Origin of the sequence: Psychrobacter sp. YP14 (assembly GCF_003209315.1) — a bacterium.
In the GTDB taxonomy this organism is placed as follows: domain Bacteria; phylum Pseudomonadota; class Gammaproteobacteria; order Pseudomonadales; family Moraxellaceae; genus Psychrobacter; species Psychrobacter raelei.
In genome coordinates, this window is record NZ_CP029789.1 from 2,768,229 (window position 1) to 2,817,424 (window position 49,196).

Genomic DNA, 49,196 nt, shown 5'->3' on the forward strand with positions numbered 1-49,196 from the left:
ATCAAGCGTCTTTAAGAATGCTCATTGAAGGCGGCCTATTGGCTGTGGTGGTGGTGTTCTTATTCTTACGTAACGTGCGCGCGACCATTGTTGCTGCCGTGGCTCTGCCGTTGTCGGTTATACCCACCTTTTTGGGGATGTATTTTTTTGATTTTAGCTTAAACCTCATTAGTCTGTTGGCCTTATCGCTAGTGGTCGGGGTGTTGGTAGATGATGCTATCGTTGAAGTCGAAAACATCATGCGCCACTTACGCATGGGTAAGACCCCTTACCAAGCGGCGATGGAGGCGGCAGATGAGATTGGTTTGGCGGTTGTCGCCACCACCTTTACCTTGATTGCGGTGTTCTTACCGACTGCCTTTATGAGCGGTATTGTGGGACAGTTTTTCCGTCAATTTGGCTGGACGGCAGCCATTGCCATCTTTGCCTCATTGATGGTGGCCCGTCTTATCACGCCCATGATGGCCGCTTATATCTTGCGGCCTGAAAAGCACCACACCGAAAAAAGTGGCCGAGTGATGCAGATGTACCTAAAAGCGGTGAGCTGGACATTACACCATCGCTGGATTACGCTTGGTACCACCCTAGTGCTGTTTTTTGCCTCCTTAACTTTGGTGAAGCTGCTGCCCACCACGTTTATTCCTGAAAATGACATCGACCAGACCCGTATTGGTATTGAGCTGACCCCAGATGCTACCTTGGAAGACACCTCTCGCATTACTCAGATGGTTGAGGAGAAGGTCTCAAAAATTGAGGGGGTAAAAAGCATATTAAGCGTCATTGGCGACCCACAGCAAGCCAGCTTGGACTCCACCGGTGGTGGCCGTGCAGAGAACGCTGCCAGTATGGATATTGTGCTTGAACCGCGCAATGCCAGACCGACCAAAATCGAGATTGAACGGGCCATTACCGAGGCCTTAACCGCTGTGCCGAGCGCCCGCTTCGATGTGGGCCTGTCTAGTGGCGGCGAGTCCGGCTATAGCTTCTCACTGACCAGCACCAACCCTGCCCTACTGGATCAAACCGCGCAGCAAGTGATGACCGAAATTCGCTCATTGCCACAAGCCGGCAGTGTCACCAGTGACCGAAGCTTGCCACGCCAAGAGCTGTCCATTATCCCCAATCGCATGGCTATGGCAGATCAAGGCGCGACTACCCAAGGGGTTGCCGATACACTACGTGTGGCGACTATGGGCGACTATGAGCAGCGTTTATCTAAGCTTAATTTAGACACCCGTCAGGTACCCGTCGTGGTGCGTCTCCCCGATGAGGCAAAAAACAATGTCAGCCAATTGGGCGACTTATTTGTGCCCAGTACTGCCGAATCTGGTGCGCGGGTGGCAGAGGTGGCCGATTTAGCCTTTGGTACTGGCCCATCAGAAATCTTGCGCTTCGACCGAGAACGCGCCATCACTATCAATGTGCAGGTAGCAGGCGGTGAGCTTGGCGGCCTGGTCAAAGCAGTTAAGGCACTGCCCTCATTGCAGCCAGGCAGTATCCCTGATGGGGTATCGCTCATTGACCAAGGTCAGGCAGAGAGCATGGCCGAGCTGTTCGGCGGCTTCGTGATTGCCATGAGTGTTGGTATCATCTGTATCTTTGGGGTGTTAATCCTTTTGTTTGGCAAGGTCTTGCAGCCATTTACCATTTTAATGGCGCTGCCTTTATCTATTGGCGGTGCTTTTGTGGGACTGGCCATTACTAACAGCAGCTTATCTATGCCCTCGATGATTGGCTTTATTATGCTAATGGGTATTGCCACTAAGAACTCTATCTTACTGGTCGATTATGCTATTTTGGCTGAGCGAGAACACGGCTTAAACCGCTTTGATGCGCTACTTGATGCCTGCCGCAAACGGGCGCAGCCAATTATCATGACTACCATTGCGATGGGTGCAGGCATGATGCCGTTGGTGTTTGGCTGGGGCTCAGCAGACCCTACTTTCCGTCAGCCTATGGCAGCGGCGGTATTAGGTGGTCTTGTGACCTCTACCTTGCTAAGCCTGATTGTCATACCTATGGTGTATACCTTTATGGATGACATATCAAATTGGTTTGGCAAATGGCTACGTCCGCATGGCAAGACCGACTAAAATTAGCGGCTTTTATCACATATAAATAGCGCCTAATTATAAATAACCCCCAATATTTTTTGCTATCTTTAGATGACCCTTTTTATTTGAGGCCTGATTATGACCGTCCCTAGTGATATTACTATTGCTCAAAATGCCACATTAAGACCTATTGTTGATATTGCTAAAAAAATAGGGCTTTCAGCAGATAAGATTGAACCTTATGGCTATTACAAAGCCAAGATTAACCCAAATGATGTGTTTGATATGCCCGCTAAGTCGAGCAATAGCAAACTGGTATTGGTCACCGCCATTAATCCCACCCCAGCCGGTGAAGGTAAGACCACCGTCACCATTGGGCTGGCCGATGCGCTAAACCGTGTACATCATCAAGACCAAAACGGCAAACGTACTGTTGTGGCGCTACGTGAGCCGTCTGTGGGTCCTGTGTTCGGCATTAAAGGCGGCGCAGCAGGGGGCGGCTATGCTCAAGTGTTGCCGATGGAGGATATCAATCTACATTTCACTGGCGACTTGCATGCCATTGGTGCGGCCAACAACTTACTTGCCGCCCTACTCGACAACCATATTTATCAAGGCAACGCGCTCAATATTGACCCAAAGCAAGTAGTGTGGCGCCGAGCGGTGGATATGAATGACCGTCAGCTGCGCAATACGGTCACTGGTCTAGGCAAGCCTGCCGATGGGGTAATGCGCGAAGATGGCTTCGATATCACTGTGGCCTCAGAGGTCATGGCGATTTTTTGTTTGGCCACTGATTTGGCAGATTTAAAGCAGCGCTTGGGCAATATCTTAGTCGCTTATAACCAAGACAAGCAGCCCATTTATGCTAAGGACCTCAAGGCTCATGGTGCCATGGCCGCCTTGTTAAAAGATGCCATTAAGCCAAACTTGGTACAGACCATTGAGGGCACGCCAGCCATCTTACACGGTGGCCCTTTTGCCAATATCGCTCATGGCTGTAACTCGGTCATTGCCACCCGTACTGCCATGCATTTGGCCGATTACACACTCACAGAAGCAGGCTTCGGTGCTGACTTGGGTGCAGAGAAATTTTGTGATATTAAATGCCGACTGGCCGGTCTTACCCCCGATGCAGCCGTGGTGGTCGCGACCATTCGTGCCCTTAAATATAATGGTGGCGCGGCCAAAGATGCACTAAAAAATGAGGACCTAACTGCGCTTGAGCAAGGACTGCCCAATCTAACTAAACACATTGAGAACCTACAAGAAGTATTCGGTCTGCCTGTGGTGGTCGCGATCAACCAATTTGAAAGCGACACGGCTGCTGAAATCGAGATGGTACGCAAAGCCTGTAAACGTCTAAAAGTAGAGGTGGCGTTAACTCAGGTGTGGGAAAAAGGCGGCGCTGGTGGCGAGGATTTGGCCCGCACCTTATTGGCGCTGTTAGAGACACATAACGACCAGCCGCAAACCTTTGGGTTTGCGTATGACAGTAACAAACCTATTGTCAATAAAATACGCACTGTCGCCCAGCGCATTTATGGTGCCAATGATGTGGATATCAGTGTGACAGCGGCAGCGAAGATTAAGCGATTAGAAGCGTTGGGGCTTGATAAAATGCCTATTTGTATCGCCAAGACCCAATACTCGCTCAGCGATGACGCCAAGCTATTAGGGCGACCCACCGGCTTTAACATTCATGTGCGTGATATCAGTGTGTCTAACGGCGCCGGCTTTATTGTGGTCATCTGTGGCCCTATCATGAAGATGCCCGGCCTACCAAAATACCCTTCTGCCGAAAACATTGATGTCGATGAGAAGGGGAACATTACCGGACTGTTTTAACCATAACAGCTCCTGTTTATGCCTCCTCTTTGTGAAACCTATGAGCAGCTCTTTGGTCTTTACCAATGTGCTGCTTTTTAGTGATACAACCTAGTTTGCCTCGATTCTAGGTGCAGATTTATCAGGCCTATTTTTAGCGCATGATAGGCTAAATCAGCTGATATCACTCGCTTAGTGTATATTCTCTAAAGCGACTTCGTTTAGGAATTGTTAACTAAATGGGCCATGTGTTTACAACTCTGTTAAATTTCAGTAAGGTCATAACTAGACCACCCTTAAGCCTTTCTCAAGGCAGCTTAAAAGCAAGGATGATAGGGACGATGAAGGATCAACAACAAGCAGTACACATGGTGCTGTGATTTTCTGCCCTCCTTAACTGCTTCGTTTAATTCAAATCCTCTCCTTTTATCCGCTTGCTGTCAACCGTTGTTTTTTATCGACACTAAGGGATGGGTGTATGTCTTATTTTTAAGCCAATTTGACCCTTATTGTTATGTTGTCGCCCTTATCCACCCCTTAAGCCAGCACTATTTGCTAGCCCAATGAGGAAGTTATGAAGCCTATTGCCCCCCTATTTGCCCGCTCGCCTGTCCGCTCTGTCGTCGTCAGCTTACGCCGCATCCCTGCGCTGCCTGCAGCTAACCCGACCGTATTGGCCACATTATTGGGCGCTTCGCTCAGCCTGCCTATGAGCGTTGCCCATGCCGCTCCTGAGGTTATGCCCTCATACAATGCCAGTCAAAGCGAGCAGGTCAATCGCGGCGCTTATGTGGCGCGTCAAGCCGACTGTATGGGCTGTCATAAAGAGGACTACTCAGGCGGCGTGGCAGTCGAGGCACCGATGGGCACCATTTATGCCACCAACATTACCCCTTCAATAAAATATGGTATCGGCAACTACACCGAGCAAGATTTCAAAAACGCCTTAACCAAAGGTAAAACCCCGACCCACCGTCTATACCCAGCCATGCCTTATCCTGATTATAACGCCATGAGCGACGAGGATATCTCAGCTTTATTTGCCTACTTTAAGACGGTCCCTGCCGTAGATGAAGCGCCTGAGCATAAGACCCAATTGCCTTTCCCCTTTAATATTCGCACCGTGATGCTCGGCTGGAATATCGTCAATATGCCAAAATGGCAAGCCCGTGATGGCCTAAATGACACCCAAAAATACGGTCAATATTTGGTCGATAATCTCGCCCACTGCGGCACGTGTCATACACCGCGCAATACCACCTTCGGTTATGACATGAACAACTACCTAAGCGGCGCTATGCTGGGCAATTGGCATGCACCCAACATCACACCTGATGCCAGCAGTGGTATCGGTAACTGGAGTGAGGCGGACATTGTCACCTATTTGCGTCAAGGCAAAATCCATCAAAAAGCGGTGGCTTCAGGCCCCATGAATGAAGTGGTGTATAACAGCACCCGCTATCTTAGTGACAAGGATTTAAGCGCCATTGCCAGCTACCTAAAAGCGGTACCTGCCATTACCACCGAAGACACCGTGCAACCAGTTAATAGCGCAGCCTTACCGAGTGAACATAGCCCCACCATGACTTTTGATCTGTTGGCGCAGATGGATTATCTCAAGCAAGCCAAGGCTCAAGCCCAATCACCCGGTGAGTCTTTGTATCTCAATCAATGTGCAAGCTGTCACGGGGTCAATGGTTATGGCCAGCCTGATGCTGGTTATGCCCCTATCGTTGGTATCTCAAGTCTCAGACGGGACAATCCTGCACCTGTCATTAATGTGGTGGCGCACGGTATTCAACAAGTGCCCAATACCCGTCCTAGAATGCCAGGCTTTAAAGACGAGCTGAGCGCAGAAGAAATGGCGCAAGTGGTCAACTATGTTCGTACTACCTTTGGCGGTCTATCCAATAGTGACGTATCTGCTGATGATATTAATGGGCATTTGAACCGAGGTGACAGCGCCCCTTTTTTGATTAAAAATGCCGGCTGGCTTGCTGTATTAGGCATTATCGCTGGTCTGATTGTATTGGTTTTATTGATTCGCTGGCTGTTTCGTCGCCGTGCTTAAAAATGAATAAAAACTGACTCAAAGCATATTTAAGAAAAACACATATAAAATGGCCAAAATCGTTTTGGCAAAAACCATATGGCCAAAAGTAATAAGGATAAGACCATGCTAGACAACCTAAAATCGCCCACACGCCGGCAGCTGCTCACCATGATAGGCAAAACAGCCGGTGGTGCAGCCATGTATCAAGCCATGACTACCTTAGGCTTTGCTTCTGAATCTAGCTTTAAAAAAGAGCTTGAACTTACTGGGGCGCCAGCAGGGGCCAGTATTATAGTCTTAGGGGCAGGACTTGCCGGCTTGACTGCCGCTTATGAGCTAAGAAAGGCGGGCTATAAAGTCACCGTTTTGGAGTATCAAAATCGAGGTGGCGGCCGCAGTATTACCTTAAGGGGCGGCGATAGATATACCGAGCTTGGTGGTGAGGAGGTCACTTGCGATTTTGAAGAGGGCAACTACTTTAACCCAGGTCCTTGGCGCTTGCCCAGCCACCACTATGCGGTGTTTCATTACTGCAAAAAGTTTGGGGTTGAGATGCAGCCATTTATTCAACAAAACAGCCGTGCCTACTTACATCGCACTCAACACTTTAACGGGGCACCGCAGCGACTTGGTGATGTGCAACATGACATCCAAGGCCATGTCTCTGAGCTGTTATCAAAGGCGGTCAATGTCGGTAGCCTAGACCGTCAAGTGACAGGCGAGGACAAAGAAAAGCTGTTAGAAGCCTTAAAGGGCTGGGGCGCACTCGACAAAGACTATAGGTATAAAAAGAGCCTTGAAACCAGTAAACAGCGGGGTTTTTCGGTGTATCCAGGTGGCGGATTAATGCCCAATGAGCAAGCCTCTACCCCGCTACCTTTAGATGATATTTTGCAATCAGGGGTATGGGGCGATATTTATGCCAACCACACCAACTATATGCACAGCCCTACGATGTTTCAGCCGGTGGGTGGGATGGGCAAAATCGGTGATGCTTTTACCCGTGAATGCCAAGATATGATTACGCTCAATGCCAAAGTCACCGAGATTCGCCAAGATGATTCTGGTGTTACCGTCTCTTATGTCGATAGTAATAATGAAGCCGGTCCGGTTAAAACAGCACGCGCTGACTGGTGTGTTTGTACCATCCCCTTATCAATATTGAGCCAGTTGCCCATTAACGTCTCAAAGCCAATGCGCGATGCCATAGCAGCTGTGCCTTATGAGACGTCATTTAAAGTGGGTCTGGAATTTAAACGCCGCTTTTGGGAGGAAGACGAATGGATTTATGGCGGCGTAACCTATACGGATATGCCGATTAAACAAATCTCTTATCCATCACAAGACATGTTCAAATCAGGCAGTGGCGTATTGCTAGGTGGCTATGGGTATGGCCCCACCTCTTACAAATTTAACTCTTTAGCGCCCCAAGAGCGTATTGAAGCGGCCTTAGCTTACGGCAAACACATTCATCCTCAGTATCTAAAAGAGTTTCGCTCAGGGACATCTATGGTCTGGCATCGTATGCCTTGGACCCTAGGCTGCTACGGTATATGGACCAAAGAGACCCGTGATCAGCATTACAAAACGCTGTGTAGCATTGATAACCGTATCGTATTGGCCGGAGAGCACTGCTCGCATATTCCTGCCTGGCAAGAGGGCGCCATTTTATCGGGCCTAGATTCCGCCAATCGCTTACACCAACGTGCCAAAGCAGTCTAACCCATGACTGTTCTTATTTGTCATGGATTACACAATAAAGAGGCTCTTTAATATGAAACACCTAACCTATCCCTCATTGCCTAATATGGGCATGCTAATTATGACCTCAGCCTTAGCGGTATTAACAGGCTGCTCGTCACAGTCTGATAAACAGGCCACCACCTTAGCCCAGACCACAGATAGCTTTAGCCAAACGGCTGTCTCCCCTGAAGTTGACCCGTATGCCAGCCGCAATGACGGGGCTTGGGGCGGCGTATATATGAGCGAAGCTGAGCTGACTGACTCTAATCGCCATATCGTAGATGTGAATGCTGTGCCACCCTTTGATAAGGACCCAAGCTTAGAGAAGTGGAATGAGAAGTTCGGCTTTGAGCATGCTTATACCACCACAGATGGCAAAAAGCTGTATCACGACTCTTGTGCTGCCTGTCATATGCATAAAGGTGAAGGCGCCCACGGTGCCGGTTACTATCCACCGCTGGCCAACAACAGTAAGATGCAGTCTAAGTACTATGTACTAGATATCTTGATTAATGGATTTAGAGGTATGCCCTCATTCCGAGGTATGCTAAATGATGAGCAGATGGCGGCGGTAACCCAGTATATTGCTCAAGATTTAAATGGCTTTGACGTCAAAGTGACGGCAGAAGATGCCGCACAGCTGCGTCCTGCTGATCCGCCCACGTATGATCCCTCGGATGAATAAGCGCTGTTATTACAATTACAAATAATAGGTAACTTATAACATCGCCTTATCCACCCCGATAGCTAAGCGCCTCACTTAGATGAGGCGTTTTTATAATAACCTTTGTCGTATAATAAAAAATAAATTAAATTTAATGAACCCAATTAATGAAGCTGGGATTAATGAATAGCGCATAAATGCAAAGGATTGATTATGAAAATCTCACTTAGCAAAGCCATTATCGGAGTAGCATTGTCGTCACTGGTTATGGGCTGTCAAACTACATCAGTCACTTATAGCACTAAACCTGTAATCGGCTCCGATACAAGCGCTGTAGAAAAAACAATTATTAATAAAGACAATACTAACCCCCTGCCCGCTGCTGCTTCCTCCCCTTTATTACTTTATTATTTTACCCCCACACTTTTGATGCAGCGCATATATCCCGTAGTTACAGGTCGCTATGTGGTGCAAGACAATTGCTTGAAATTTGAGCAGATTTATAATAATAAGACCCGTCTTTTAACCCCTCTGTTTGATCCTACTTACAAGGTCTCTTTGCTACAGAATGAGCAAGCTCTTATCTTAGATGGTACACAGGTGAAATTCGGAGAGACTGTAAAGACTGGCGGTTCGGTTAAAGAAGAGTATCTGTTTTATCACCTACAGTTTGATAACCCACAAGGTGGGGTATCTGAGTCTGTGCGTAATCCAGAAGACCACGTTTGTCTCACAGAGCCGGGAATCTTTATGAGAAGTAAACTAATAGATTGACTCTAGCCGCCACGATAGCTAAGCGCCTCACTTAAATGAGGCGTTTTTATATCTGTACTGTTTGCCAAATCTGCTATGGTTCGTGCCACTCGCAATAATCGGTGGTAGCCACGGGCGGATAAATTCAGTTTGCTTTGTGCCATCGCTAACAGCTGTTTTTCACTGTCACCCAACGTAATATGCTCGTCCATTTCGCTTGGGGTTAACTCACAATTGGGTTTGTTTTGCCGCTCCTGTTGACGTTTATAAGCACGAGTTACCCGTGTTCGAACCGTCTGTGAGGCCTCACCTGGCTGACTATTCTGAAGGTCACTAATCGGTAAAGCGGGTACACTAACCTGCAAATCTATTCTATCTAGTAGAGGACCAGAAATTTTATCCTGATAACGCTGAATTTGTTCAGGTCGACAATGGCAACGATTAGAAGGGTCACCATGATAACCACAAGGACAAGGGTTCATCGCCGCTACCAATTGAAAATTAGCCGGAAAAGTTGCTTGTTGATTGGCCCGGCTAATGATGATTTGCTTTGATTCTAAGGGCTGACGCAATACCTCTAACACTTTTCGATCAAACTCTGGCATCTCATCTAAGAATAAAACGCCTTTATTGGCCAGTGTAATCTCGCCAGGCTTAGGGCGTGAGCCGCCCCCGACCAAGGCCACCGCCGAAATAGTATGGTGAATTTCGCGAAAGGGGCGAGTGCCATAATGATACTCAGTATTGGCCACAGAATAAGTGCTGGCGACCTCCAGCGCTTCTTCTTCACTTAAGTCTGGCAATATGGTCGGCAATCGAGCTGCCATCAAGGTCTTACCTGAGCCAGGAGGGCCACTAAATAACAATGAATGACCGCCAGCAGCTGCAATCTCCAGTGCCCGTCTGGCATGATGTTGACCTTTTACATCAGCCAAATCCACCTTATAAGCCACTTTCTGCTTAGCCTCTTGCGACACTACGGCTGTCAGTAACCCCTGTTCGCTGCTTGCTGGGTGGGCGCCTAACGGATTGTTTTCTGCCTGCAAATGCTCGCACACTTGTTTTAAGCTCTTGACGGCATAAACCTGCATACCACTTATCCGGCTTGCTTCAATGGCATTACCTGCCGGAACCATCAGCTTGCGCGCCCTATCATCTGATTTTGCCGCCATGGCTTCGCTTTTTATGGCTCGTGCTACTGCAAGCGCACCTGATATTTCGCGCAGCTCTCCACTTAATGCCAGCTCACCAATAAACTCATAAGACTCTAACCACTCAGGCTCAAGCTGACCACTGGCCGCTAAGATACCCATAGCAATGGGCAAATCCAATCGTGCCCCTTCTTTGGGCAAGTCCGCAGGGGCCAAGTTGATGGTCAATCGCCGATTGGGAAATTGAAAATCCGAGTTAATCAATGCCGAGCGGACCCTATCTTTACTCTCACGCACTGCCGCTTCAGGAAGCCCCACTATGGTGAGCGCAGGCAAGCCTTGCGATAAATGTACCTCAACCCTAACTTTAGGGGCATGTAGCCCGACGACCGAGCGGGTATGGACTTGAGCAAAAGACATGATAAGCCTTATATAAATAATAATTATTAAATTTGTTTCATTCATAATAAATTATTTATTAACAGTTAGCAAAGCTGCAAACACATTAATTTATGTCGGCCTTAGCCGCATCCTATCAACGACAGTAATGGTGTTAGAATAAGGGCTTAGATCCTCAAGGTAAGTTTAGGAGCAGGCGGCAGTGAACAAGAATATTAAAGTGGCTATTGGTTGCTTGATTGCTGGCGGCGCTCTGCTTGGCTTATCTACTAATCTGGCCAAATACGCTGGTACAGTAGGGCTCACTCCGCTGGCGTTTGTATTTTGGTCCATTAGTGGGGCCGCTTTTATCTTATTGGTTATCTCTTTGCTGCGCCGTCAGCCGCCCCCTTTAACTCGGCGTAGTCTTGAGTATTATGCTGTGGCTGCCTTAGTCAGTGTTGCCGGCTCTAACTTGATATTTTTCTCAGCCATTCCCCAAGTAGGGGCAAGTTTTGTGGCGCTCATCATCTCACTGCCGCCTTTACTGACTTATTTGGGCGCACTCTTGTTAAAGATGGAGCGCTTTAGTCCAATGCGGGCTGCAGGGGTAGCCGCAGCATTAAGCGGTGCTGGGGTACTGGCTGCTAATAAGCTTGGTGCGCCTAATGCCAGTGTGTTTTGGATTATCGTGGCCTTGTGTGGCCCAGTGCTGCTTGCCATAGGTAATTTGTATCGCACCTTGCGCTGGCCCACAGGCGCCTCACCCAGTGCCCTTGCGCCTGGGATGCTAATAGCAGCAGCGATACAATTGGGTATGCTGGGGTTATTGCCCCACTTTTCACTCACTTTACCTCGCGAGGATCCACTGGCTTTGATAGTATCAATGGGGCTAATTGTACTGCAGTCCTTTGTTTTTGCCGGACAGTTTCAAGTGCTGTTTTTATTACAAAAAGCCGGCGGGCCGGTGCTGCTAAGCTTGCTGGGTTCAACCGCTGCACTGTTTGCGGTTCCTATTGCCATATTTTTTCAAGCAGAAGCGCCGCCTGAGGGACTGCTATGGGGTGCAGGACTTATTGCCCTCGGGGTCACTTTGGTGACGTTAGGTGGCCTAAAAAACAAGCAGGCGCTCTAAAAATTCAACCTTAACAGCCTTAGGCTCTTGGTCTTGCCTTATTTATGCTTAAAAGTGCTCATAACTTGTCGCTCCTATTCCTATATTGCTATTACCTGGCTATTGACTAAGCCCCCCTACACGATAGAGGTATAGAAAACCGGGCAGATTACAGCTACCTTAGTATAATTTGTTATAATTGATTCGATTTTAACCCTCTCCTCATAGCTCCTGTTTATCGGCTCTCCGATAAGGCCAATCTTATGATTCATTCTGCCATTTTTACAGACCAAGCCAGTCTTCCCCCATCTACTGAGCGTCCGGATTTTTCTCCTAGCAATCCTTATGCCAAAAAACAGTTTGATGCAGCGACCTCTGAGATGCCGCAGTTAGAATATGATCAGGCGTTAATTCATAAATATAATCGTTCAGGGCCACGCTATACCTCATACCCTACTGCGCTTGAGTTTAAGCCCATTGAGGCCGGCGTTGAATTAGAGGTTTTGACCCGCCGCGACCCCAATGCGCCCCTATCGCTTTATTTTCACATTCCCTTTTGTCGCCATCTTTGCTACTACTGTGCTTGCAATAAGATCATCACCAAAAAGAACAGCGATGCCGGTGACTACCTAGCATATCTAAAAAATGAAGTAAAACAAAAGCGTGCCTTATTACAACGTCCTGACTCAGGTGGTAAGCCTTATGTCAAGCAGCTGCATTTGGGTGGGGGTACACCGACTTTCTTTAGTGATGAGGAACTGACTGAGCTTTGGCAGTTTTTGCAGACCCAGTTTGAATTTGCGCCCACCTCAGTTGAGCAAGTGAGCGATGAGCACCCAGAAATGGGAGACTATTCTGTAGAGATTGACCCTCGAGAGATTAGAGATACCACGTTGAGCGTGTTACGTAGTTTGGGCTTTAACCGAGTCAGCTTCGGGGTGCAGGACTTGGATGACAAGGTTCAAATTGCGGTGAACCGAGTGCAATCTGAAGCGCTTATCCGTAGTGTGATGCAAGAGACCCGCCGCTTAGGCTTTCAGTCGACCAATATTGACTTAATCTATGGGCTGCCGCATCAAACGCCGCAGACGTTCGCTAAGACGGTACAGACCATTATTGATATCTCGCCTGATAGATTGTCCATCTTTAACTATGCGCACCTGCCCGATCGCTTTAAGTCGCAGCGTCAGATTAAAGAGGAGGATTTACCGACACCAGCCGAGAAGCTTGAGATGTTCAGTAATACCATAGCCGCGTTGAATACAGCTGGCTACCAGTACATCGGTATCGATCACTTTGCGAAGCCTGATGACAGCATGGCCATCGCTCAGCGTGATGGTATTTTGCACCGCAACTTCCAAGGCTATACCATCTTAGGTGACTGCGACTTATTGGGCTTTGGTGTCTCCTCTATCAGTCAAATTAACAGCACCTTGTATGCCAATAAAGGCAATACCTCTACTCATATTCTACAAAACCACACAGATTTAAAAGCGTATGAGGCCATGGTAGATGCCGGCAAACTGCCGGCGGTACGCCATATCAAAACCAGCATACAAGACCGTCTGCGTGGTTATGTGATTTCCAATCTGTTGTGCCATGATTACATTGATTTTAAAGACTTAAATCAAAAATTTGGGATAGATGCCATCACATTTTTTATTGATGAAATTCAGCAGCTCGGTGAGATGCAGCAAGACCGACTTATAGATATGGATGCTGCCGGTATCCGTATTTTGCCAAAGGGACGCCTGCTTGCCCGCAACGTGGCCATGGTATTTGATAGCTATTTGGCAAGTAAAGAAAAAAACCGCTTCTCTAAAGTGATTTAGTGCTCTAAAAGAGTCGTCATTGCACCAAAACTCCTAAATAAAGCGGCCAATATAACCCCCTGTTATTGACCTAAAAAAACCGACACCACGTTAGATGGTATCGGTTTTTTTGGTTAAAGCGGTGGTTTTATTTTAAAGATGCCGCCACATCTTGTAATAACGGCGGTATGTCCATCATGCCGGTAATTACTTCAATAAATACCATCTTATCTTTGGCTTTGTCCGCTTGAGACAGCGCTGATTTTAGCTCAGCTGGGGTCGCAGCTTTTAGGGTTAAGCAGTTGTGTTGATTGGCACCAAAAGCTTGAGGCATCACCTGCCAATCACACACAGGAATGTCATTATAAAGCTCCTCTTCGCCGTGAATGGCACGCTCTACGGTGTAGCCTGCATTATTGATTAATAAAATAACTGGGTTTAGCTGCTCACGAATCATGACCGCCAAATCTTGAATGGTCAATAGCGCTGAGCCATCGCCGATAAGCAGCACACTACGCTTGTTAGGTGATGCTATACCGGCCCCCAAGCTGGCAGGTAATGTATAGCCGATAGAGCCCCACAGCGGCTGACCATAGAAGGTTACCCCTTCAGGCAGACGCACTTCGCTCATGCCAAAATAGGCGGTACCTTGCTCAGCAAACACCAAGTTATTGCCATCCAAACAGTCGGCCACAATATGCCATAAGTCTTTTTGCAGTAGTGGCTCATCATCACCGCCTTGCTGCTGATGCACATCAACTGGCGCAATAAGTGGCTTGGCGACCACCTCAATGCCTGATGTTAATACCTCATGCAGTGCTTGTAGCGCATCCTTCATGGCGATGGGAGCAAAGGTCTTATCGGCTACTGTGGCACGCTCTTGATGAATATCGACCACTTTTGAGGTATCAATCTTTTGAGTAAAGCCGGAGGTGGTGGTGTCGGTATAATTAACACCCAATTTAATCAAACACTCCGCATTTTCAATGGCATCTTTTACTGTAGGCTGCGAGGGCTCACCCACATAAACCCCCGCCCAACGATCACTGTGCTCATCGAGTAAGGTCTTACCCCAAGATAAAGTGGCATAGGGGATTTGAGTGTCGGCTATCAGTGCTTTTAGCTGAGATTGTAGGCCCAGGCGGTGTACCATTAAGTCTGCAATTAAGGTGGTGGCTTTGCCTTCGATATAGCAGCTCAGCTCTTTTTTGAAGTCAGCCAAAGCCTCTTGACTGGTGATGTCCTCTTCACTGTCTTTTAGCTGAGTGGTGGGACGATAAATAGGCAGCTTGGCCACATCAGGTGACAGTAATAAATAACCAGGGCGCTGCTTTTTTAGTACCATGCGAATTACCCTATCAATCTCGGAGGCGGCGTTTTCGGCCGTAATCTCAGCTCGGGCCACGCTGACAGGCTCCACCATTTTAATAAAGTGGTTAAACACCCCATCACCTAAGCTGTGATGTAGGCGGCGCTTGCCATCTCTTAACTGAGTATTGGGTGCGCCCACAATATGCAGCACCGGCACATACTCGGCGTATGAGCCAGCAGTGGCATTAATAGCAGACAGCTCACCTACCCCAAAGGTGGTGACCATGGCCGAAAATCGGCGTTCGCGCGCATAGCCATCAGCAGCATAACCGGCGTTTAATTCATTGGTATTGCCTACCCAGCGCAGTTTATTTGAAGCAATAATATTGTCTAAAAAGGCTAAGTTGTAATCGCCTGGCACCCCGAAGATTTCGGTGGCACCCGCTTCAGCTACTCGGTCAAATAGATAATCAGCAATGGTATAGATGGGCTGTGACATAGCATACTCTCTAATTTTAGTTAGGTTTGATTGTTATCACTTAAGTTAAAGAGGGTCATGGGGCACGGCTTATGGTTTAAAATTCCTTTTAATGACCGCCCCTCCTTTTAAGCCGCTTATTTTAGTAAGCGATTCATTTTATCAGTTAACCATTCTATTTGGTGATACCTATTCAAAAAATAAGTAATATGTTATATGAAGTCACAGCTGTGTAAAAATCAGCTCATCTAATACTATCCGGTCATACGCTTGGGGTGACCACGTACAGCCGGTTAGCATCTATTACCCTCTTCTCGGCATCAAGATACTTATGCTCAATCCCTTTGTCTGAATCATTGATGGCAAAGTCATCGTCATTTAATAGCCCCAAAGAACCATCTTGACGCAGCCAAATGCCCTCAAGCTTGTCATGCGGATAATCAATGGCTTTGAGCACATCTACTGCCAATGTTTTTTTGACCGGATAAATACCCAGCTTCTCCAGTAGCTGCCAATTAGCCTCATCTTCTGCAATCAGTTGCTCAAGGGTTAAGCCATCAATTAACAGTCCAAGCTGCTCATCTTGAGTCAGTGTGACAGCCAAGTCTGACTTTGCTGCCATATCAGTTAAATGCTCAAAGTCATTGATGTTGGTGGCACAGGCTAAGTCAATTTTGTAAATCAGCTTTTTGGCAGTCGGCTGTTGCCAAGGAAACTGACGATCATGCTCAGCGACATAAAATTGCTGCTCATTAATAGCGGCAAGTGCTGAGTTAACATGATTGACCGCATCCAGTCGATACAGGTATTGCGCAAGCTGCCCTGTTACTAGATTTATCGTTAATAGTCGGGTCAACGCAGATTGCCTGCCCTGCTTATCGGGGTTGTCCATTGAGGACTCCATAAGCCCCACCAGCGTGCTTTGGTCTGGGGTAATGGTCAATGACTCCATACCACGGTTGGTGCGACGCTTGGCCAACTCTGCCGGTAATAACAAGGGTGTATCTCCAGCCATAACAGTATTGCGGTTATCTGCACCAAACGGATTAATCCGCTCAATCTCAACCCCCTGTGCATCATAATGTACCAAATGCGGACCATACTCATCGCTTATCCAAAAGCTGCCATCATTCAATGCCGCCAGCCCTTCGGGATCCAAACCGTTAAGATCGGTTTTTACTGGATTGCTCTGAGGATCATAAGGCCTACTAGGGTCCTTCGTCATCGGCTCACCATGAACATCATAAGGTATCTCATTGGTACCACCAAAAGCCTTAGGGTTAGGCAGTCCACTTATGGGCTGCCCTGCTTTATCTTTTAATACAATCTCTTTAACTTTGATAATCTGACCCTCAGGTTCGACCTGAAATAAGCCGATTTTTGGGCTATAGCTTGGCACCAAAAACTGCTTGCCCTCGCCCAGACTGCCTTTAAAGTCTGAATTGGGACCTCGGTCTGTCAAGGCGTAAAACTGATTGGCATTGGTGGGATGAGCGGCCGCATCCGACCCAAATCCGCCACCACGAATCTCAAGTGGGGTGCCCGGATAAGCGGCATTGTCATGAACGGTATCCAAGATATCATAAGGCAATGGTGTACCTTGAGTGATGGGATGTAAGTCAGTATTTGACATAGCTCACCTTCTTTTAGCTTAGTATGCTTTTAGCTTAATATAAATATAGGAGGATTAGGCAACTTGGCAAGACACAACACAGCCCCCTTGCCGCTTAGACACCGCTTATTACTTTTGCCGCACATACACAGCTCGCGTCAAGTAACTGGCAAGTAAATGGGTTGTGCTAAGCGCAAGCGTATCGGAGCTTAGGCTTAATGGGTACAATAAAGCCGCACCTTAAGGTTGAAACTTATTGCCCACCATGCCTTTTACAGTACTTAAGATATCGGCAGGCAATACCACCGTTTTGGCATTGTCCGACTCGGCCAGCTCACGCATGGCCTTGATATACTGCTCACCCAATAGATACACCACAGGCATCTCCTCTTTGCCCATCGCTTGACTGATTAAGCGAATAGATTCCTCTGACCCTTTGGCCAGTACCACTTGAGCTTCTGCATCACGGCGTGAGGCTTCAAGACGGCCATCAGCCTCTAAGATAGCCGCTTGTTTTTGACCATCGGCACGCGTTACGGTAGCACGGCGTTGACGCTCTGCGGCAGCCTGCTCTTCCATAGCGGTTTGCATCGTGTCTGATGGGTTAATATCTTGAATTTCAACTGTTTTTAGAGTAATACCCCAATCGGCGATATCCTCTGAGATGGCATGCTTAAGCAAGGCTTTAATCTGATCACGGCTTGATAAGGCACTGTCTAAATCCATCTCACCTATGATAGAGCGCAGTGAGGTTTGTACTAAGTTACGGATACCATGCTCATAATCTTCAATACCATAGACCGCTTTTTCGGGCTGTACGATGCTGATATAAGCCACGGCGTTGGCAATAATTACCACGTTATCGCGGGTAATCACCTCTTGTGAAGGGATGTCTAACACGATGTCTTTGGTGGTGAGCTTATAAGCCACATCATCCACATAAGGAATAATTAAGTTTAAACCCGGCTCTAAGGTTTGATGATACTTACCTAGGCGCTGCACAATCCACTTATACCCTTGCGGCACAATTCTGACGCCTTTAAAGATGGTAAACACCACCAAGGCCACCAAGACAATCATCACGATACTCAAACTGTTCATATGCCACACTCCTGCTGTTTATATTTATAACTATTGATTTTTATTATTTATCACTGATAACGACCATGGCTGATCTAGACTAATGTTAGGTTAATAATAGTTAGATTAACAATAAATGGGGCAAATAGCGCTTTGCTGATGCTCTGTCAGCGCCGTTACCGTTAATGTGCTATAGGTACCGAGCCAGGTAGAGGCGCCACAACCAGCTCATTACCCATAATATCCACCACAACCACGCGTTGACCCACCTCTAGCGGTTCATCACGGCTGCGACATTGCCATTCAGCAGCGCCCACGATAGGTACACTAAAGCGCACCGTACCGGTTTGGTTGTCAGAGGGCGCTCTAATAATCATCCCTTTTTCACCGATGATAATGCTGCCACCCAGACCGGCTTTGGTACGATCGACCGATAAAGGCTTGATATATTTAAACCAAATAAATACCATCAGCACAGACAGTATTAACCACAATACAATCTGAATCACTACAGGTACCGGAAAAAGCCAGCTTACCAAGGCAACAATAAGGGCTGCTACCCCAAACCATAAGGCTGCAAATGTGGTTAGAAACATCTCTAAGATAATTAATATCCCACCAAGAACCAACCAATGCCAAGGCTCTATCTGCCACATAACCGTATCCTTAATTTAAATATTATGTTTATTATTAATTATTAGCACGCCCCTTATACTATCACTTTTAGCGGCGGTTAGTAGCGCGGATGTTTTCAGGTTTTGTGGCCGTCAGTCTTAATTTGCCAACTGCCATTTGCACAAAAAAAACGACCGCCGGAGCGATCGTTTTTTTAGTTGTCTGCGTCATTGATTTAAATTTGCTAGACAGTGTAATGGCATTCGGCGTGATTAGAACTTAAAGTTAGCACCTAAAGTAACCCCTTCAGATCTTAGATCACCTAGGCCAGCTACTTTATCTACTTTTGGATACCATTCATAAGCCAACTCAACGGCAGCATTCGGTGCTAGGTTATAACCAAAGCCTAGACCACCACCAATACCCACATCAGAGCTTGAGGTCTTGCCGCCAACCAGTTTGTCTTCTACTTTGATTTTGTTTTTTGCAACACCAACACGGCCTTTGGCGTATAACTCTGTATTTGGGAAAGCATGGTCATAAGTGGCATATAGACCATAGTTTTCTGCTTTATATTCTTTACGGTCAGTATCTGTTTTAATTAAATCATTTTTTTCGGTGGTGAGGTACTCAGCTTCAACCCCAATACCTTGGTTAGATTTCACACCAGTATATACACCGTATGAAAATGCTTTGTCTTTGGCATCATCTAAATCAAACTGGCCAACTTTGGCACCGATATAAGGCTGTGCAGTCATACCATTGCCATAGTTCACGGCAGCTTGTGCACCCACAGTCATTAATGAGCCAGCAGCTAAAGCAAGTAGAGTTTTTTGTAAAGTTTTCATGGTCTTCTCCTTTGAGGTTATCATTTCTGTGATTGGGATGAGCCCTCTAAAGCCATGATTTGTCATTGATGGCTTCATTGATGGCTTAACGGCCTATCCCTTTCGCTATGATTAAATAGTAACAAAATATTTCGAAATGATTGTAGTGCTTTGGGGCCTTCATTGTTACCAATTGCAAGCAAACATTTCTATAAAAAACAAACAGTTATTAGATAAATTGATAATAGAAAATCTCATCACATTTAACACATAAAAAAGCGACCGCCGCAGCGATCGCTTGTTTGTGGTGTCTTGTCTTATTAGCGCTAAGTACTGACTTTAGCGATAAGCACTAACGCCTTTGTCGCTACTTAGAACTTAAATCACCTTAGAACTTAAAGTTAGCTCCTAAAGTAACACCTGAAGCATCTAGGTTACCTTTATCAGCCACGTTATCTACCTTTGGATACCAGTCATAAGCCACTTCTACCGCAGCATTAGGAGCAAGGTTATAACCTAGACCTAGACCACCGGCGATACCTGTATCTGATTTTTTACCATCATATCTATTGTAAGCTAATGATTTAGAGTCGATGTCTACTTTGTTTTTAGCCACACCTAAACGACCTTTGGCATACATTTGCGAGCCTGGGAAGGTATAGTCATAAGTACCATATAGACCATACACATCAGCGCTATATTCAGACTTATTGGCACCACGTGTGAAGTCTTCATCATTAGTGGTCATATATTCAGCTTCGACACCGAAGTTTGGGGTGAATTTAGCACCACCATAGATGCCATACGACATGGCTTCGTTGTCTGCTTTGTCTAGATCATACTGACCAATTTTTGCACCGATATAAGGCTGTGCAGTCATACCATTGCCATAGTTCACGGCAGCTTGTGCACCCATAGTCATTAATGAGCCAGCAGCTAAAGCAAGTAGAGTTTTTTGTAATGTTTTCATGATTTTCTCCTAGTATTGTTTTCGATCAAAGAAAGGGTTAAAGCATTTAAATCAAATACCTATATCTAAAATCTAAATCAAACACCTATAACCGTGTCTGTTTAAATCCCTTCTTTTTATCTATATCTATATAGTAACAAAATATTTCGAAAACTGTGTCGATGCTTGGTAGTGCAGATGTTAACTTTTGCTACCAAATCTATCCACTAGAAACATAGCCTTAGCCATGTCAAACATATAGTCCCAAACACATAGTCTCAAACACATAGTCTCAAACACATAGCTTTAGATACTTTCAAGCACTCATAGCTACTATATTTGATAAGCAAAGATTAACAGTCGCTGTGAGTAAGATAAGCCATAAAAAAAGCGACCACCGAGGTGATCGCTTTTTTGTTGGCCAGATCGGCCAAACTATTTAGGTATTTTCAAGCAAGTTAGATTAGAACTTGAAGTTAGCACCTAAAGTGATACCAGAAGCATCTAGGTCGCCTTTGCTACCTACATTTTCAACTTTTGGATACCAATCGTAAGCCAACTCTACTGCTGCATTAGGAGCGATGTTGTAACCTAGACCTAGACCACCTGCAATACCAGTGTCAGAATGCTTGCCGTTATAGCTTGCAAATTGGCCAGCAGCGTTTTTAGCATCTACGTCTACTTTGTTTTTAGCAACGCCTAAACGGCCTTTAGCGTACATTTGTGAGCCTGGGAAAGTGTAGTCGTAAGTACCGTATAGGCCATATACGTCAGCACTGTATTCAGAACCAGGAGCAAAGTCTTCATCACTGGTGGTTAGGTATTCAGCTTCAATACCGAAGTTTGGTGTGAATTTAGCACCACCATAAACGCCATATGATAATGCTTCATCGTCTGCATCATCAAGGTCGTATTGACCAATTTTAGCACCGATGTAAGGCTGAGCGGTCATGCCGTTACCATAAGTAATCGCTGCTTGTGCGCCAGCAGTCATTAATGAACCAGCAACCAATGCTAATAAAGTTTTTTGTAATGTTTTCATAGTATTCTCCAATTAAAAGTATAGCGATTCGCATCAGTATAAGAAAATTATTCTAAACACGTCGCTGTATCGATGAGCCTATAGTAACAAGATATGTCCGATTTTTATGTCGCTATTTGATAGCGGCAATGTTAACTTTTGAAAGTAAATATATCTTTTTAAAACAAACTCTTAATCTTAGATTCACACCCAAAGCGACTGCCCGAACAATCGCTTTGGTTATTTATGAAAATTAACAAGGTTTTGATATTCAATTACTGGTGTTAAACAATCACTCTTGCCTAGCGGTTAAATACCAAGGTTAGAATTTAACGTGAGCACCTAAGGTAACACCGCTGGCATCGATATCGTCACCACGTGTGTTTTCAATAGAAGGGTACCAGTTGTACATAACTTCGATAGAGGCATTCTGTGCCACGTTAAAGCCTAGACCTAAGCCACCTGCGATACCTGTTTCAGAGCCAGAATCTTTATAAAGATTTGAGTTCTTGCTTTCCACATCGACTTCATTCTTAGCGACACCCACACGGCCTTTAGCATATAAACCACCTGTGTTAGGGAAGGCATAATCATAAGTACCATACAGGCCGTATACATCAGCTGAGTATTCTGTACCTGGACCGAAGTCTTCATCACTGGTAGTTAGGTATTCAGCTTCAACACCTAGGTTTGGTGTGAATTTGGCACCACCATAGACACCATATGAGGTGCCTTTGTCTTTCGCACCATCAAGATCATATTGACCCACTTTAGCACCGATATAGGGCTGAGCTGTCATACCGTTACCATAGCTAACAGCCGCTTGAGCGCCTGCCGTCATTAGGGTACCAGCAGCTACCGCAAGTAGGGTTTTGTTTAAAGTATTCATAGTCTTCTCCTAAAAAGTGAGTCAACAAACAGCCTTTAAAAAGCTTATTTGTTATCCATGAATCTATAGTAACAAGATATGTCAAAGGTTCTGTCAGTGTTTGATAGGCATGAAGTTATTTTTTACGAGGATTAGTTATTTGGTGCGTTACAATCCTAGATTTATGAAAACTTTTGTTACATTTACCCCTTTTAGCAATAAAACAGATATATTGTCCATTCTTTTGGACGATTGACGGGCCAAAATAAGCCTTTTATATCAATAAAAAATCAAGGATGGACATCGATGAGCAGCCCCACAAGCTCAAGCGTTGCGGCGCTACTAGACACTTTAAAATCAAAAGAGCAGTACCGAAAGCTGCCTGGTATCAGACATGAAAACCAATGGATTGTCTTAGATAATAAGCAGCTATTAAATATTTCAAGTAATGATTATCTGGGGCTTGGTAATGATACCCAGCTACAATCGCAGTTTTTGAGTGACTTGCAAGCAATGCCAGATAGCCAGAGGCCTAAGATGGGTGCCACCTCTTCTCGGCTGTTGACCGGTAATCACAGTCAACTTCCGTTATTAGAAGCGGAGCTGCTAGAGTGGTATACACTTGCTTTGCCAGAGGCGCAGCGCTCAACGTGTAACAAATCTGTGTTGGTGGTCAATAGCGGCTATCACGCCAATATAGGTATCTTGCCAGCACTGGCTAAGCTGCCGCTTAATACCTTAATATTGACCGACATGTTAATTCACGCCAGCCTTATAGATGGTGTGCGTCTTATTGGCAACAAGCACCCACACTGTACCTATCAGCGCTATCGCCATAATGATATGCAGCACCTAGCCACTTTGATTGAGCAGGCGGGTGATGAGATACAACGCATTATTGTGGTCACAGAAAGTATCTTTAGTATGGATGGTGATCGAGCCAACTTAAAAGCCTTAGTCAAGCTCAAGGCCTGCGACCCTCGCATTGAGCTGTATATTGACGAGGCACATGCAGTGGGTGTGCTCGGATATAACGGACTTGGACTTGCTGAAGAAACTCAGACATTAGAGGATATAGATTATATCGTGGGTACTTTTGGCAAAGCCTTTGCCTCGATGGGTGCTTATGTGATTTGTGATGCCTCTGTTCGAGAGTGGTTGATTAATCAAATGCGCTCTTTTATCTTTAGTACGGCGCTACCGCCCATTACCCACTGCTGGACTCGATTTATTTTGGCCAAAATGCCTTCGCTATATCAATCACGCAGTCACTTAGCCAATATATCACGCCGCGTATCTTACGCCATTCACAATGACTCAGCTGCGCAATATGAGTCGCCCATTATTCCTTATATATTAGGCGATAATGCCAGCGCTATAAAAAAAGCTCAGGCGCTGCAGCAAGCAGGATTTTATGCCCTGCCCATTCGTCCGCCGACTGTGCCTGTAGGTACCTCACGCATTCGTCTGGTCATGAATGCTAAGCTCACCGATGATGACTGTAGCCGGCTTATTGAGCAGTTATCTGGTTCATAAGTCAACGAAATCACCAGCCATTTAACCAGCCATTTAACCAGTCGCTTAACCAGTCGCTTAACCAGCCGCTCAGTAAGTTAAGCCGTTAGACGATTGATTATTTAGCTCTTATCAATTGTGATTTTCCCATAAAAAAAAGACCGTGCTAATAGCACGGTCTTTTTTATACCGCTTACTAAGTTGATAACTGAGGTAAGCGAGATACTTTATAAGCTTACTTTTTGTCGTCTTCGTTGACTTCAGTAAACTCAGCATCCACCACATCATCATCAGCGGCATTGGCTTCAGTAGCATCGGCTTGAGGTGCTGCACCTTCTGCGCCTTGGCCTGCTGCGTAAATCTTCTGGCTGATTGGCAAGAAGGCATTGTCTAAAGCTTCAAGCTTGGCTTTGATGTCATCATGGTCATCTTCTTTAGCAGCCAACTCTAGATCACTGATGGCAGTTTCAACTGAAGATTTTTCTTCTTCAGTAACTTTGTCTTCAGCATCTTTTAGCGCTTTTTGGATGGCATGGATACGACCATCAGCCTCGTTACGCACTTGAGCTAGTGCTGCGAATTTTTCATCTTCTGCAGCGTTGGCTTCTGCGTCACGTACCATTTGCTCGATTTCTTCATCCGATAGACCAGAGTCGGCTTTAATCTGGATGCTTTGCTCTTTACCAGTACCTTTGTCTTTGGCTGAGATGTTCATGATACCATCAGCGTTGATGTCAAAGGTTACTTCGATCTGAGGCATACCACGAGGTGCTGGTGGGATATCAGTTAAGTTGAACTCACCCAATAGCTTGTTTTGGGCCGCAACTTTACGCTCACCTTGGAACACTTTAATGGTTACCGCAGGCTGGTTGTCTTCAGCGGTTGAGAACACTTGTGATTTTTTGGTAGGAATCATAGTGTTTTTCTCAATGATGCCGGTCATAACGCCGCCCATGGTTTCGATACCTAGGGTTAGTGGGGTTACGTCAAGTAGTAGTACGTCAGTTTTGTCGCCTGATAATACTGCACCTTGAATGGCTGCACCAACCGCTACCGCTTCATCAGGGTTCACGTCTTTACGTGGCTCTTGACCGAAGAACTCTTCTACTGTTTTTTGTACCAGTGGCATACGAGTCTGACCACCAACTAAGATAACGTCATCGATATCGCTGGCTTTAAGGCCGGCATCTTCTAACGCTACTTTACAAGGATCAATCGTACGTTTTACCAAAGCTTCGGTTAAGGCTTCAAGCTTAGAGCGGCTGATAGTCACTACCAAGTGCTTAGGACCACTAGCATCTGCAGTAATATAAGGTAGGTTTACTTCAGTGCTTTGTGCGCTTGATAGTTCAATTTTCGCTTTTTCAGCAGCTTCTTTTAGACGCTGCATCGCTAGTGGATCACCTTTTAAGTTGAAGTTTTGCTCTTTTTTGAACTCTTCAACCAGATAATCGATCAAGGCTAAGTCGAAGTCTTCACCACCTAAGAAAGTATCACCGTTGGTCGACAATACTTCGAACTGCTGCTCACCATCAACATCAGCGATTTCGATGATTGATACGTCAAATGTACCACCACCTAAGTCATAAACAGCAACGGTGCTATCGCCTTTTTTCTTATCCATACCGTAAGCTAAAGCTGCGGCAGTCGGCTCGTTGATGATACGCTTAACGTTTAGACCCGCAATTTTACCGGCATCTTTAGTGGCTTGACGCTGTGAGTCGTTAAAGTAAGCAGGTACAGTTACTACCGCATCAGTTACTTTTTCGCCTAAGTAGTCTTCTGCTGTTTTTTTCATTTTTTGTAGGATTTCAGCAGAAATCTGTGGTGGCGCCATTTTTTTGTCGTTTACTTCTACCCAAGCATCACCGTTGTCTGCTTTAACGATTTTGTATGGCACCATACCGATGTCTTTTTGTACCACTTTGTCATCAAAGCGGCGACCGATAAGACGCTTAATAGCATATAAAGTGTTGTTTGGGTTGGTGACTGCCTGACGTTTTGCAGACTGACCTACTAAGATTTCGCCATCTTTATAAGCGATAATTGAAGGGGTAGTGCGTGTGCCTTCAGCGTTTTCGATGACTTTAACTTTGTCACCTTCCATCACTGCAACACAAGAGTTGGTTGTACCTAAATCAATACCAATTGTCTTAGCCATAATATAAAACTCCAAATCATTTCTTGTTTGTGTTTATTTCAATGTTAGCATTTGGCTTACTGTTCATGCTGTCCGTGGTTCATGCCACAACTGTGTAAGCCTTGCTTGTTGTCTTTATATATCGGTTTAGTGCGTCTATTTTTCAAGCCAAATTCAACACAATTGCGCCATTTATTGTCATTTTTTGCATTTTCACCTTTCATATGCCCTTATAAGCGACTGATTTATTTGGTCATCCTGCCGCAGAGATGGGCCTCAGGCAAAACGGTTGATGACTTATTGACCGACTTTAACCATCGCAGGGCGCAATAGACGACCGTTTAAGGTATAACCTTTTTGTAGAACGTCACCCACAGTGTCAGCTGGCGCTTCAGGATCAATGCCCACCGCTTCGTGTAGCTCTGGATCAAACTTAGCGTTTTGTGGGTCTACCACTTCTACGCCTTGCTTATTTAATACGTTTAAGAAAGATTTATGGGTAAGTTTTACACCCTCTAAGATGGCGTCATCGGCATCATCATCGGCTTGGACGCTGACAATGGCACGCTCTAAGTTGTCCACAACTTCTAATAACTCTTTAGCGAATTTTTGTAGCGCAAACTTACGGCTTTTCTCAGTTTCTTGTTCCATGCGTTTTTGGGCGTTATAGGCATCGGCATTCGCGCGGGCTTGGCCTTCTTTGGCCGCTTTTACCTCACCTTCTAATTCTGCAATACGTGCCTGATAAGTGCTCACATCAATATCACTGTGTACCACATCCTTATCGCCGCCATTGGCCTCTGGATTAAACTCATTTAGGGTCTCTTCTAAGATGGTCTCTGAGTGGCCAACATTGTCATGTACTGGATTGTCTTGAGGATTATTCGCTTCATTATTACTCATGGTTTTCTCTCCTTATTGGCTTAAGTAGCTTATATAGCTTAATAGGTATAGCTTAATCGGTCGCTTATTAAATTTATGAATAAAAAAGGCAAAGGAAGCAGACGTTTTAATTTTTTTGCAGTCTGCTGATTTAATGCCCTGTGCACACATCTTTTGTGGTATAAGTTTTTATGGTCAGCAGCTTAATTTCATTATTTCCCGCTTTAATGCTAAATAGCAGTTCCCGCTTTAATGCTAAATAGCAGGGGGGATTATCTTTTGTTAATCTTTTGTATGGTAACTGCTTGATAAAGGCCATGACCCAAAATTTCAACCCCTAAGCACAAACTTAACACAATCCTATAACAAGACTGTGGCGTTTTTGCCCTAAAATTAGTGCAAGACTTGTCATTACCATACCTTATTTTGTTATGTCACTGTGTTATTAGCCGCTGTGTTATTGGTCACTTTATTATCAGTCACTGTGTTATTGAGAGTTTGATGACTTGCCCTTTTTTATTATCCAACCGATAGGATTTCACTGTTATGCCATCGCCGCTATTTGCCGCCTCATCCACTCACCCCCAAGTTGCCCACGCTGATGGACATCAAAGGGGCCGTGGCCGTTATGCCAAAGTGCTTGCCATGGCGATAGTGGCTGCGTCGCTCGCAGTGGTCGGCTGTGATGGAGCGACTCAGGGTGAACAGCAGCAGGCTGAGGTTCAGATTTTGGACAATAAAATTGTGGTCAGTCACGACCTGATTCATACCAGTATTCCAGAGCGCTATCAGCCCAGCTACAATCTTGTCGGCGACTTAGTGCCGGTTAACAGTGTTGACTTGACTGCCCCTTATCACATCGTGTCAAGCACGCTTGAGGTGGCAAAAGGTGATAGCGTGCAACCAGGGCAAGTGGTGGCCAGACTTGAAGCAAAAGTTGCTGAAAATGAGCTGCCTTTTATTGGTAATGACTTTCTGGAGGTGTATCAGGGCGATAAAAGAATAGACGCACAATCCACTCAAAGCAGTGCCACCAAGCGCACCGTAAAATCAAGCGGTACTGGTAGTATCAGCGGCGTAGGCGTGGCCGTCAGTGCCACCAGTGATACGGCCGATGATGCTCAGCGCTCATCCGCTGTAGATAAGCCCATACAAGACAGTAAGACTCAAAGCACTGAGACAAATACACCTCAGCAGGCAAATAAATCCCAACGCTTGGTGGAGGTGACCTTGGTGCTCAAGTCACCCATTGCTGGTAAAGTGACTAATATACAAAACACAGCTATACAAAACACAGCTGCCACACAAAATACAGCGGCGCCCAAAGATACCACTGAGAGCGCCGATAACACCAAAGGCGCAACTGATGAAGTCAACACCTCTGCTGCGCTACCCTCGCCTATTATTACTGTGGCCAATACTCGGGTGCTACAATTAATCGCACAATTGCCACTGGAAACTCAGTCACAGTTGTCCGTTGGTAAGCCGGTGAACTTTACTGTGTTTGATTTACATAAAGAGTTTACCGGTCAAATCAGTCACATTACCCCCGATGCCAATAACCACACTTTGACGGTACATGCGCCTTTGATTGCTGGTGAAAACACAGCGTCACTACTCAAACCTGGCATGCGCGCCTCGATGAGCATTGAATATGGTCAAATTGAGCTTGGTGTGCGCTTGCCGCGCGAGGCCATTCATGAAGCCAACTTACAGCCGCTGACTAAGAAAAACCCTCGCCCTACCACACCCATTCATGGCTATGTGTGGATTGTGGGACAGGACCAAAGCTTGTCATACACGCCCATTCAAGTGGTGGAGTACTTTGCCGATTCAGATCAATTCTTAGTCAGTGGCATCAGTAATGAAAGCTTGGTCTGTCTGGCAGATTTACCCAAAGATTCCGATGGCAAAATACTTTCGGTTCAATAAAATACTTTTGGTTCAATAAAATACTTTTGGTTCAATAATGATAAAAAATGCACATAAAATGACAAATCACTGGTTATTTTGGGGCTTTTGGGTCATGGCCAATGCTCTTGCCAGCTTTATGTGGGGCAGCATTGTATTAAGTGCGACACCTGCAGCCTTTGCCGGCATGTTGCTTGGGATTGTGGTATTTATCCTAGTATATGGCACCCTTGATGCCTATCTTATCAAGCAGAATCTGAGCAGATGGCACGATGCACTGCGCCGAAGCGTGTATATTAAGGCGGGTTTACAGCTTATGAATGTGTTTTTGGCATTTGGCTGGCCCGCTTCTCCTGAGCTGTGGGCCGGTATTATTTCGGTGGGTATTACTCAAGATCGACTGGGTATTGCTCAGAACCATTATCCATTTGGGTTTGCACTGCTCAATACGTTGTTGACCGGCGCCATTTTATCGCTAATGGTCGCCGCGCTTACTGCGATTATTTTCTTTATTAGAAAGAAGCACGAAAGCCGTTAAGCCGGTAAAGTCTATTAAATAGCAGGTCAAAGAGCGGGCCATAGCCTCATTGATATTTTATTGATGGTTTCACGTGAAACATAGATAAGCGCTAATAATCAACCCATATCTTTAATGACTGTTCCACGTGAAACTTCATCTTAATCTGCAGATGATTTAAGACAGCTTTTGCGCCATCAAAGCTTGTTTGAGTGCAGTATGTTTAAATACAAAGCCAGTATCTAGTAGATGCTTTGGCAATACCTTTTGGCCTTCAATTAACAAGCCTGACATCTCTCCGAACATCAGCTTCAACACGGCTTTAGGCAAAGTCATAAAAGTCGGACGCTTTAACCAACTGCCCACAACCTGGGTAAACACTGCATTACTAAGCGGATGCGGCGCCGTTAAATTATAGACAGTGCTATCGGCATAATGCTCATTCGCCGTATGCTGCGCCATAATATGCACTGCCGCTCGAACCCAATCGTTCAGACTAATCCAGCTCATGATCTGATTGCCATCCCCCAACTGACCACCCAGCCCCATTTTAAAAGCAGGCAAAATCTTGGCCAGCATACCGCCGCTGGGATGAATCACTATCCCTGTGCGTAGGATAACTACCGGTACCTTAAAGTCTAACGCTTGCTTAGCTTTAGCCTCCCAAGCCTCACACAATTGATGGGCAAAATCTGCATCACCTTTATCCTCAAAACGACTGCTTTCATCGAGTGGCGTCTCGCCTTGGTCTCCATACCAGCCTATGGCTGAGCCGCTAAGTAGCAGTTTAGGTTTGACCGAGGTACGGCTTATATAATCTAATAAAGCTTGGGTAGGCTTAAGCCGGCTTTGCAGCAGTAACTGCTTGCGCTCATCACTCCAACGTTTGTCCGCTATGCCTGCCCCAGCCAGATTGACAATCACATCAAAGGTGGACTGCGTGGTTTGTAATTGCTCATAACTCATTAAGCTCACAAAGCTTGGGTGCGGCTGGCTCGCGTCTCGAGTCAGCCAAGTTATGTGAGTGTCTGAGTATTGAGAATCTTGTTCTGTGCCTTGGGCATCTTGTAAATATTGGCTTAATGTCTGACCAATAAATCCAGAACCCCCACTAATTAAAATATTCATACCTCATCCTTGTGTTATCAAACCTATATTAAGTAGCGGGCACAGTAGGATAAAAAACTAACGAATCACCTGCCCGCTTGATGCATCACTGATCTGACTAGGTAGCACATAGCCTAAAGTCTCTCCTTGTAGATACGCTATGTCTTGCCCAAAGTAGGCATAGGCCTGCTCAAAACTCTTAGCCGGAGAGTCTCCTGATGGGTTACAGCTGGTTGAAACCACTAGCCCATAAGGGTTGGCAGAGCTGACCATTTGCTGACACAGTTGAGCAATAAGTGGATGCGCAATCACTCTAACCGCAATAGAGTCATGTTTGCCGGTAATCCAATAAGGTACCAAAGCATCGATGCCAGGTTGGTGTGGGTCATGAGCCTTGCTAGCATTAGCCTTTTGAGCACCAATATCTTGAGTATTCGTATCTTCGTTATCAGCTTCTGTTGTTGCGCTAAATTCAGCCGTCTTTAAAGGCAATAGCCAAGTGTGCGCCTGCTGAGTGTGTGCTGCATTATCCTCACTTGCTCGCGTTGACCAACTGGCTATGATTTGTTGCTGACGACTCTGGGGTAATTGCTGTAATAATGGCCTGATACGCTCAATGCTGTCAGTCACCACGATCATCCCCTTCTCGCTTGGCCTGTTTTTTATGGCCAATATCTGCTCAACGGCTTGTTGGTTATAAGCATCACAGCCTATACCCCAGACACTTTCGGTGGGATAAGCCAGAAGTTTGCCTTGCTGTAGCCATTGTGCGGCTTGTTCAGGGCTTGTGGTGGTAGCGCCATTCGGCTCAGTAGTAGCATTCATAGTTTCAGACTTCATTGACACAATAGACCGCCGATAAGCCATCTATTTGATACGGATAAAAAACCGGCAAAACAGTTTAAACACGCTGATAACGACCGCCGACCTCAGCGACCGCACCCATTAACTCAAGCTCCATGAGTTGACTTAATAAGGTAGCGGTATCTAGTTGGGTCTTATTAATTAAGGCATCTAGGTCCTGCGGTTCAAATTGGATATGTACCCACAAAGGCTGCAGGTGCTCAGAAATAGTAACAGACTTCTGCGCTTTTAAAATAGGATTCACGTTATCTTTGGGTGTCGCAGTGGTATCAGAGCTCACTGCATTGGGATGCTTTGTAGGGTGTGAAGTAGCATTGGCATGAAAGTGGTCTGAACTGTTGCCATATATAGTGTCTTTGGCCTGCGATATCTGCACAGGTGTCACCAATTGATGGCACAAATCACTCACAATTTGATCAGGATGATACACCAAGGTCGCACCCTCTCGAATCAGATGATGCCCCCCTTGAGCATTAACATTATCAATGTCACTAGGTAGCGCAAACACTTGCTTGCCCTGCTCTGAGGTAAGGCGTGCGGTAATCAATGAGCCACTTTGTAGCGCCGCTTCGGTTACCACAGTACCAAGACTTAAGCCGGCGACAATTCTATTGCGCCTAGGAAAGGTGTGTTTGTGCGGCGGTGTGCCTGGGAACAGCTCACTGACTATACAGCCACCCTCTGCAATCATCCGATCAAACAAGGCCTGGTGCTGCTTGGGATAACAGACATCTATGCCGGTACCCATCACCCCCACGCTGCGCCCGGCATATTCAGCAGACTGAGATAAAGCACCTAAGTGGGCCTGGGCGTCTACCCCTTGAGCCAAACCACTACAGATAATAAAACCAGACTTTGCCAAATATTGAGCGATATCAAAGCTAAAGCGCTGCGCTTTTTGTGTCGGCCTACGGCTGCCCACAATGGCTATCTGAGCTTGATTCAAACGCTGCTTATTGCCTCGATAAAACAACAAAGGTGGTGGATCAAATAGACCAAGCAGCTGCTGCGGATAATCAGCCTGTTGTTGAAACAGCAACTGAAACTCGCCCGCGGCCATGCGCTGTTCAAGCTGCGCGATAAACTGAGCATCCTCCTCCTGACTTGCCTGCGCATGCCGATCAAGATGCTTTTTATGAATACCTAGATTTTGCCATTGACTCCTGCCTGCTTGTAGCGCCTGCTGCGCCGTCTCAAAGTGAGCAATCAGTTTATAAAAGGCAGATAAAGAGGTGTTTACCCGTTGCCATAATAAAAGTATAGCGGCTTTCTCTGTCGTTAATGCAGGTTCAAGTGCTGTCATATTATTTACCAGTTTTTATAGTATAGTCAGCGAACTGTTAAACGGTTACGGCGCTAACCTCACTAAGCCTACATTTCTCGCTAAGCTTACACTTATAGACCTGATGCTCGGTTGCCTTATCACCATTTTAGACGTCTTTGACTATAGCGTTATGTTGTCTTGCTATCTTTATGCTCCGACACCTCTGACACTTATGTTTAGTATGTCTATCCTCATTTAAAGAAGCGTACTCTCCGTTAGCACCATAGCATTGGAGAGTTATCAGTGTATAGGTTATCCACCATCATTGTTTGGTTTTAATCATCATTATAATGATTAAAATAAATCCTTATTTTCTATATGGTTATCTGTACTTAATAAAACCTTACTGATACAATGGATTTAAAACCACTTAATACTGAATAAACTATTTCACACGTCAATCAATATAGCCCATTTCAGTCAATACAGCCCACGTTGCTAACTTTCACTTATTCTTAGTCACAACAGGTACACATGCTATGGCTAACGCTCATCAAAATAACCCGAGAAAGGAAGTCACTTATGCTCTTGTCGGCGTGATTGGTTTCTTACTACTTGTCTTGTTAATCGCCCTTTCTGGATATTTTCGTCCAGGCGGTCAACACGTCGTATCTAATGAATCAGAAGATATGCAAGACACAGAGCTAGGCGCTGAGAGCGCCAGTAATACTGATGTAAAGCCGCTTATCAGCGTTCGTGATGAGCCTGTCGAAACCATTACAGTAGAGGCGATTGAATCGCCTAAAAAAGTAGAGCTGGGTAAAATGCTATGGTTTGATACCCGCTTATCAAAATCAGGAACCTTGTCATGTAATAGCTGTCATGACTTAGCCAAAGGCGGAACGGATAATATCCCAACCTCTGTGGGTTATAACTGGGCAGAAGGCCCAATTAATTCACCGACGGTGTTGAACAGCCGCTACTCTCTGGCTCAATTTTGGGATGGCCGAGCCAAAGACTTAATGGAACAAGCAGGAGGCCCTATTGAAAACCCACTAGAAATGGCGTCTAGTCATGAGTTTGTGGTAGAGGTACTAAACTCTATTCCAGAATATAAAGCCTTTTTCCATGACGCATTTGCTAGTGAAGGCGACATCAATATCGATCAAGTAACCAGCGCCATTGCCTTATTTGAAGATACCTTAGTCACCCCTAACTCTCGCTTTGACCAATGGCTTGGTGGTGATGATGAGGCCATAACTGCACAAGAGTTAAATGGGTATCAATTATTTAAAGACAGTGGCTGTGTTGCCTGTCATAACGGTCCGGCAGTCGGCGGTGGCTCTTTTCAAAAGTTTGGTGTGTTTGAGAAATATACCACCCAAAATCTAGCTGAAGGCCGTTATGCGGTAACCGGCAGAGATGAAGACAAACACTTATTTAAAGTACCGACGTTACGTAACATAGATTTAACCTATCCGTACTTCCATGATGGCCAGGTTGACTCGTTGGCAGATGCGGTCAATATCATGGGCAAAATTCAATTAAACCGTGAATTTACCTCAGAAGAAACCGCAGACATTGTGGCGTTCTTAAAAACCCTAACCGGTGATCAGCCTCAGATTACGTTACCTAAACTGCCTCCTTCTAACGAGAATACACCAAAGCCTGTCCCCTTTGAAAAAAGCTAGGTTATAAGAAAAAGCTAGGTTATAAACAAAAAAACCAGCGATTCATTCGCTGGTTTTTTTATGACAAAGCAGGTCAATTAAATCTTAATCTAAACGGGTGCTACCACCGCTTTAATTTCATCCGCCACTAAGCTGGCATCATTATCCAGTACCGTCACATGCTGCTCTAAGCGCTCAATATCTTTGGTATGCTCAGGGCGCTTAATATCAATCTCGCCAACCGCTTCAAAGATGGTCTCTGAGAACTTCACTGGCAGTGCTGTCTCCGCACAGATGATAACCTCACCGTCTTTTTGCAGCTCTTGCGCCACTTTGATGCCATCTGCTGTGTGTGGGTCAACCAAGTCGTTATAGGTCTCGTACACTGCTTTGATGGTATTTAAGCGGTCTTGATGAGTAGATTTGCCGGCTGCAAAGCCATAACGGTTATTGACCGCATCTAGCACGTCTGACAAGTCAAAGCCTTTACCTGCTTTTACCCCGTCAAACAACTGATGTACACGTTTGCTGTCTTTTTCTAATAATAAATACACAAAGCGCTCAAAGTTAGACGCTTTTGAGATATCCATAGACGGACTCGACGTCACATAGGTTTTGTCCGCAGGGCGCGGGGTATAAACACCTTGGTTAAAGAAGTCATTTAGTACGTCGTTCTCATTGGTTGCGACAATTAAGCGATCAATCGGCAGACCCATTTCACGGGCAATGTGACCGGCACAGATGTTACCAAAGTTACCTGACGGCACGCAGAAGCTGACTTTTTCATCGTTGTTTTCAGTCGCTGCACCGTTTATTACAGAGAAGTACGCCTTAAAGTAATAAACGATTTGCGCTAAGATACGACCCCAGTTGATTGAGTTGACTGTACCCAAGCTGTATTTGGCTTTAAAATCAGCGTCTTGCTGTAATGCTTTAACGATATCTTGGCAGTCATCAAACATGCCTTTGATCGCAATGTTATGAATATTAGCATCGGTTAAGCTATACATTTGCGCGCGCTGGAACTCACTCATTTTGCCATGTGGCGACATCATAAATACTTCGATGTTGTCTTTACCACGCAGCGCATATTCCGCCGCACTACCGGTATCGCCACTGGTCGCACCGATGATAGTTAGACGCTTACCTTTCTTTTTCAATACATATTCAAAGGCGTTGCCCAAAAACTGCATCGCCACGTCTTTAAACGCAAGCGTTGGGCCATTAGACAGCCCTAAAATATACAAGTCATCTTTGAGCTTACGCACTGGCACGATGTCATCGCTACCGAAGACCTCTTTCGTATACGTACGCTCGATAATGTCTTTTAAATCCGCCTCATCAATATCGGTGGCAAACAGACGCATAATCGCAAACGCAAGCTCTGGATAGCTCATGTTACGCCACTTATCCAATGTCGCAGCATCAATCTGCGGATAGCTCTCAGGTAGCATCAAGCCGCCGTCTGGCGCCAATCCCATCAACAACACATCGCTAAAATCCATCGGCTCGGTTTGACCACGCGTACTGATATATTTCATGTCTTCGTCTTATCCTATCAAAAGAGGTCATCAATTTTTGTATCAAAAAGAGTAGCATATTTTTAGGCATAAGCCATATGAAATAAACGGCTTATTGGTTTTTGTGGGGGGGGTTGTGGTAGTTTTGGCATGATCCTTATCACTAATCGCACTTTTACCAACGGAAATGTTCATTAAAAATGCTTTATCCAGTCAAACAGCTTTCTAAGCTTAGACGTTTTCTTGCTTTCTGATATATTTTTATCGTATTGCTTTTCTTCTACCAATTCTGTTTCAGATTGATATTCAATAGCACTTACTTGGCTTTCTACAGTTTCACCTTTATAAATTAACTGCTCATATATACTTAATATGCCTTTAGGATACTGTGCTTCCCACAGCTTACATTGAGTTAAAATGTACTGGTAAGATTTCTCAAACCCATCCTTGTCAAACTTATTCCAATCATCGTCCTGTATGATTTGATTTTTGTCTCTCATTAAATTAAATTTTCGATAAAAATCAGATACATTTACAGCTTCTCCATCGTCGATACCTTGCCAAAAGCTTAATATTGCTTCTGTTCTCTCTTCGATAGTCTTGGATACTTTAAGACGCTTAATATGCCTAAATGTATTAGCCGTTAAAGCTTGCTCAATTGATGGATATAGAAAACCTAACCTATTAATAACCTTTATAAAAGCGTAAAAGTTATCAACCTGCTTAGAGTTTAAACCTTCTATTGGTTCGTAGTACCAAAAATAAAGCATAGCATCATCGTAGTAGCCCTGTTTTTGCCATTTTTCAATACGAGATTTATAAAAACCATAATCTTGCTTATCAATTCTCCAGCATTCAATAACAAGATTAACCAGCTCGTCAAGAAACGCTATCTGAGTATCACTAATATCTGTCCTTAATTCCATTCAAATTGCTCCAATTTTGTTGACCTCAGCGATTTGAGATTCAACCCTGTCCTTTAAATGCCATTAGTTAGGTATGTAGATGCACTATGTCGAGTTTAGTATCACTTACACTACACGACTGAATTGTTAACCCTCTCATTTAATGATATAAATAGCTTATGACGGCTTATTAATAAATCTCAGTCTAAAAGTTTATTTCATCAGTTAATAACTAACAACAAAAAGGGTAACACCATGGCAGATATCGAAATTGAAAAAAAACACAGCTTAGACTTTAATACCGCCCGTGAACAAGCCAAAAAATGGCTTGAAAGTGCCAAAGATAAATATGGTATTAATGCCAATTATGTCGAAGGCGAGAACGAAGACAACGTGACAATCACACGTAAAGGCATCGATGGCAAAGCCACGCTAGATGAAAATAAAATACGTTTTGAAGCGACCTTGGGCTTTTTGGCCAAGCCATTAAAAGGTAAGATCAAAGACGCCTTAGAATCAGGATTAAGCAAGTATTTTAACTAATCTACTTTCCAATTGATTGGTATTATTTTGACCCTTATTTATACCCAAAAAAGCCCAGCTCTATTATGAGCTGGGCTTTTTGGGTGACTCGTTGACCTTAACAACAAGTTAGAGGTCAATCCTTTTATCTATCACGAACTGGTGTGCTCAATACAATAAAAGCACTATTAGCTTATCGTATCATTAGCTTATCTATGAGTCACTGCCCTGCTTTTTCAGTACTGCATAATAAAACCCATCACCACCTGCAGGCGCTTGAGCGTTGACTTGCACCTCATCAGTCTCTGGTGTGTCATCTTGAGCCGCTATGGGTTCTAATGCTTCTGTCATTTTATAAATCGGTAAGCACTGACGACCCACTTCTTGCTCGATACCCCAATTGGTTTTGTTATCAAAAGCGACCGCAACCGCATCGTTATGACGATTTAAGAAAGCTTGCATCTGCTCTACGTTTTCTTGCTTTAAGATCGAACAGGTGACGTATAACAGGTAGCCGCCTGTCTTAAGCTGTGGCCATAAGTTATCCAAGATTTGCTCTTGTAACTGTGCGGTGTGCTGCACATCTTCCTCATGACGCAGCAAGGTGATGTCTGGATGACGGCGGATAACCCCCGTCGCAGTACAGGGCGCATCGAGCAGTATCGCATCAAAGGCAGCTGATGCGTCGCTCACCTCTTTGGCTTGCCAAGTGGTCGCATCCACGCACTCAATATCCAAGTGTAGCTTGCTATTAACGATAGGTGCGGGCAGCTGCAAACGCTCTAGATTTTCAAAAATACGCGTGATACGTGGCGCTTCATTATCAATCGCAGTCAATTCAACTTTATCAATAGTTGACTCTTGACTATCAGACTGTTTCACGTGAAACAATCCTGTTTGTTGTTTTTCTTGATTACCTAATAGCTCAAGCCAATGTGCCAGTTTGCCACCCGGTGCCGCACACGCATCCAGCAAACGGATGTGTTCCGCTGGATTAGCGGTTATCACTTGCTGCAATAACGCATCGATAATAGGTGCAGCCAGCTGTGCATGCACATCTTGCACACTGGTGATACCTTCCTCAAACTCAGGCAGACGGCTGACAGGGACACTGTCAATCAGTTCAATAGCCTGTTGTTTAATACCCATAGTTTCGCCCGTATTAGACATTTTAAGGGAGGTTTCTAATGAGATTAATTCTGCAGAGATTTCTTCTTCTGCCAGCTGATTGATGTAACTTTGACTGTCTGTTTGCAGTCCATTTACCCGCAAAAACATCGGTGCGGATTGACGCAGGCTTTGGGTCAACTCATCATAATGCTCACGCCAATCTGCTTTTAATTGCTGAGCCAACCAGTTCGGTAAGCTGTGGTTTTTGTTGGCTTTTTTGCGGAATTTATTGGGATTTTTCGCCACTTTGCGTAGTACCGCATTAACCAAACCTGAGGCACGTGCGTAGTCAATATGTTTCACCGCTTCAACGGTTTCATGGATAGCAGCGTGATCGGCGACATTAAGATATAACAGCTGAGTAATGCCCAATTGAATGGTGGTGCGCACCTCAATCTCATCAATGGGATTATCCGCTAGGCTATCAAGCAGCCGTGCCGTGGCATGCCAGTGGCGTAAAGTCGTCAGCAATAAGGCATGCGCAAAGCCTTTGTCATCCCCATTTAGACTGTTTAATAGAGGATCTAAAAGACCGCTTAGTGACTGACCTTGTTGAATAGACAACAAGGTATTAATCACAGCGACACGGACGTTTTTGTTCTGAGTGGTGCTATTTGGTTTACTGCTCATTTAATGCCTAATTATTATTTATTATGATTGAATGGGTCGTGTTTTATTACTTGACTAATACTTACTCAAGCTAGCTGTTTAGCGACTGCTAATTATTTATTTGTGCTGGCTGTACGGTAGTTCCAGAGGCACAATAAATAATTTCCAGTCGCTTGATAACCTTGAAACTCGTTATTCTTTACGTAACGTCAATGATTCAAAAGTATATTACTCTGGCGCAGTAACGAACGTATCGCCATCATCCAGCTGACTGCCATGACAGACTTGCTCAGCGGTGACAGGCTTGCTGCCAGCAAACTGTAGTTTAGTGAGACGCAAGGTTGTGCCCTCAGCCTCGGCATCTTCTTTACCGCAAGCCACTAAAATCGCATTTTTACCGACACTGATGACCGTACCAGGTTCTACAACCGTTGTTTGCGAAGGGTTTACTGGTAACGCTGCCAATACTTTGACCCGTTTAGGCTCGCTTTTACCTTCTGGGTCTGCCAAAAAGGTGTAAGCCCCCGGATAAGGATGCATACCGCGTATTTGACGCTCGATATGTGCTGCTGACTTAGTCCAATCAATTTCGCCTTCAGCTTTGCTTAGCTTCTCAGCATATGTCGCGAGATTGTCATCTTGTTGTAGAGCCTGCGTCTGATATTTTGGTAAATCTTTTAGTACTTCAACGATAGCATCAGCGCCCATCTCCGCCATTTTGTCGTGTAGGCTGGCTGTGGTTTCATCATCAGCAATGTCATAGGCCACTTTATACAGCATATCGCCTGTATCCAGCCCTTTATCCATCTGCATAATGGTAATGCCAGTTTGCGCATCTCCCGCAAGCAGCGCACGATGAATCGGTGCTGCACCACGCCAACGCGGTAACAATGAGGCATGAATATTTAAGCAGCCATACGTTGGCGTCTCTAACACACCCATAGGCAAAATAAGACCATAAGCGGCAACCACCATCACATCCGGCTTATAATTGGCTAATGTTTCACGAGCTGCCAGCCCCTCCTCCACCGACTTTTTAAAGGTCAGCGGCTGTTCAACCGGCAGATTATGCTCAAGTGCCAATTGCTTCACAGGCGAGGCAGTAAGTTTTTGACCCCGGCCTGCTTTACGATCTGGCTGAGTGTAAACAGCCACAATTTCAATGTTAAGCTCATTTTGCTGCTCGATAAGTGCTTTCAAACTGATGGCAGCAAATTCTGGGGTACCCGCAAAAATCACACGCTGTCTGGTAGAAGAGTTGTTGTTAATGCTCATAATTTTTATTCGATATACAGATGATAGTAATTAAGATAGCAGTAAATACCTCAAACTTGAGTCTGCCTTTGCTTCATTATAGTGAAATTATGAACACCCTGCCATGAAACCTAAGACAGTCTGACAATTAACCTCAAAGCTGACAGTAAAAAAGCCCTCCTTAATGCTAAGAAGGGCCAGTGTAAGAAGTGTTGATCTATGATGAATTGTGTCAAATTAACTAAACCAAAAACTCATCTCAATTAGTCAGCCGCTACCGCCGTCAAACGTTCAAGATAGCGAGCAATCAAATCGACCTCGATATTGACAGGCCCACCCACTTTCCAATGACGCGCAATATTGGTTACCTCAGCGGTATGGGGAATAATATTTAAGCAAATAATATTGTCTTTCACCAAGTTGGTGGTTAGGCTGATGCCGTCCACTGTGATTGAGCCTTTGGTCGCTGCATATTTTTTTAACGCTTCTGGAATGGAGATTTCAATATAAATAGAGCGTGCATCCTCTGTCATCACCTCCACAGTACCGACACCATCTACGTGACCTGATACCATATGACCACCGAAGCGAGTAGTGGGCAACATCGCTTTCTCTAGATTTAAAGTATCGCCTTGTTGCCAGTTGTTCATGGCGGTCTTCGCTAAGGTTTCACGTGAAACATCTACTGCATAACTGTTATTGTCCATATCTACCACAGTCAGGCAGATACCATTACTGGCAATAGAGTCACCCAATTTTACATCACTAAAGTCCAAATCATCAGACTCAATGACCAAACGCACATCTCCACCCACTTCGGTGATAGATTTTAATGTACCTGTGCTTTCAATAATACCTGTGAACATACCTACTCCTATATTTATTAAAATTGCAGAAAACCTGCTAAACCTTACTACGACCTCATTATATAACTGTAAATTCAGCCTCAAAACCCTCTGTGGATAACTTTTTAAAACTCAAACCTGTGAAACCTGTTAGGTTCCACAGCAAAAAACTTATCCACAACCCATCAAAAGGTTCCACATGGAACTCAATCTAGCCAAAGTTTCACGTGGAACCTTTGTTTTATAAAGGCTTTGCGACAAAGCACTGTTATTTTGTTTCATGTGAAACCTAATTAATCCACAACCCATGTTTCATGTGAAACTTTTGATGCTGTGCCAGATTTTATAACATCTGTTCTGTGGATAACTTTTTAACACCGTTATGATTCATTCTTTACTGGCCAACTATCAAGGCACCAAGCTTGATAGTAGCGTCAAATGACGGCAGTCACCTTCTTGCAAAATACCAAACATTTGTCGGCTTATATTGATACTTTAATGATGACTTATTGGCATACAGGCTTATATACCAGCTTCAAATCTGAGCCTACTTCAGACACGCTGACTCGCTCAAACCTGTGCTGCAAAAATAAGTTATCCACAGTTAAGTTCAACATAGGTTTTGCGCTGTGTCCCAATAAACACGGGGCCTGATACACAATAAGCTCATCCACTAATCCCGCTTCAATGAAGCTGCCTGATACCTGTGATCCCGCTTCGACAAGCACATCTTGTACTTGATATTGAGTCACTAACTGATGAAGTAAGGCAGTTAAATCATGCTCAGCCCAAAGTAGAGTGTCTGGGCTCTCAAACACTTTATAATGCGCCTGATCAAGCCGCTGTCTTCTATCTAATACCACAATCTTAGGCTGTGGCACCTTATCTAAGGCTACCCCCAATTGACTTGAGCGCACATTTAGACTGGGATTGTCATCAATAATGGTCTGGCTTCCGGTAATAATGGCACCACTGAGCGCCCGCAGCTTCTGTACATCCTCACGTGCTGCAGGGCCTGTAATCCACTTAGACTCGCCCGATGCCATGGCTGTACGGCCATCTAAGCTACTGGCTATCTTTAGGCGCACATAAGGCATTTGAGTACGCATGGCCTTTAAAAAGCCTAGATTCAACTGCTCTGCTTGCTGGGTAGATACGCCTACTGTCACCTCAATACCCGCCGCTTTTAACATGGCTATACCGCGACCAGCCACCTTTGGATTGGGGTCTAGCCCCGCCACCACTACTCGAGATACCCCTGAGTTGATCAAAGCTTGGGCACAAGGGGGGGTTCTTCCGGTATGGCTACAAGGCTCTAAAGTGACATAGGCAGTGGCACCTTTTGCATTATCTTTCGCTTCTCTTAAGGCAAAAACTTCAGCATGTGGCTGCCCTGCCTGAGGATGATAACCCGTGCCTACTATTAAGTTATTATTCACAATAACACAGCCTACAGCAGGGTTTGGCCTAGTAGTAAACAGCCCTTTTTTGGCCTCTTCAATGGCCAAATTCATGTAGTAAAAATCTTGCTTTTTTGGGGGTGTATTTGAGCCTATTTCTAAGGCATGATTGGCCGCATTTTCAACCCTAGTTTGCGGCTTATTTTCAGCCAATTGTTCGACCTGATTTTCAATCGAATGCTTGGCTATATTTGGGGATAAATCATTGGCTAACGTGTCAAAAGCATCCTCAGAGGATAGCGAAGTAGTTGACGGTGTGGAGGGTGAGGTAGTCATAAGATAAACAGGGCTCCATATAAACAAGGAAAGGCCTATAACGGCCCATAATCAACGGTAAAAACTGCCCCATACAGAGCTATTGGTCATCGACTGGACGAATATTTTGTAACTCTTGGCGAAAGGCTTCTATGTCTTGAAAGTCTCGATACACACTGGCAAAGCGCACATAAGCGACGTCATCAAGCTCTTTGAGTTCACTCATTACCACTTCACCCAAGCCTTTACTGCTAATCTCACGCTCGCCCAATTGACGAATGCGCTTCTCAATACGGCTAATCATCGCTTCCTGCTCATCCAAGGTTACCGGTCTTTTTTGCAGTGGTAATTGGATAGATCGTTTTAGTTTTTGGGAGTCATAAGGCTCAATACGCCCGTTAGACTTGATAATTCGTGGCATCACCACCTCTACTACCTCAAAGGTCGTAAAGCGCTCTTGACACTGATTGCACTGGCGGCGACGGCGCACCTGAGCACCCTCAGCCGCTAAGCGTGAATCAATAACCTTGGTGTCATCTGCATTACAATAGGGACACTGCATAATAGGCTCTCAATAGATTGCTAAAGAATGTTTTTGTTATTTACCGATACAAAAGCTGCCAAAGATACGACCCAATAAGTCATCTGCACTAAATTCACCAGTAATCTCACCTAAGCTATACTGGCCTTGACGTAGGCTTTCAGCCACTAATTCGCTTGCTTGATATATCACCAATTGTTGATGTGCTTCATCCACATGCTGCTGTGTACGGCGCAAAGCATCTAGGTGACGGGTGCGGGCAATTAGGCTGTTTTCGGGGGGATGAAAGCCGACTTTATCGCACAAACTAGCGATTAATTGTGGGATACCTTGTGAGGTTTCACATGAAACATTAACCTGCTCATACCCTAAAATATCCGCCTTATCTGCCAACTTATTGGCACCCTCACCCATATCTTCAACTAAATCGCGCTTATTACCAATAAGCAGCAGCTTACTAGGATCAAAGTTTGGGGTGCCATCCATACCTTGTCCAAACAGCTCTGAAGCCAGTTTTAAGGGATCAACTTCTTGAGATAAATCATACACTAACAACAGCAAATCCGCTTGATTGATAGCGGTACGAGCTCTTTCGATACCTATACGCTCTACAGCATCTGTGGTGTCACGCAGACCTGCAGTATCAGTCAAATGAATGGTCAGCCCATTGAGCACTATGGTTTCTTGCAACGTGTCACGCGTGGTGCCGGCCACATCGGTGACAATAGCACGCTCTTGACCTGCTAAGCTGTTTAGCAGGCTTGATTTACCCGCATTGGGGCGACCGGCCAATACCACGTGCACCCCATCGCGCAAAAGCTGACCTTGTTGGGCTGTGGATAAGATGGTGGTTAACTGCTGCTGTATGCGCTGTAACTTGCCCTCAATAACCCCATCGCTTAAAAAGTCCACATCCTCTTCATCAGGAAAGTCGATGGAAGCTTCGACATACAAACGCAGCTCAATTAACGCCTCTAATACCTCATTAATCTTGTTAGAGAAAGCGCCGGTTAAAGAGCGGATAGCACTACTGGCAGCAGCAGCACTGGTGGCATCAATGGCATCAGCAATGGCCTCTGCTTGTAGCAAGTCTAGTTTGTCATTATCAAAGGCACGGTAGGAGAATTCACCTGCTTGAGCTTGATGCGCACCAAGCTCAAATACGCGCGCTAACAGCTGGTTTTGCAATATCATGCCACCATGACCCTGCAGCTCGATAACGTCCTCACCTGTGAACGAATGCGGCGCTTTAAAGTACAAGACCAGGCCTTCATCTAGCACATTGTTATTGGCATCGTAAAAACGGCAAAAACTGGCCAAACGAGGCGTAAAACTCTCCTTACCGGTCAGTGCACAGGCAATGGAATAAGCCTTGGGGCCTGACAGTCGAATAATCCCTACGCCGCCGCGACCGACAGGGGTGGCGATGGCAGCAATGGTGGTGGTGTGTGTCATATTTTTTGGCTCAAATTAAGAGTGAGTGACGCAAGCGATAATCATAAGCGCTCTGCGCGGATTTGGCTGTACGCTTATATTGCCGATATTATGTCTTATAGTAGGTGTTAAGGGATGGATATTCAATGATGGCCCTAAAAAAACAAAAGCACCCATACAAGACATATAGGTGCTTTTTTATAGCTGTTTAGATCATAAAGCGGTAGGCATAAGCCTAATGCTTGAGCGTATTAGCTTGGCATTTTGGCCGCTTTTTCTCTTTGCTCACGTTCCACTTTTTTATTCACGATATACTGCTGACCCATAGTGAACAGGTTATTCACAGTCCAGTACAACACCAAGCCTGCTGGGAAGAATAGCATGAATAGCGTGAAAATAATCGGTAAGAACTTCATCACCTTAGCCTGCATAGGATCTGTCGGCTGCGGACTGAACATCTGCTGCGCGAACATACTGGCACCCATCAACATAGGTAAAATGAACCAAGGATCCATCGCTGATAAGTCTTGAATCCATAAGATCCAAGGCGCATGACGTAGCTCAACACTCTCAACCAATACCCAGTACAAGGCTAAGAAAATAGGCATCTGTAACAAGATTGGCAAACAGCCCGCCATTGGGTTAACTTGCTCTTCTTTGTAGATGGCCATCATCTCTTGTGACATCTTCATACGGTCATCGCCGTGCTCTTCTTTTAAGGCTTGCAGACGCGGAGCAATAGCACGCATCTTAGCCATCGAATAGTAGCTCTTATTTGAGAACCACATAAGCGCAATCTTAACCAACAAGGTTAGGGCAATAATTGACCAACCCCAGTTGCCTATGACTTTGTGAATGCCTTCTAAGATAGCGAACAACACTTTTGAGATGGGCCATAAGAAGCCATAATCCACAGTTTTGTTCAAGCCAGGTGCCACTTCAATCAATGATTCTTGATCTTTTGGACCCGCATATAAGGTTGCCGTAACGTCTTTTTGCTTATTGGCAGGAACAACGATGGGCTCACTGTTCATACCGATGAAATGATCGCCTGCTTTTTCACGGCTGAAGAACTGACCTGTAAAGTTATTCGGGGTCCAAGCTGATACAAAGTAATGCTGAACAATACCCACCCAACCTTTATCGCTGGCTGCTGTTAGCTCACCATCATTAAAGTCTTTGAACTTAAGCTTGTTGTAATCATCATCTGGTGTACCCCAAGCACCGCCCAGATAGGTAGCCATACTTAAGGCACCTTTATCAGACATACCAGGATCTTTGCTGCTATCACGTTTTAATTGAGCAAAGACTTGACCATTCCATGGCTGAGTACCTGTATTATTAATATTATAATTAACACGGATAGGATACTTGCCTTGGGTGAAGGTAAAGCTCTTAGTAATGGTCACGCCATCTTGTTTGTAAGTCAGCGGTACGGTTAACGTCTTTTGACCGGGCTGCATTACATAATTATCAGACTGATAGCTGTATTTTGCACGGCCAGAAGCAGTATCGATACCATTAGGACCAATCAAACCTGACTGAGCCACATACACACGTTGACCTGAGTCTTCTAATAAAACAAACGAATTATCGCTGTGTAATTTAGCATTATAGTCACGCAATGCTGCGTACACCACATCGCCACCTACCGGATCAATCTTAACTTGATAACGGTCTGTGGTGACATTGATAAGCGTTCCCGCTTTGGCTTCTGTACTCTCGCTATCCGCTTTGCTTGACGGGATATCAGTTGCCGTGGCTGCAGGTATATCACTAGCACCAGCTGTGGTCGGAATATCGGCCCCCGTGGTGGAAGTGGATACAGAAGGGGTTACTGCGTCTGCTGATGTGGCTGGCACATTGGCATAGTCCTTCTGCCAAGCAAGCACCAACAAATATGCGGTAATCAGCATCGCAATGATGATGAGCACCCGTAGTATCTTTTGCATAAGATTGTCCTAAACAACTCAAAATGAATGTTCTAAATTAACACTTAAAACGTAATCGTCACCGGTAGCTCAGGCCTTTGTCTGTTTGCCTGGGCTTAATTTTTTATAGCAAAACCTGTGACTTTGGTCGCTACAGTACCTTTAAAACGTTTACAAAATGGTGACTATTTTACTAAAAAACCATGGTAAATGATATAGAAGGCATATTTCAGACAAAAGATGACATAAGCATTACTTTAAGTGTTATTAAATTCAGCTTACTTTTTGGTATGAGTCTGCTCTGTTTGATAGGTGCTGGCTTTAATAGAAGCATTAAAGGTGTTATTTAATCGAGACACATAGCTAATTTTGTCTTTATAAACCCCTCGACCTACTAATGTTTCACGTGAAACACTGTTATCTATAGCTGTAAATACCATTTTATACAAAGGCAGCGGCACAAAGTCGATCCCATGCCCACCAAGGGGATGACAACTGCCTATACGCTTTAGCGTAAGCCAACCGCCTTTGCCCGCACCATGCCACAATATGGCTGTTTTGCCATACTCAGAGCAGGTCGGATAATAGCGACACCGACCCGGTAAGGCAGGACTCACAAAGCGCTGATAACCGTGAATAATTGCCAATAACATGCGTGAAAAAAAACCGTTTATTGGAAGACTCATGGCGCTCTCCTTAGCTTAACACCCCATTGACCACACAGGCTCGCCAAGCTTATTGTCTAAAACAATCAGTGCCTCAAATAATCAGCCGCTAGACATCACTTGTCTTTATGTTTGACATCTGCAGCTGTAGCGCGCCGCTGTTTAGAGATAACCTTGGATAAAATATCTGAAATTTCCTGACGCATTTGCTCATTACTCAGTGCTTTGGTCGATCTTTTTAAAATAAATACCACATCAAGCGCTGGTAACTGGGCATGCGTATGTCTAAACTGCTCACGAATGATACGTTTTATGGTATTTCTGGCTACTGCGGTCGGGATTTTTTTCTTAGTAATCGCCATACCCAGTCGGGCCTGCAAGTGATCAGAATCATAAGCAAACGCCATAAAGTGGGTTTGATGAACCTTAAACAGCGGCTGATTAAATACCGGTTTAAATTCGGCAGGCTTCAATAATCTTTTTGCTTTGGGATAACAGTAGTCAGTCATGAGGGGTCAACATACAATAAAAAAATAACGGTGATTTTTAGTTTTTAAATACCATAAGCAAAAAAAGCACCTAATAATTAGGTGCTTTTAATAAAATATACGAATTAACGTGTCTATCAACAGTTTTCCAGTAATTAAATACTAATTACACAGTTAAACGATGACGACCTTTTGCACGACGACGTGCTAAAACTTGACGGCCTTTTTTAGTTGCCATGCGAGCACGGAAACCATGGGTGCGCTTGCGTTTGATAACGCTTGGCTGGAATGTACGTTTCATAAATCACCTTTGACAGCAAAGAAATTAAAAATAAATAGAGTTCACTAAGAATTTGTAGTAACGAACGATTATGCCAGTATTTTTGTTAATTGTCAATAATAAATAGCCTGTTAACATCAGCTTGCAATCCTTAATTCATCACAGGTTGCGCTAAAAACAGACCTATCTAATCTGCACTTTTTTGTCGTTTGATTAGCCGCTAGAGTCTCTATTTCTGATTAAAAAATTGCTCATAAATCGCCTGTCAAATACAACTTATTTAAGCTTAAATAATCTTAAATTTTGCAGAGCTTAGTGACCAAAACTCACCAAAACAAATGACAATAAATATTAATAAAACCATGTAATAAAAATCATCTATGAAATCCTAGAAATAGTGTAGATTATCTTAAATATTGACAGTGGCGGTTTTTTACTCAGTCCAGCCATTTGGTACTGCAAAATTAAAAGCTCATTGTTTGACACTCATGCTCACTTCAACTTTCTCCCCGCAATACCTAATATGCGTTTTATCACTACTGTAAAAATCAGATCCTGTGCTGTGTTTAGATCACTGATGCTTAAGATATCTTTGGGTATACGAGTTATCTTTTGTTCAAATTAATTGGCGGTTTGCTAAAGGTGTTTGATAGCGCTCTGTACAACCTAGTCACTTGCTTTGATTGGTTTAATGACTGTGACTGAATCAATCAGCTTACTGCTAAATTTTTTGTATTTACTCTGATTATCCTCAAAGAGCTTTGTTTTAATACATGTTTTATACAGCTGCTGTGCCTATTATCAAAAACTTATCCACAGCACACGGTGTCCCCTATAACTATATATATAATAGTTCTTTTGTTATTATTAGTACCCTTGTTTTCTGTGAATAACCAATATAATTCATTATAAATCATATACTTAATCTGTGGTTATTGCTGTTGATAACCTGTTATTAAAACCTGTATAACTTAGCTATTTTAGTTATCCACAGATTTAACCACAAAGTTATCCACAACATAATTTTGATGATATTTATGATTTAGTGTGGTAAAGTACCCCCACGAAATAAGACAGACAGGTTAATTGTTACTGTCTATTTTGCTTTTTTTGTCCGTTTTATTAGGGTTAATGGGTC

At 44.7% G+C, this 49,196-nt stretch carries 39 protein-coding genes (1 of these 39 only partly in view); 13 read left to right on the forward strand and 26 right to left on the reverse strand.

What is annotated here, in order from left to right:
- The 6 genes from DLE54_RS11425 to DLE54_RS11450 form a co-directional block, all read left to right on the forward strand.
- Positions 1-2,093: the 3' portion of an efflux RND transporter permease subunit gene (locus tag DLE54_RS11425; protein ID WP_110817219.1), read on the forward strand. Its footprint begins 991 nt before the window's first position; the window shows 2,093 of its 3,084 coding nt (coding positions 992-3,084); the start codon falls outside the window, past its left edge; its stop codon occupies positions 2,091-2,093.
- A 99-nt stretch (positions 2,094-2,192) separates the two neighbouring features.
- Positions 2,193-3,902 carry a formate--tetrahydrofolate ligase gene (locus DLE54_RS11430; protein WP_110817220.1) on the forward strand — a complete coding sequence of 570 codons (1,710 nt, stop codon included), beginning with the start codon at positions 2,193-2,195 and terminating at the stop codon, positions 3,900-3,902.
- Positions 3,903-4,455: 553 nt separating this feature from the next.
- Complete coding sequence (locus tag DLE54_RS11435) at positions 4,456-5,952, forward strand: cytochrome c (protein WP_110817221.1); 1,497 nt, start codon at positions 4,456-4,458, stop codon at positions 5,950-5,952.
- A 105-nt stretch (positions 5,953-6,057) separates the two neighbouring features.
- Entirely contained in the window at positions 6,058-7,656 is a 1,599-nt protein-coding gene (locus DLE54_RS11440; protein WP_011961568.1) for a flavin monoamine oxidase family protein, read from the forward strand.
- Positions 7,657-7,708: 52 nt separating this feature from the next.
- Entirely contained in the window at positions 7,709-8,362 is a 654-nt protein-coding gene (locus DLE54_RS11445; protein WP_227535327.1) for a c-type cytochrome, read from the forward strand.
- Between the two features lie 192 nt (positions 8,363-8,554).
- Complete coding sequence (locus tag DLE54_RS11450) at positions 8,555-9,115, forward strand: hypothetical protein (protein WP_110817223.1); 561 nt, start codon at positions 8,555-8,557, stop codon at positions 9,113-9,115.
- 2 nt (positions 9,116-9,117) lie between these two features.
- Here DLE54_RS11450 and DLE54_RS11455 read toward each other — a convergent pair whose 3' ends face one another.
- Positions 9,118-10,665 carry a YifB family Mg chelatase-like AAA ATPase gene (locus DLE54_RS11455; RefSeq protein ID WP_110817224.1) on the reverse strand — a complete coding sequence of 516 codons (1,548 nt, stop codon included), beginning with the start codon at positions 10,663-10,665 and terminating at the stop codon, positions 9,118-9,120.
- Positions 10,666-10,846: 181 nt separating this feature from the next.
- Here DLE54_RS11455 and DLE54_RS11460 point away from each other — a divergent pair, with 181 nt between their 5' ends.
- Complete coding sequence (locus DLE54_RS11460) at positions 10,847-11,758, forward strand: DMT family transporter (protein ID WP_110817225.1); 912 nt, start codon at positions 10,847-10,849, stop codon at positions 11,756-11,758.
- Between the two features lie 242 nt (positions 11,759-12,000).
- On the forward strand, positions 12,001-13,569 hold the full coding sequence (gene hemN / locus DLE54_RS11465; protein WP_110817226.1) for an oxygen-independent coproporphyrinogen III oxidase: 1,569 nt from the start codon (positions 12,001-12,003) through the stop codon (positions 13,567-13,569).
- Positions 13,570-13,696: 127 nt separating this feature from the next.
- Here the strand turns inward: hemN and DLE54_RS11470 are convergent, their stop codons facing one another.
- The 8 genes from DLE54_RS11470 to DLE54_RS11505 form a co-directional block, all read right to left on the reverse strand.
- Positions 13,697-15,358, reverse strand: coding sequence for an alpha-keto acid decarboxylase family protein (locus tag DLE54_RS11470; protein ID WP_110817227.1), 1,662 nt, complete (start codon positions 15,356-15,358; stop codon positions 13,697-13,699).
- 241 nt (positions 15,359-15,599) lie between these two features.
- Positions 15,600-16,970 carry an esterase-like activity of phytase family protein gene (locus DLE54_RS11475; RefSeq protein WP_110817228.1) on the reverse strand — a complete coding sequence of 457 codons (1,371 nt, stop codon included), beginning with the start codon at positions 16,968-16,970 and terminating at the stop codon, positions 15,600-15,602.
- A 219-nt stretch (positions 16,971-17,189) separates the two neighbouring features.
- Positions 17,190-18,050: an SPFH domain-containing protein gene (locus DLE54_RS11480; protein ID WP_011961575.1), complete on the reverse strand. Its 861-nt coding sequence runs from the start codon at positions 18,048-18,050 to the stop codon at positions 17,190-17,192.
- 161 nt (positions 18,051-18,211) lie between these two features.
- On the reverse strand, positions 18,212-18,685 hold the full coding sequence (locus tag DLE54_RS11485) for an NfeD family protein (RefSeq protein ID WP_110817229.1): 474 nt from the start codon (positions 18,683-18,685) through the stop codon (positions 18,212-18,214).
- 231 nt (positions 18,686-18,916) lie between these two features.
- Positions 18,917-19,492, reverse strand: coding sequence for an outer membrane beta-barrel protein (locus DLE54_RS11490; protein WP_110817230.1), 576 nt, complete (start codon positions 19,490-19,492; stop codon positions 18,917-18,919).
- A gap of 367 nt (positions 19,493-19,859) precedes the next feature.
- Positions 19,860-20,441, reverse strand: coding sequence for a porin family protein (locus tag DLE54_RS11495; protein ID WP_011961578.1), 582 nt, complete (start codon positions 20,439-20,441; stop codon positions 19,860-19,862).
- A gap of 442 nt (positions 20,442-20,883) precedes the next feature.
- Positions 20,884-21,462 (reverse strand): outer membrane beta-barrel protein, encoded by a 579-nt coding sequence (locus DLE54_RS11500; RefSeq protein WP_110817231.1) that lies wholly within the window; start codon positions 21,460-21,462, stop codon positions 20,884-20,886.
- 301 nt (positions 21,463-21,763) lie between these two features.
- Complete coding sequence (locus DLE54_RS11505) at positions 21,764-22,330, reverse strand: porin family protein (protein ID WP_110817232.1); 567 nt, start codon at positions 22,328-22,330, stop codon at positions 21,764-21,766.
- 285 nt (positions 22,331-22,615) lie between these two features.
- Here DLE54_RS11505 and DLE54_RS11510 point away from each other — a divergent pair, with 285 nt between their 5' ends.
- Positions 22,616-23,845 (forward strand): 8-amino-7-oxononanoate synthase, encoded by a 1,230-nt coding sequence (locus tag DLE54_RS11510; protein ID WP_110817233.1) that lies wholly within the window; start codon positions 22,616-22,618, stop codon positions 23,843-23,845.
- A gap of 214 nt (positions 23,846-24,059) precedes the next feature.
- Here the strand turns inward: DLE54_RS11510 and dnaK are convergent, their stop codons facing one another.
- The gene (dnaK, locus tag DLE54_RS11515) at positions 24,060-25,985 is read right to left on the reverse strand and encodes a molecular chaperone DnaK (RefSeq protein ID WP_011961582.1); all 1,926 of its coding nucleotides are present in this window, start codon (positions 25,983-25,985) and stop codon (positions 24,060-24,062) included.
- Between the two features lie 276 nt (positions 25,986-26,261).
- A complete protein-coding gene (grpE, locus tag DLE54_RS11520; protein ID WP_110817234.1) occupies positions 26,262-26,867 on the reverse strand; it encodes a nucleotide exchange factor GrpE in 606 nt (201 codons plus the stop codon).
- Between the two features lie 525 nt (positions 26,868-27,392).
- Between grpE and DLE54_RS11525 the strand changes: the two genes are divergently transcribed.
- Both DLE54_RS11525 and DLE54_RS11530 read left to right on the forward strand, forming a co-directional pair.
- Positions 27,393-28,778: an efflux RND transporter periplasmic adaptor subunit gene (locus DLE54_RS11525; protein WP_110817235.1), complete on the forward strand. Its 1,386-nt coding sequence runs from the start codon at positions 27,393-27,395 to the stop codon at positions 28,776-28,778.
- Positions 28,779-28,836: 58 nt separating this feature from the next.
- Positions 28,837-29,295: a hypothetical protein gene (locus DLE54_RS11530; protein WP_227535329.1), complete on the forward strand. Its 459-nt coding sequence runs from the start codon at positions 28,837-28,839 to the stop codon at positions 29,293-29,295.
- A gap of 156 nt (positions 29,296-29,451) precedes the next feature.
- Here the strand turns inward: DLE54_RS11530 and DLE54_RS11535 are convergent, their stop codons facing one another.
- The 3 genes from DLE54_RS11535 to dprA form a co-directional block, all read right to left on the reverse strand.
- Positions 29,452-30,402 (reverse strand): TIGR01777 family oxidoreductase, encoded by a 951-nt coding sequence (locus DLE54_RS11535; protein ID WP_110817236.1) that lies wholly within the window; start codon positions 30,400-30,402, stop codon positions 29,452-29,454.
- Positions 30,403-30,459: 57 nt separating this feature from the next.
- The gene (locus tag DLE54_RS11540; RefSeq protein WP_227535331.1) at positions 30,460-31,206 is read right to left on the reverse strand and encodes an L-threonylcarbamoyladenylate synthase; all 747 of its coding nucleotides are present in this window, start codon (positions 31,204-31,206) and stop codon (positions 30,460-30,462) included.
- Positions 31,207-31,282: 76 nt separating this feature from the next.
- Positions 31,283-32,548, reverse strand: coding sequence for a DNA-processing protein DprA (dprA, locus tag DLE54_RS11545; protein WP_110817238.1), 1,266 nt, complete (start codon positions 32,546-32,548; stop codon positions 31,283-31,285).
- A 500-nt stretch (positions 32,549-33,048) separates the two neighbouring features.
- On the opposite strand from dprA, the gene DLE54_RS11550 reads away from it, so the two are divergent.
- On the forward strand, positions 33,049-34,200 hold the full coding sequence (locus DLE54_RS11550) for a cytochrome-c peroxidase (RefSeq protein WP_319922124.1): 1,152 nt from the start codon (positions 33,049-33,051) through the stop codon (positions 34,198-34,200).
- A gap of 89 nt (positions 34,201-34,289) precedes the next feature.
- Here the strand turns inward: DLE54_RS11550 and thrC are convergent, their stop codons facing one another.
- Together thrC and DLE54_RS11560 are read right to left on the reverse strand one after the other, a co-directional pair.
- Complete coding sequence (thrC, locus tag DLE54_RS11555) at positions 34,290-35,720, reverse strand: threonine synthase (protein WP_110817239.1); 1,431 nt, start codon at positions 35,718-35,720, stop codon at positions 34,290-34,292.
- Positions 35,721-35,893: 173 nt separating this feature from the next.
- Positions 35,894-36,625, reverse strand: coding sequence for a hypothetical protein (locus tag DLE54_RS11560; protein ID WP_110817240.1), 732 nt, complete (start codon positions 36,623-36,625; stop codon positions 35,894-35,896).
- Positions 36,626-36,859: 234 nt separating this feature from the next.
- Between DLE54_RS11560 and DLE54_RS11565 the strand changes: the two genes are divergently transcribed.
- Positions 36,860-37,147 (forward strand): polyhydroxyalkanoic acid system family protein, encoded by a 288-nt coding sequence (locus DLE54_RS11565; RefSeq protein WP_110817241.1) that lies wholly within the window; start codon positions 36,860-36,862, stop codon positions 37,145-37,147.
- 192 nt (positions 37,148-37,339) lie between these two features.
- On the opposite strand, the gene DLE54_RS11570 is transcribed toward DLE54_RS11565, so the two are convergent.
- The 10 genes from DLE54_RS11570 to rpmH all read right to left on the reverse strand — a co-directional run bounded on the left by DLE54_RS11570 (position 37,340) and on the right by rpmH (position 48,079).
- Positions 37,340-38,926 carry a transcription antitermination factor NusB gene (locus DLE54_RS11570; RefSeq protein ID WP_110817242.1) on the reverse strand — a complete coding sequence of 529 codons (1,587 nt, stop codon included), beginning with the start codon at positions 38,924-38,926 and terminating at the stop codon, positions 37,340-37,342.
- Positions 38,927-39,133: 207 nt separating this feature from the next.
- Positions 39,134-40,180 (reverse strand): methionyl-tRNA formyltransferase, encoded by a 1,047-nt coding sequence (fmt, locus tag DLE54_RS11575; RefSeq protein WP_110817243.1) that lies wholly within the window; start codon positions 40,178-40,180, stop codon positions 39,134-39,136.
- 242 nt (positions 40,181-40,422) lie between these two features.
- A complete protein-coding gene (locus DLE54_RS11580) occupies positions 40,423-41,025 on the reverse strand; it encodes a riboflavin synthase (RefSeq protein ID WP_110817244.1) in 603 nt (200 codons plus the stop codon).
- Positions 41,026-41,510: 485 nt separating this feature from the next.
- Complete coding sequence (gene ribD, locus DLE54_RS11585) at positions 41,511-42,617, reverse strand: bifunctional diaminohydroxyphosphoribosylaminopyrimidine deaminase/5-amino-6-(5-phosphoribosylamino)uracil reductase RibD (protein ID WP_110817400.1); 1,107 nt, start codon at positions 42,615-42,617, stop codon at positions 41,511-41,513.
- Between the two features lie 202 nt (positions 42,618-42,819).
- A complete protein-coding gene (gene nrdR / locus DLE54_RS11590; RefSeq protein WP_110817245.1) occupies positions 42,820-43,281 on the reverse strand; it encodes a transcriptional regulator NrdR in 462 nt (153 codons plus the stop codon).
- A gap of 36 nt (positions 43,282-43,317) precedes the next feature.
- Positions 43,318-44,715 (reverse strand): tRNA uridine-5-carboxymethylaminomethyl(34) synthesis GTPase MnmE, encoded by a 1,398-nt coding sequence (gene mnmE, locus DLE54_RS11595; protein WP_110817246.1) that lies wholly within the window; start codon positions 44,713-44,715, stop codon positions 43,318-43,320.
- Positions 44,716-44,945: 230 nt separating this feature from the next.
- Entirely contained in the window at positions 44,946-46,646 is a 1,701-nt protein-coding gene (gene yidC, locus DLE54_RS11600) for a membrane protein insertase YidC (RefSeq protein ID WP_110817247.1), read from the reverse strand.
- 257 nt (positions 46,647-46,903) lie between these two features.
- A complete protein-coding gene (gene yidD, locus DLE54_RS11605) occupies positions 46,904-47,311 on the reverse strand; it encodes a membrane protein insertion efficiency factor YidD (protein WP_110817248.1) in 408 nt (135 codons plus the stop codon).
- A 95-nt stretch (positions 47,312-47,406) separates the two neighbouring features.
- Positions 47,407-47,799 (reverse strand): ribonuclease P protein component, encoded by a 393-nt coding sequence (rnpA, locus tag DLE54_RS11610; RefSeq protein WP_110817249.1) that lies wholly within the window; start codon positions 47,797-47,799, stop codon positions 47,407-47,409.
- A gap of 145 nt (positions 47,800-47,944) precedes the next feature.
- Positions 47,945-48,079: a 50S ribosomal protein L34 gene (gene rpmH, locus DLE54_RS11615; protein WP_007394757.1), complete on the reverse strand. Its 135-nt coding sequence runs from the start codon at positions 48,077-48,079 to the stop codon at positions 47,945-47,947.
- Positions 48,080-49,196: the final 1,117 nt, after the last annotated feature.

What these genes read in the sequence shown, in the direction of transcription:
- DLE54_RS11500 (WP_110817231.1), bottom strand. Translation starts at nt 21,462, where the DNA reads ATGAAAACATTACAAAAAACTTTATTAGCATTGGTTGCTGGTTCATTA.
- DLE54_RS11510 (WP_110817233.1), top strand. Translation starts at nt 22,616, where the DNA reads ATGAGCAGCCCCACAAGCTCAAGCGTTGCGGCGCTACTAGACACTTTA.
- DLE54_RS11505 (WP_110817232.1), bottom strand. Translation starts at nt 22,330, where the DNA reads ATGAATACTTTAAACAAAACCCTACTTGCGGTAGCTGCTGGTACCCTA.
- grpE (WP_110817234.1), bottom strand. Translation starts at nt 26,867, where the DNA reads ATGAGTAATAATGAAGCGAATAATCCTCAAGACAATCCAGTACATGAC.
- DLE54_RS11485 (WP_110817229.1), bottom strand. Translation starts at nt 18,685, where the DNA reads ATGTGGCAGATAGAGCCTTGGCATTGGTTGGTTCTTGGTGGGATATTA.
- DLE54_RS11525 (WP_110817235.1), top strand. Translation starts at nt 27,393, where the DNA reads ATGCCATCGCCGCTATTTGCCGCCTCATCCACTCACCCCCAAGTTGCC.
- DLE54_RS11450 (WP_110817223.1), top strand. Translation starts at nt 8,555, where the DNA reads ATGAAAATCTCACTTAGCAAAGCCATTATCGGAGTAGCATTGTCGTCA.
- DLE54_RS11540 (WP_227535331.1), bottom strand. Translation starts at nt 31,206, where the DNA reads ATGAATGCTACTACTGAGCCGAATGGCGCTACCACCACAAGCCCTGAA.
- fmt (WP_110817243.1), bottom strand. Translation starts at nt 40,180, where the DNA reads ATGAGCATTAACAACAACTCTTCTACCAGACAGCGTGTGATTTTTGCG.
- hemN (WP_110817226.1), top strand. Translation starts at nt 12,001, where the DNA reads ATGATTCATTCTGCCATTTTTACAGACCAAGCCAGTCTTCCCCCATCT.
- DLE54_RS11480 (WP_011961575.1), bottom strand. Translation starts at nt 18,050, where the DNA reads ATGAACAGTTTGAGTATCGTGATGATTGTCTTGGTGGCCTTGGTGGTG.
- DLE54_RS11580 (WP_110817244.1), bottom strand. Translation starts at nt 41,025, where the DNA reads ATGTTCACAGGTATTATTGAAAGCACAGGTACATTAAAATCTATCACC.
- DLE54_RS11495 (WP_011961578.1), bottom strand. Translation starts at nt 20,441, where the DNA reads ATGAAAACATTACAAAAAACTCTACTTGCTTTAGCTGCTGGCTCATTA.
- dnaK (WP_011961582.1), bottom strand. Translation starts at nt 25,985, where the DNA reads ATGGCTAAGACAATTGGTATTGATTTAGGTACAACCAACTCTTGTGTT.
- DLE54_RS11535 (WP_110817236.1), bottom strand. Translation starts at nt 30,402, where the DNA reads ATGAATATTTTAATTAGTGGGGGTTCTGGATTTATTGGTCAGACATTA.
- DLE54_RS11430 (WP_110817220.1), top strand. Translation starts at nt 2,193, where the DNA reads ATGACCGTCCCTAGTGATATTACTATTGCTCAAAATGCCACATTAAGA.
- DLE54_RS11530 (WP_227535329.1), top strand. Translation starts at nt 28,837, where the DNA reads ATGACAAATCACTGGTTATTTTGGGGCTTTTGGGTCATGGCCAATGCT.
- yidD (WP_110817248.1), bottom strand. Translation starts at nt 47,311, where the DNA reads ATGAGTCTTCCAATAAACGGTTTTTTTTCACGCATGTTATTGGCAATT.
- DLE54_RS11565 (WP_110817241.1), top strand. Translation starts at nt 36,860, where the DNA reads ATGGCAGATATCGAAATTGAAAAAAAACACAGCTTAGACTTTAATACC.
- DLE54_RS11440 (WP_011961568.1), top strand. Translation starts at nt 6,058, where the DNA reads ATGCTAGACAACCTAAAATCGCCCACACGCCGGCAGCTGCTCACCATG.
- DLE54_RS11560 (WP_110817240.1), bottom strand. Translation starts at nt 36,625, where the DNA reads ATGGAATTAAGGACAGATATTAGTGATACTCAGATAGCGTTTCTTGAC.
- DLE54_RS11455 (WP_110817224.1), bottom strand. Translation starts at nt 10,665, where the DNA reads ATGTCTTTTGCTCAAGTCCATACCCGCTCGGTCGTCGGGCTACATGCC.
- thrC (WP_110817239.1), bottom strand. Translation starts at nt 35,720, where the DNA reads ATGAAATATATCAGTACGCGTGGTCAAACCGAGCCGATGGATTTTAGC.
- yidC (WP_110817247.1), bottom strand. Translation starts at nt 46,646, where the DNA reads ATGCAAAAGATACTACGGGTGCTCATCATCATTGCGATGCTGATTACC.
- DLE54_RS11550 (WP_319922124.1), top strand. Translation starts at nt 33,049, where the DNA reads ATGGCTAACGCTCATCAAAATAACCCGAGAAAGGAAGTCACTTATGCT.
- DLE54_RS11570 (WP_110817242.1), bottom strand. Translation starts at nt 38,926, where the DNA reads ATGAGCAGTAAACCAAATAGCACCACTCAGAACAAAAACGTCCGTGTC.
- DLE54_RS11435 (WP_110817221.1), top strand. Translation starts at nt 4,456, where the DNA reads ATGAAGCCTATTGCCCCCCTATTTGCCCGCTCGCCTGTCCGCTCTGTC.
- rpmH (WP_007394757.1), bottom strand. Translation starts at nt 48,079, where the DNA reads ATGAAACGTACATTCCAGCCAAGCGTTATCAAACGCAAGCGCACCCAT.
- mnmE (WP_110817246.1), bottom strand. Translation starts at nt 44,715, where the DNA reads ATGACACACACCACCACCATTGCTGCCATCGCCACCCCTGTCGGTCGC.
- DLE54_RS11490 (WP_110817230.1), bottom strand. Translation starts at nt 19,492, where the DNA reads ATGAAAACTTTACAAAAAACTCTACTTGCTTTAGCTGCTGGCTCATTA.
- dprA (WP_110817238.1), bottom strand. Translation starts at nt 32,548, where the DNA reads ATGACAGCACTTGAACCTGCATTAACGACAGAGAAAGCCGCTATACTT.
- DLE54_RS11475 (WP_110817228.1), bottom strand. Translation starts at nt 16,970, where the DNA reads ATGTCAAATACTGACTTACATCCCATCACTCAAGGTACACCATTGCCT.
- DLE54_RS11445 (WP_227535327.1), top strand. Translation starts at nt 7,709, where the DNA reads ATGAAACACCTAACCTATCCCTCATTGCCTAATATGGGCATGCTAATT.
- nrdR (WP_110817245.1), bottom strand. Translation starts at nt 43,281, where the DNA reads ATGCAGTGTCCCTATTGTAATGCAGATGACACCAAGGTTATTGATTCA.
- DLE54_RS11470 (WP_110817227.1), bottom strand. Translation starts at nt 15,358, where the DNA reads ATGTCACAGCCCATCTATACCATTGCTGATTATCTATTTGACCGAGTA.
- rnpA (WP_110817249.1), bottom strand. Translation starts at nt 47,799, where the DNA reads ATGACTGACTACTGTTATCCCAAAGCAAAAAGATTATTGAAGCCTGCC.